The following is a 44,217-nucleotide window of genomic DNA, read 5'->3' on the forward strand; positions in this document are numbered from 1 at the left end:
GTCCAAGTTTCGGGGCGCAGTTCACTGTCCCCTTTGTGGTGGTTTTGGTCGGTTAGTCTTCGAGCTGCGCTACTTTGTAGCGGTAGGCAGCGGCGATAACGTCTTTGCAGCCCTCGCGGCCCAGCTTGGCGCGGTTGACGACGATGTCCTTACCGCTCGTCATCTTCCACTTTCCGGCACTGTAGCGCTTATAGAACGCCTCGCGCGCCTTCTGCTGCTGCTTGACCAGCTTGGCGCCCTTCTTTTTATTAAGGCCACGCTTCTTGCGCACAATCTCGACGCGGTCCTCAAAAGGAGCGGTCACCAACACGGCAATGTGGTTGGGGTTGTTACGCAGCAGGTAATCGGACAGGCGGCCTTCGATAATGCAGCTCTCGGTCTCGCCCAGGTCCAAAATCACCTGGCTCATCTTCTGGAACAACTTGTCCGAGTACGAACGCGCGTCGTAGCGGTCGGGCAGGAACGCCATGTTCTCCACGGCCAGACGCTCGTCGTAGGCGGCCATCTTGTCGAGCGACTCGCCCGCGCGCAGCGACGCACGTACCAGCAGCTCGTTATCGTACAGCGGAATCCCCAACTCGTCGGCAAGCATGCGGCCAATCTCGTGGCCCTCGGCGCCAAAGTCGCGCGCGATGGTAATGACCACAGGATTCTTCTTGTTCTCCAGATCGCTCATCGCGATTCCTTTCTAACAAATGAGAAAAGGCAATTCCTGATTCCCATTTTGTCACTTACGACCGTCCTGGTTTCCCAAGTGCGGCAGATTGCCCCGAAAGAGGAGCGCCGCGTACTAAATGTACGCAAGCGACGATTGAGGGGCAAGGTGCCGTGCTTGGGGAAGCAGGACTATGCGGCCACGATGCGGCGTTGATATGCCCTCACCAGCAGCGAGATACCAAAGTTGAGCACGAAGTACATCGCAAACACCAGGCCGTAGAGCATAAGCACCTGCGACAGGTCGATCGCGTGGGCCATCACGACGTTTGCCGTGTACATGAGCTCGGCCACGTTAATGCCCGAAAGATACGAGCTGTCCTTGATGACGGTCGTGCACTGGCTAAACAGCGCCGGAATGATCGTCTTAAATGTCTGCGGCAGAATGATGTAGCGCATGGTGGCAAAGAAGCCAAAGCCCTGGCTCTGCGCTGCCTCAAACTGGCCGCGCGGAATCGAGTTGAGGCCGCCGCGCACAATCTCGGCCATAACAGCGCTGGTAAACAGCGTAAAGGCGATGGTCGAAATCACAATGTCCAAACCCTGCACCGTAAAGTAGATAAACAGGATCCACAGCAGGTTCGGCGTGCAACGGAACAGCTCGATGTAGGCACTCACCAAAATACGAAACGGGCGGGGCGCATAGCTTTTAACGAGCGCCAGCGCCGTGCCAAAGATGAGCGAGAAAAAAATCGACAGCGCCGAGATCTCGATCGTCTTAACAAAGCCGCCCCAAATGTAGAGCAGGTTGGTCGCGTTGAAGATTTCCATGCGCTAGGCCTCCTCTACGTTGTCGAGCCCCAGCTCGGCGAGGCTCACGCCGCGCGGACGCTCCTTGGAGCGGCGCTCGAGCCACTGCACCAGCATGGCGAGCGGAAAGCAGATGATGAAGTACATAAGGCAGCAGACGATGTATCCCTGCAGGTAACCGTACAGGCTCACAAAGTTGTCTGAACGGTACATAAGGTCGCCGCCGGCCACAAGCGCCAGCACCGACGTGTTCTTGACTAGGTTGAGTGCCTGGTTACACAGCGGCGGCAGAATGATCTTGAATGTCTGGGGCAGCACGATGTACCAGTACGCCTGCGCACGGGTGAAGCCCTGGCTCTGCGCCGCCTCCATCTGACCGCGCGGAACCGCCTCGATACCGGTGCGGATAACCTCCGAGATGTAGGCCGCGTGATACAGGCCCACGCCCAAGAAGCCCAGCACGAACGGCGCGATGCGCACCGGCTGGTCGGCACCGGTTATGGCCTGCAAAAACTGCGGACCAGCCATGTACATAAAGAGCACCTGCACGGGCAACGGGGTGTTCTGGTAAAACTCCACGTACACGCGGCTTATGGCGCGCAGCACGCGCGAACGGGTGGTAGAGAACACACCCAGCAGCGTGCCCAGCACCAGCGACAGCAGCAGACCGGCAACGACCACCTGTAGCGTCACGCCAAAGCCCTCCCAGAAGGGCCCCATGTTTTGAAATGTCGTCGACCAACGGTCGGCGTCAAATAATCCTTCGAGCATTTGATTCCTTCCTTGGACGATGCGCCTATACAAGACCCCAGGTCTTGACCTCTTGGTCGAGCCAGCCGTCGGCCAGACGATCGCAAATCACCTGATCGACCACGGCCGAAAGGTCGCAGCCCTTCTTGGTCGCCACGCCGTAGCCCTGCTCGCCAAACTTGACCTCGGGCTGCAACAGCTCAACGGTCTCGTTCATGTAACCGGCCAGCGTGGAGCGGTCCATGGCAAAGACGTCGATATTGCCGGCGTCGAGCGAACTCTTGATGATGGGATAGCCACTAAAAGCCCTAAACTCGGGCTTACAGCTAAAGCCGTTGTCCTTGATCATCTGCTCGATCAGGCCCTGCGTGGTGGCACCCTGGCTCACGCCGATGACCTTGCCGTCCAGGTCCTCAATCGAGGTAAAGCCCGAACGCTTCTTGACCATGAGTCCCACGTAGTCGGTGCGGTACGGCGTCGAGAAATCCCAGCTCTTCTTGCGCTCGTCGGTGATGGTGTAGGTCGCCGCGACCACGTCGAGTTGGCCGTTATCGATCAGCGGGCCGCGTGTCTTGGGCGTTACGTCGGTAAACTCGACAAGCTCCTGGGCACGGGCTTCCTTGTAGCTCACGCCAAAGACAGCGGCGGCGATCTGGTAGCACAAATCGACTTCCATGCCCTCAAAGCGGCCTTTGGCGGTGTCGTAATAGCCGTAGCCGGGAACATCTTTCTTGACACCGGCATTCAGATGGCCGCGCGACTTGATGGCCGCAAGCTTGGATCCCTTGTCGGAACCCTCGCCGCTGGTGGAGTTGCCGCAACCGGTGAGCGCGGTCCCCGTCAGCGCGAGCATGCCGGCGCCCGCCAGCTGCAAAAAGTGACGGCGCGACACGGCCGCCCTCGTCATATCCGTCATGTCCATCACCGCGCCTAGTGCAGAATCTTGGACAGGAACTCGCGGCAGCGCGGGTTCTCGGGGTTATCGAAGAAGTGCTCGGGCGTGCCCTCCTCCAGGATGCGGCCGTCCTCCATAAAGATGACGCGGTCGGCCACCTGGCGCGCAAAGCCCATCTCATGCGTCACGCAGATCATGGTGATGTCCTCCTGCGCAAGCTCAATCATAACGTCCAGAACCTCCTGGACCATCTCGGGGTCGAGCGCCGAGGTCGGCTCGTCAAACAGGATGATGGGCTGCTTGGTACACAGGGCACGGGCGATGGCGATGCGCTGCTGCTGACCACCCGAGAGATTCTGCGGATACTCGCCGGCCTTATGCGCCATGCCGACGCGCTTGAGTGCGGCGATGGCGATCTCGGTCGCCTCCTCCTTGCTCTTCTTTTGCAGCTTGATGGGCGCGAGCGTCAGATTGCCGAGCACCGTCATGTTGGGATACAGGTTGAACTGCTGAAACACCATGGAGCTGTACTTGCGAGCCATCTCCAGGTGATTCTTTTTGGTGAGCGGCGTACCGTCGATGACGACCTCGCCCGACGTAGGCTCCTCCAGATAATCGACGCAACGGATGAGCGTCGACTTACCCGAACCAGAAGGCCCGATCATTACGAGCTTCTCGCCGCGCTTGACGGTGAGGTTGATATCTTTGAGCACATGCAGGTCGCCAAAGTACTTGTTGAGATGCTTGATCTCGATCATGTCTGCCATGAATGTCCCTTCCCTGCGTTTACACGAGTTGAACTATTGTACGGAAAGAACCACGTTTCCGCAGCCCACGCTACATCCCCGTAAAGAACCCGCAACCTTCCGCCCACTCATTGGGCACAGACTTAAATGAGTACCCCCCGTGGGTACTCATTTAAGTCTGTGCCCAATGAGCACCGAAAATAATACAACCGCCCTTGTTGAGCATAAGTCAGCGAAAACCCGTACACGCGAGCAAGGTGACGTGAAATGAAAGGGCGCAGACCTTATGGTCGCGCCCTTGAAATTGAACGTCAGATTGCTCGCGTGTACGGGTTTGCAGCGTCGAGCCGTTACGCGGTTTGGTAAAACCGCGTAACAAATTACGCGAGTTTGGCTCCAACGATCTTTGCTGCTGCCGGCTTATCAAAGTTGCCGCCAGTGGCCTTACCCAGAGCGCCCATGACCTGGCCCATCTGCTTCTTGGACGTGGCGCCCAGCTCGGCGATGACCTGCTCGATCAGGGCCTCGAGCTCCTCGCCCGAAACCTGCGCGGGCAGAAGGCTCTCCAGAATCTTGACCTGCTCGGTCAGGTTGTCGGTACGCTCTTGGTCGGTGCCGGCCTTGATGGACATCTCCAGCGTCTCGCTCGTCTGCTTAATCAGACGCTTGATCATGCTGTTGACGTCTTCCTCGGTCACATCGCGGCGCTCGTTAACCTCGATATTCTTCACCTCGGCCTTGACCTGGCGAATGATGGACAGGCGAACCTTGTCCTTAGCCTTCATGGCCGCGATCATTTCCTTCTGCAGCTCTTCGTTGGTCATCTGCAAATCCTCTCTAATAGCGTGGGCGGCACTCGCGCGAGCACCGCCCCATGATTACTCAGTCGTCGACGAATCGTCGGTCGAACTCTTGGTAACGCCCTTCAGACTCACGTTATAGGGTACGTCCTTGGGCATGGGGTTGACGGTGATGTCGGCATCCTTCTTGTACTGCTCCAGCCACTCGCTGTACGCAGTGCTGGCCGCTTGCGTCTTCACCACGTTGGAGACGTACTTTTTGATGGCCTTGGGCACCTGGTTGATGTCATCAACCTGATTATCGACATGGAAGTAGTCGGTGCACTTGATGATGTGGTAGCCATAGGTCGACTCGATGACTTCGCTCACGTCGCCCTTGTTGAGCCCCTCGAGCGCCGTCTGGTAGCTGTCGACAAAGGTGGTGAGCTTATCCCAGCCCACATCGCCCTTCTTCTCCTTGGAACCGGTGTCCTCGGAGTACTGCTCAACGGCGTCCTCAAAGCTCAGCTCACCGGAGTTGATCTTGTCCAGGCACTCCTGCGCCTTGGCCTTGGCGGCAGCCTTGTTCTCGTCGGAAGCGTCGGAATCAACCTTGATCAGGATGTTCGACGAGCGGCGGGCGTCGTTGTAGCTGGACAGGTTTTCGTTGATGTAATCGACGATCTCGCTGTCCTTGGGCTTGCTCGTGGGCGCGACGGCATCCTTGAGTTTCTGCTGCGCCAGACTCTCCTTGAGCGAATCCTTGTAGGTATCCTCGGTATAGCCGTAGGTCTTGAGGGTCTTCTTAAAGGCCTTGGCACCGCCCGCGCTCTTGCAGGCGTCCTTCCAGGCCTTCTCGACCTCCTCGTCCGAGACGGTCACGCCGTTTTCCTTCTGCGCTTGCTGAAGCAGAATCTGCTGCGTGTAGGAGTCGATGAGCTGCTTGCGATACTTCTTGGGCGTGAGGTCGTTGTCGACCAGGTACTGCGCCCAGTCTTTGTCCTTGGTGTAGCCGTAGGACGTGCGCATGCTCATGATCTGCTTGGTCACGGTGTCCTCGGTGAGGTTGGTGCCATTGATGGTAGCAGCCACGCCGCCAGTGAGCTTATAGCCCGAGCTGGCGCTTTCGGTCTGCGACATCAGGCCGGAGCACGCCATGGCCGAGACGGAAAGCAGCATCGCTAGTACGCCGATGACCACTAGGATAATCTTGACGGTCTTGGACACATAGGTCTTGCGCTGCTTCTTACGAGAGCTGGAGGCGGCGCGAGCCTGTTGCTCGGGCGTCGGCGCGGCCTCGGGGTTCTTTTTCTTATTTGCCATGTTTGGCCTTTCGCATAACGAATCGAACAAACGCCATTGTGTCACAACGCAGCCCCCGCGGCACGCTTGGTGCATTGGGGACAGGTTAATCTGCACCATTTTGGTGCAAAGGGGACAGCTCTGGCAGCCGGCACCTTAGAAGTGACGGCGGATAGCGTCGACCATGCCCTGCGGCGTGGTCTGGCCGAGCACGTCGGCTGCGGCATCGGCGTCCATAAAGATGTTCATGAGCGCCTGCAGGGCCTCGACCTGGCCGCCCGGCTCGGCGATGCCCAGATTGATGACGATCTGCGCCGGCACCGGAGCGCCCATGCCAGCCATAGCGTTAAATGTCACGGGCGCGGCGGGCTTCACCACCGCGATATAGGGCTTGGCCACAAACCCCGGATCGGTATGCGGAATGGCAATGTTTGCCGCCGGCATGGCAAGACCCGTGGGATAGGCATCCTCGCGCGTGCGAACGGCGTCGAGCCAACCGTCGGCAATGTAGCCGCGCGGAGCAAGCTCACTCTCGAGCTGCGCAAACACCTCACCCGGCGTCGCACACTCCCAATCAAAAAACACCAGCTCAGGCGTAAACAGCGCTTCGTTATCCGCCATGCGCTCACCTCTCTCACCTAGTCACCTGCGACGTTCTTAAACGACTAGTCATTCAAGAACGTCGCGGGTGACCACCCAAAACAAAAGGTGGTCACGCGCGCCTTGGCGCCAATGACCACCCTGACCACTCAACTAAATTGTACTGTGCGCCGCTAGCCGCGGGGCGCATCAATTGCGACCTTGCCGCTCTCCAGCACGTGGACGCGGCCGTCGGCGAGCATCTGCACGACCTCGGGATACAGCACGTGCTCAATCGCGTGGATATGCTCCTCGAGCGTGTCGACGTCCCAGCCTTCCTCGACAGCCAGCGCACGCTGGGCGATGATGGGGCCGTTGTCGTAAATCTCGTTGGCAAAGTGCACGGTCACGCCGGTCACCTTGACGCCACGCGCAAACGCATCGTCAATCGCATGGGCACCGGTAAAGCTCGGCAGCAGCGCCGGATGCAGGTTGACCACGCGATTGGGGAACGCCGCCAGCAGCGGCGTGTGCACCATGCGCATATAGCCGGCCATCACCACGTACTCGCAGCCACGTTCGAGCAGCTCATGCGCGATGATCTCGTCAGCCGCGATGGGGTCGGCGTAGACATCCTTGGACAGTGTGAGCGTCTGGATGCCCGCGCGCTCGGCGCGCTGCAAACCCTTAGCCGAAGGACGGCTCGACACCACAAGCTCAATCGAGGCGTTGAGATTACCAGCGGCGATCAGGTCGATCAGTGCCTGCAGGTTGGTACCCGAACCGCTGATGAGCACGCCGATCTTGAGCGGCTCGGCCGTATCGGTGCCGGTCGGACGGGTGTAGGGCACAAAGTCCAGGCCCTCGGCAGCAGCCGTCTGCTCGTTAGCGCTCATCGGAGTACACGACCTTACCGGAACCCTCGACGCACTCGCCCACGCGGAACGGCTTCTCGCCCAGCGCGACCAGGGCCTCGGTAACCGCAGCCTCGTCCTCGGGGGCGACGATCAGGCACAGGCCAACGCCCATGTTGAAGGTCTTGCATGCCTCGTTGGGCGCGAGCTCGGCCTGGCGCGACACGTAGGTGATGACGGGCGGAACGTCCCAACCCATCTCGGCACCGTTGCGGGTGACCACAGCGTCGACGTCGTCGGCGAGCGCGCGGTTGAGGTTCTCAGTAATACCGCCGCCAGTGATGTGGGCGATAGCGTGCACGTTGGCGCCGCCGCGCAGCAGCTCCAGAATCGGCTTGACGTAGATGCGCGTGGGGGCCAGCAGGGCGTCGGCCAGCGAAGCGCCACCGAGCTCCTCGAGCGGGCGGCTCAGTTCCTCGGCCTTAGCGGCGGCCTCGGGCGTGCCCGGCTTGATGCCGTCGACGCCGATGACCTTGCGCACGAGCGAGTATCCGTTGGAGTGCACACCGGTGGAGGGCAGGCCCAGGATCACATCGCCGGGGCGGACGTTCGCGGGGTCGAGCATCTTGGGACGATCGACAACACCCACGGTAAAGCCGGCGAGGTCGTAATCGGCGGGGGCCATGACGCCCGGGTGCTCGGCCATCTCGCCGCCCACGAGCGCGCAGCCCGCGAGCTTGCAGCCGTCGGCCACGCCCTTGATGATCTTTGCCATATGCTCGGCCTCAATGTGACCGATGGCAACGTAATCCAGGAAGAACAGCGGCTCGGCGCCCGAAGCCAAAATGTCGTTGACGCACATGGCGACCAGGTCCTGGCCCACCGTCTCGTGGCGATCCATGATCTGGGCGAGCACGAGCTTGGTGCCCACGCCGTCGGTACCGCTGATCAGAATCGGGTCTTCCATATCCTTAAGCGCGGCGGCCGAGAATAAGCCACCAAATCCACCGATACCGCCGATGACCTCGGGGCGGTTGGTGTCCTTGACCATCTGCTTAATAGCGTCAACGGCGCGGCCGCCCTCGGCGGTATCGACGCCGGCGTCCTCGTACGTCACATGCTTGCTGTCGCTCATCTGAGCCTTCCTCTCCCATTACCGTGGCGCCGCGCAGGCGCCAAACGGTGCTCATAGTTGCGTTCATTTCGGCGCGCCATAACAGCACGCGCCGTCATATCAACAAAACAGCAGGTAAAACCTACCATAATAAACCTGTCCCTTTTTGGCAGGTTTTAAGCCTCGCCGTGCCTCTCTTCCCAGCTGCGGTCGTCGTATTTCTCGACCACGGCGTCGTCGTCAAAATGCAGCGGTTTATCCAGGTTGCGGGGCTTAAAGCCCTCCATGAACTTGTCGCGGCCAAAGCTCTCGGGAATCGCCACGGGGTAGCGGCCGGTAAAGCACGCATCGCAGTAACCGCCCTTGGGCATGACCTTAAGCAGGCCCTCGACCGAAAGGAAGGCCAGCGAATCGGCGCCGATGTACTCGCAAATCTCGTCGACCGTCTTGTTGGCGCTGATGAGCTGCGACTGCACGTCGGTATCGATGCCGTAGAAGCACGGCCAGATGACCTCGGGCGAGTTGATACGGATGTGAATCTCCTTGGCGCCGGCGTTACGCAGCATCTTGACGAGCTGCACCATGGTGGTGCCGCGGACGATGGAGTCGTCGATGACGACCAGACGCTTGCCCTCGATGTTGTCGCGCAGCGGGTTGAGCTTCATACGCACGCCCATGGCGCGCAACTCCTGCGTAGGCTCGATAAACGTACGGCCCACGTAGCGGTTCTTGATAAGGCCCTCGCCAAAGGGAATACCGCTCTCGTGCGAATACCCCTCCGCAGGCGGCAGGCCGGAGTCGGGCACGCCGATGACCAGGTCGGCCTCGACAGGCTCCTCATGTGCCAGCTGACGACCCATGTCGTAACGGCAGGCATAGACGCTCTTGCCGTTCATGATGGAGTCGGGGCGGGCAAAGTAGACCTGCTCAAAGATGCAGTTGGCGGGCTCTTCGGCTGCAGGCACGCCCTGCTCGGATACCAGGCCCTCGGCGCTGATGCGCAAGATCTCGCCGGGACGGACGTCACGGACGTACTCGGCACCCACGATGTCGAGTGCGCAGGTCTCGGAAGCAACGACCCAGCCGCCGGCGCGCGTGACACGGACGGCGGAGTCGACCGTCGCGGCGCCGTCCTGCGACGGCAGCTGCGAAACGGCTGCGGCATCGGCCTGGTCCAGACCCTCGTCCACCAGCTTGCCCAGCACGAGCGGGCGAATGCCGTGTGGATCGCGGAATGCGTAGAGCGCCTGCTCGTTGATGAGCGTCATGGCGTAGCCGCCGCGCACGAGCTCCATGGTCTTGCGAATACCCTCGCGCAGGTGGCCCGTACGCTGGGTAAAGTAGCCGATAAGCTTGGTCGCGACCTCGGAATCCGAATTGGAGAGGAACGGCACGCCCAGCTCGATCAGCTGACGGCGCAGCTCGTCGGTGTTGACGAGGGTGCCGTTGTGCGCGAGCGCGATAATGACGCTATTGATGGTAGAGAGGTGCGGCTGAGAGGCTTCCCAGCTCTTGGCGCCGGCAGTGCCGTAGCGCACATGACCCACGGCCAGCTGGCCGGAGAGCGTCGACAGGTCGGCGTTGGAGAACACGCGGTCGAGCAGGCCCAGATCTTTGCGGACCATAACCGTGCCGCCGTCACCCACGGCGATTCCAGCCGATTCCTGGCCACGGTGCTGCAGCGCACGCAGGCCAAAGTACGTCAGTCGAGCCACGTCGCGATCGGGCGCCCATACGCCGAAAATGCCACATTCCTCATGCAGCTGGTCGGAGTCCGGATCATACGTCGACATGGTGTTCACCTGTCCCGCGGCACGCTCGGCCGCGCGGATGGTTTCTTGAGACATGGTATCCCCTCAGAGCCTCGTATTTTTGGCGTTACCCGCCTTATTATACGCACGGCGCGACGTGCTCCCCAGCGCATGAGCAGCGCTTTTTAAAAGCCCACCGAGCTAATAATCAGTTTTGTTGCCAAACATTTTATCGGTCTGTCCAGTGTAAGTGCCCGCGCCCCCAGATGGCCGCCGCGTCCGCCGTTGGGGATTACAAAGTTGCAATTGGGACGTTCATCCTGTCTTTTGGCAGGTCGGCGGCGTATCCTTATAACCTACAACAAAGCGAGAAAGGTTCTGTATGGATCGAAACGAACTCGACCCCAGCGTCCCCAGCGCCACAGAGGTCAAGAAGATTCCCCTCATCATTAAGGTGTACGCCGTCCTGTGCATCCTTTCCGGCGTGGGCACGCTCCCGTCAGTCGCTGCCTTTATGTGGCAGGTCATCACGGCACTTGTTAACGGCAACGCCACCGAAAAGCTCGGCGATAACACGCTCGTCGCAGTCGGCCTTATCGTCGCCGGCATCATGCTCTCTGCGGCAAGTGCCGTCATCCTAATCATCTTTGGCCTGGACCTTATCAAAAACCAGCGCCGCAACGCCGCCCGCCTGTCCTACATCCTTATTGCATTCACGGTCGTCGAGCTTTTGGTCGACGTGATGCTCCAGGGCATCGGGCCCTTCCTGCTGCGTCCCGCGATCCAGCTCGGCATCCTTGTTGCACTTTCGGCAACCGTCGACCCCACGCTGCGTCAGGAGCGCGAACTGCAGCGCCGCCTGCAGGAGATGCTCGACCGCGACGCCGCCGCCGAGGGCATGCTCGGCCGCGATGAAACCGGCGAGGGCTACATCAAGCTCAACTACTTCAACCTGTTCTGGGTGTTCTTTGTCTGCTGCATACTCGGCCTGATCGCCGAGGACATCTGGCACATGACGGTCGACGACCCGGGCGTCTATCAGAACCGCGCCGGCATGCTGTTTGGCCCCTTCAGCCCCATCTACGGATTTGGCGCCGTGCTCATGACCATGGTGCTTAACCGCTTCTACAAAAAGAACCCCATCATCATTTTCCTGGTGAGCGCCCTGCTCGGCGCCAGCTTTGAGGTGTTCGTGGGCTGGTTTATGCAGACCGCGTTTGGCGTGGTCTCGTGGAGCTACTCGCACATAACGCTGTTCGGTTTGCCCGATCCGCTCGTGGTCCTCACGGGCGGACGCACCTGCACGGGCTTCGCCTGCCTGTGGGGCCTGGGCGGCCTCATCTGGATCAAGCTGCTGCTGCCGAGGCTGCTTAAGTTTATCAACAAGATCCCCTGGAAGAGCCGCTACTCGGCCACCGTCATCTTTACCGTTATCATGCTGGTCGACGGCGTCATGACGCTGCAGTCGCTCGACTACTGGTACCAGCGCGTTAACGGCACGGAGCCGGACATTCCCGTCGCACAGTTCTACGGAGAGCACTTCGATAACGAGTACATGGAAAACCGCTTCCAGAGCATGACCATGAGCCCCAAGGATGCGACACGCGTATAGCGCTCACCGCGCCCAAAACGCAAAATGCCCGCCGGTATCACACGTACCGGTGGGCATTTTTATAAACGATCCTTCTATCGACGCAATCCTCTATGCCTCGCGCTCGACCTCACTCACGCATTCGTTCTTGATGGTGCCAACGAGCGCCTGCAGTGCATCGACCACGTGTGGGCGAATGTCCCCGCCGATAAGCACGAGCATGATGTCGTCACCTACGGAAAGCTCGCCGCTTGCCAGCCACACGCGCACATAGCCGATACCCGGCATCGCGCGCGTGGCCTCGATGGCGGCCTGTACCTTGCTGGCGTCGTAGCCAAACACCATGCCGCCCACCTTGTGGCCCGGCGCCACGCCATCGGTCTCGACTCCGCGCACCTCGGCCTTGGGCGTCGCACGCACCACACCGTTGTGTGTCAGATACATACCGCACGCAGGTGCCGACGAATCGGCCTTGGCCTCGCGCAGCCAAGCATCAACCGAAGGCATCGTTTTGCCATTCTCGAGCATTATTTCTCCCTTACCGTCGTCGAGTAGCCAATTTGGAACGGGGCTTTTTTAGCTACTCTCGAACAACTTATTCCTCGACCGGCGTGAGCACCATGACAGCACGCGTGTTGCTCAGCGATAACGAACGACAGGTCACAAGCGTTACGACCTTGGTTGCCGAGGCGGCGCGATCGGTGGCATCACTCGCCACGGCAGAGGCACCGTCGAGCATCTCGGACAGGTAGTTCTTGAGCCCGTCGTCGCCCTCAAAATTGGGCGTGCGCGCCTTGGCATACGTGTCCTCGACAACTTTGGTCGCCAGTGGTCGCAGCTTATACGTAGCATCCCGTGTGATGTAATACACGAACTCGATGCTATCGAACGTCGCCTGATCAGTGGTGTCCGAAATCACATTGAACATCGATCCGTCGTTCATATGGTGGCCGTAAATCGTGGTCTGCTGGTCAACCATTCCCGGCGCGGTATCGTCGCTGTCCAAGAAGATCGCACCCGATGCATTGGACGTACCGTCAAACAGCGTGTTGAGGTATTTGGAGTTGTTATTGGTCTGCACCACGGGATAGTTGATGTTGGTTCCCGGCACGTAAATCCAACCCACAATCTCGGGGTTCGTCTGAGCAAGCGCATCAAAGTCGATAATCGGCACGCCGCTGGCGTCCTTATCGCTTACATATTGCTTCTCGATTTTCTGGTACGAATCGCTCGCCTGCTTATAGCCAATCTGGGCATTAATAAAAATAGCGGCGGCGGCGACAATCAGACCGATACCGATGATGATGAGCAGAATGGGAATAATGGAGTGGCGCTTTTTGCGCGGCGGCTCGGTGCGATCCGACGGCGCGGCATGCGATGAAGACCGGGGCGGCTTCTTAGCGGAGCTATAAGACGAAGGACGATATGCGGCCGGCGCGTCCTGTCGACGATGGGACGTCGGCGTTACGGAACGCGGCGCGCGCGGCTGCTGGGGAGAGGATGTCCGACCCTGCTGCGCCGCATGGGCGGCACCCGGCTTCGACGGATCGGGAATCTGAGAAGCCTTGAATCGTTTTCCCTGATAATCGGACATGGCTCTCCTTATACTGCGGCGAAACGGCGGAACGCTTAGGCGTCAGCCATCTCCTGCTTCATCTTCTCGATAACCTTGCGGTACTCGGGGTCGCATGCGCCCAGAATCTGCGTGGCGTAAATGGCAGCGTTCTTGGCGCCGTTGATGGCAACGCAGGCCACGGGCACGCCGGAGGGCATCTGCACCATCGACAGCAAAGAGTCCATACCGCCCAGGTCACTCGTCTTCATAGGCACGCCGATAACCGGCAGCGGCGTAAAGGCAGCCACGACACCACCCAGGTGAGCGGCCTTGCCGGCGGCGGCGATAATCACCTTGATGCCGCGATCGGCGGCAGTCGAAGCCCACTCGTGGACCTTCGCCGGCGTGCGGTGTGCGCTCGCGATCACGAGCTCATAGGGCACACCCAGTGCCTCGAGCTCGGCGGTGCAGCCTTCCATAACGCCCAGATCGGACTTGGAACCCATGATGATCCCGACAACCGGCTTTTGATCTGCCATAAACATAGACCTCCTGTTGAGAGCGGTGACGCAGCGAATCCGCGACCCTTAACTGCAAATAATTCAAGTATAGCCACCGATGCCGATGTGTTCGGTGAGAGACGGAATGCTTTGCGAGATTAAGGCCGAAGGGTCGGAGCTTTCCGCCTACATTCAAAAAGCATGCCCACCGTCCTTGGGTGGGACGGCGGGCACGCTTGCTTAGCTGTTGCTGGGGCTACTTGGCCTTGCTGCGACGATGGAAGAAAGCGCCGATCGCGGCGATGATGGCGCCGAGACCACCGACGGTCACGACGGTCGCCGCCGTCTGGTCGCCGGTATTGGGGATCGCCGAACCGTTCTTCTTGCTGCCCTGGGCCTTGTCGCCTGCGGGCTTGCCCGCCTGGTTGCCGCCGTTCGAGCCATTGCCGGAACTCTGGTTGCCCGAGCCGCCCTGGTTGCCGGAGTCGGCATCCCTGAGGCTCTCAATGGCCAGCTTGAGCTGGTCATAGGCCGCCTGGAGCTGGGTGTCGGAAGCATTCTCATCACCCAAGACGTCCTCGGCGTAGGTAATGGCATCCGTCAGGGCCTTGACAGACTCGTCCGTCTTGCCCCTGGTGTCAGTCTCCTTCGCCTGCTTGACCAGGGCCTTGAGCTGCTTCTTAGTCGGATTCTCGACCGGGACCACCGGGGTCTTCTCGAGCGCGCCGCGGGCGCTCTCGAGCGCCCTGAGCGCCTGGTCGACCTCGTCCTGCGTGGCGTCCTCATCGCTCAAGATGGCGCGGGCGCTCGCCAGGGCGTTCTCGAGCGCCGTCCAGGAGGCCTCGGTGTAGTCACCGGCCTTGAGGTCGCCGGCAGCAACCTCGGCATCAACCTTTTCGATCGCGGTAGCGAGATCATCCTTCGCCACCGGATCGGGGACGGCCGTACCGTAGAACTTGAGCTCCGCCATGCTGCAGTAGGCATCAACGTCGCCACCGCCGGCGTGAATCACCTTGACGGTCACGTAGCGACCGCGCGCGGCGCCAAAGCTCATCTGCTTCCAGTCGCCACGGTCGGTGAGCACGCGGCCGTCGTTGTCGAAGGCGAACGTACCCATCGACGCGGCGGTGCCCATCTCATAACCGTCGGCAGTGTCGGAGACCAGTATCTCGGCCTCGAAGATATCGCCGTTAGTGCCGCCGTCCTGGCGCGGCAGGAATGTAACGTCGGTGAGATCGTAGTCGCGGCCCAGGTCGACACTCAGATACTGGGGCATACCGGTCCCATGGGCCCAGTCGCTGTGCCAAAGCGTCCGCTCGTCGCCGTCGAGAGCGTTGACGGCGTTGCTGCCCTCGTAGTCGGCCTCACTCGAGAAGTCGGCCACCTTGACGTTCTTGCGGTTCTCGGGCGTGTTGATGAGGATCTTCTCATCGACAGGGCGCATCTTGAGGCCGTCGATTGCCTTCTCGATCTTGGCAGTGGCGTCTGCGACATCCTTCTTGCTATAGCTGCCCTGGCCGCTGTCGAGGAGCTTCCGAGCCGCCTCGACCGCAGTGGTGAGAGCTGCATAGGAATCCTTGGTGTAGACGGACTCGCTGTAGCCCGCGGCCTTGGAAAGCGCTGCCACGAGCGCAGAGGTATCGACACCAGCCTTGACCTCGACCTCATAGGATGCGGTCTTGGAGGGGTCGAGTACCGACGCCACCGTGATCTTTGCCTTGCCGGCCTTGTTGGCACGCAGGTAGTAGCTCACGCTATCGCCAGCCTGAACAGCGGAGACGCTTACCACAGAGGGGTCGGAGCTCTCGACCGTCACATAGGGGTAGCCAGCGCTCTCAGGCGTAGCCTTGGCGTCGACGGGCGTAATGTCGCCTTCAAAGAACTCGGTCTGGTTCTTGCCTAGCTCGACACCCTTGATGGCCTCGACACCCTGCGTGTAGTTGAAGTTGACCTCACGCAGTGTGAGCATCTGGTCACCCGATGCCTCAAGCGGCGTGACCTCGACCTTGGTCGCCTTCTTGCCCTTGTTCTCGGCAGAGAGGTCAAAGGCGTAGCGAGCCAGGAAGGAATCGTACTCCCCGCCCGCGAACTCTTGGATCGAGCCATCCTCGAACGTCACGACGGCCTTGATCTTCTGTACGGTTCCGTTGCCGCCGTTGCGGTTAACGACCTCGACGCTATCGAGTTTCGACGGCGTCTTAAATGCGAATGTCATCGTGGTGGGAAGCTTCACGTAACTCGGTAGCTTACCCTCGCTGTCCCAGTTGCCACTCCAGTTCCACAGGAACTCAAAGCCGTTGTCGCCCTCGTTATTATCGAACAGCGCGTTATAGCTCTTCTGCTGGATAAGTTTCTCGACGTTGGTCCCGTCGTCGGTCGTGAGCTCATCGTTGGTCATCGTGATGTTGAAGGCATCCTGGGCGTACTCGGCGACCGTTGGCTGAGGAACGTCCGGCATCGTCACCGTGCCGTCGCTCGCAAACTCAAGTGCGTCGCATGCCGGGCCGATAAGCCAAGATGTCGAGGGCAGTTCGACCTTTCCGGCGGTCTTGGCCTTGAGCTTGAAACTCGCCACCGCGCCAGTACCGTTGTAGAGCTTGCCATCGCCGCGGTTGGCAAAGGCGAGATTGATAGTCTGCGTTCCGTCCACGAACTGGACCTTCTCGCGAGACAGGTTCTCCATGCCGGCAGTCGAGCCGTCCTGCGCGATGCTCTCGGACACAAACTCGAACTGGTCGCTCTTGAAGTTGACGAGGGCGCCCAGGGCGTTGACGTTCTTGGCGTCGGCCGCATAGACATCAACGGTGATCTCATCACCGGCCTCGACCTCGGTCTTGCTCGGAATCACCGCGAGCGAACCTGCGACCTTGCCCTTTTGTTTAGTGCCGCCGTCAAGACCCGCCATGGTGAACGAGTAATCGTAGACGTCGTAAACGCCGTTATCGTTGAGGTCGGCGAAGTGGTCGCGGATCTGCGAACCGAACGTCGGGGTATCGGGCTCGCGATTCTCGAGGCCCAGATAGTTCTTCATGTTGGAGTAGTCTCCGTCGGAGATCGTGGCCTTGTTGAGGTTGGAGCCCACGGCGAAGCCATCCGTGCCGTCGGTCTTGTAGATGGCAATCTCGGACGCGGAGAAGAAATTGCCGACCGAGGCGAGCGGTGTCATGCGCACGTAACGAGCGGCCACGGTGCCGTCAAACGCTACCGTCTTACAATCAGCGGAACGTGCCCAATCGACCTCCTGGCTCGTCCAGTGGACGCCATCGAGACTCGTCTCAACACGCATCTTGGTCACGGTGCCGTTGCCGGCGTCATCGCGCGGATAGTACTCGAGCTTATCGAGCTTGTAAGCGCGTCCATAGTCAACGGTAAGCGCCTTGCCCAGATCGTTGCCACCGGAGTGGAAACCGCCGTCGCCCGACTGGAACTCATGGTCGAAGGCGAGCTCGGCCTTATGGCTGCCGTAAAGTGAGCCCTCCCAGGTGATTTCCTCGGCGTCGGGGACGTTCCGCCACGGATCGAGTGCGGAGTTCGCCTCGAGCACATCGCTCCAGGCGGAGTAACCTTCGGCGTTGCGCGAACGAATCTGGTAGGTGTGCTTGCTATTGTAGGCGAGGTCGGTGTGCGTGAACTCGGCCGCATCACCCACGGCAAACACAGTGCCGTCGACCTTAAGGTCGTAGGAGGTAGCACCATCGACCTTTCCCCAGGTGAGCTTGATGCTCGTTGGGGTCGTGGCGTCCTCGGGGGCAGCAAGGTTCGTGGGTGCGGAGAGGTTCTCGTTGAGGCGATCGGCTGTGAGCGTGGCGTCGGCGTTCACGAAACCGCCCAGCTCAAGCGTCTGCGCCGCTGCAGCAACATCGGTCTTCGCGAACTTGACGTAGACCTTGGGGTTCGTGGTGATCTTGGTGTTGTTAAAGCTCTCGCCCCGCTCGGCCTCGGTGCCGTCCACATCGCTGCCGTAGTGGTTGAGGTTAGGGGTCTCGCTGTAGAAGTAGACCGCCTGGCCGGCCTCGGGGGTCGCGGTGTCAAAGGCCTCCTGCGAGTCGACCTCAACCACGTTGAGCGCGGATCCGCCGTTCTTGGCGACGACGCTCATGGGCTTGGCGGACACGTTGGCCACGAAGGTCGTGGTGCGATTGGAGTCGTAGCCGTTGTAGCCACCCTGCGAGGCTTCGGCGGTAAAGGTCGCGGTGCCGCCTGCGGCCTTGGATCTGTAGACGGTGCTCACATGCTCACCGTAGGAGATATTGTCGATCGTACCGTAGGAATCGTCCTCAGTCGTGTTGTTCTCGATGGAGGAGCCGTCGTCCTCGTACTGCGTAAAGGTGCCGTCGCCCTCGGTGGCGAAGAACTCGACGATACGCTGGCTGCGGTCGGTACCCTTGGTGTTGGTGTCGCTCACGGCCTCGGGGTTGTTGTTCTCGGCGTACATCGGCACGATAGCGTTGGCCTTCACAAACAGCGGCAGCTTCCAAAGCGGAGCCTCGTAGTTGTTGAGAACCTGGCCGCCGCGATACTGCTTACCCGAGAAGTAATCGATCCAGATGGTGGGATTCTCGTCGGTGCCGTAGTTGGGGAGGTAAATCCCATTGCGAATGTCGTTGCCGTTCTCGTCTGCCTGGGTATCCTGATACACCGGTGCCACTAGGAAGTTCTCACCGAACATATACTGGTACTGCGTCGAGGTGCTTGCGGCGTACTCGGAGTTATCGGAAAGCAGCATGGCGCGGATCATGGGCAGGCCGGCATCGCCGTTACCCGTGTCGATGTTGGCCGCCGAGGCCGCGCTCGTGTAGATATAGGGCATGAGCTGCGCCTTGAGCTTGAGGTAGAAGCGCGAGATGCCTGTGTAGGGATCGCCGTGCGTCATGGGCGATTTACGGTAGGTGCCCCAACCGTCCATGTCGAGCATAGAGGGCGTGAACGTCTTCCACTGGTAGTCACGCGCAGAGATGATGGGGTCGCCGCCAAAAATGCCATCCATGTCGGAGCCGATGTTGGGGTTGCCCGAAAGACTCTGACCGATATACGTGGGGATATGGAAGCGAATGTACTCCCAGTTACCGCCATACTGGTCGCCGGTCCAAATGCCACCAAAGCGCTGCGTGCCGGCCCAACCATCGAGCGTGATGATGTTGGGGCGCTTGTTAGCGCCGGTCGTCACCGTGTCATAAGCTGTCTTGATGCCATTAAGACCAAAGGAGTAGCCAGATCCAACCCAGGCAACGTCGGTCTTAAGGGTAGTGATGCCTCCCGTCTTGACCTCGGCGTCGAAGTCGCGAAGCAGATGCCACGGGGTCTCAGGGTTGCTGTCGGGCTCAAGGTTGGACTGGGTCCACAAGCCCGTGCTCACACCCTTTGAGTTGGCATACTCGGTGAACTTCTTAAGGTTGTCGACGTTGGCACGCACAGCGTTAAGACGGTCGGCCGAGCTCGCTCCGTCGGAGTTGACGCCGCCGGTCTTGTAGTAACCGTTCTGGCCATAGCCGGCGCCGTAGCCGTCGTTCGGCAGGAACCAGCCGAGCGGCATGTCGCTGTCCTCGTAGTCATCGATAACCTGCCGAGCAGAGAACTGGCGGTCGAAATCGGTCGCTTTCATGTTCTCGGTATCAACCGTAGGGCCCTCACCGTTGAGCGTCTCGGCCGCAAGTGTGCCGTCGAGCTTGTAGCCCGTCGACATGCCAGACTCGTACTTAACGTCGCCCTTCTCGCTCGAGGACTTGCTGCCCTTGGTCTCCCACTTCTTTTGACCCGAGGTCGTTGACCAGCCATCACGGTTATAGGCATTAAGATGACCAAGGTAGAACCCGTACTCGGGCAGCAGTACCGGGTTACCGGTCACCTTGTAGTAGTCCTGCAGCATCTCAGTTGCCACGTTCGAAGCTCCCTCGTTGGTCGCCACGAAGTAGTAGGCATCAAACTCATTCTCGCTGTGCAAAGTCGTGACCGTCGATGAGTCCGTGGAACCGAAGTCGTAGGAACCCTCTGCAAACGTGTTTCGGAGCACGCCGTAGCCGTCACTCGTCCAATAAAACGGGTTGGGCGAGGCAACGCCGCCATCGGTCCAGTTGTTCGTGTTGGAGATGGCGATGGTCTGGTTGGTGTGCAGGAAGCGTCCGTTCTGGGTGCCGCCGCCAAAGAAGTTCTCGGACTTCTCCTTGGCGAGCGTCTGGACGGTACCCTTCTTATCAAGGTCGAGGGACGCGGACTCGGAAACCACGACACGGTCGCCTGACTTGATACTCATCTTGCCAGTCGCCTTGTCCAGGATCACGGTCGCCTTTCCGCCGGTGATCTCGATAGTGTCGCCCTTGTCGGCAACCGTCGCACTCGGCTTGCTGTAGGTGTCCGAGGTATCGGGCTGAGCCTGGATCTTAGCCGTGTGGGACTTACTGCGCGGCGTGGCGTACTCGGAAAACTCACCCTTGGGGTCGACGTTATAACGGAAAATACCGTCCTCGAGGAACGTAATACGGCCCTTGATGCCGTCAGCGAAATCGATGTCGACGACATTCGAGGCAGACTGGGACACGGTCGCCGAGTCGACGCCCTTGAGTGGCGTGGCAATCGCCTGCTGGGGATTGGCAAACACGAGCGTCGCTGCAGTGGCAACGAGGACCGCGCTTCCCTTCACCCACCGTTTCGTAAAAATGGAATTCCTGCGCACCTGGTCTCCTTTCTTCCGAGATGCTGAGGTGCCGAGGACGCCCCCCCCCGGCAGCATGGGAAAACGTATCAAACGGGGATGTTCGGTACATTCCGCACAATGGGGCCACCCGTTACCAAGGGGCCAACTGGTAGTAACCAGATAGCCACCTACTAGGTCATATCAATATATGGGAGCACTTGCGCAACCAAGTTCGGAAGTCCACCAGCGGCAGTAAAATGAGCGTCAGCGGCAAGGTGGGCTTAATAAGCCATACCAATTGGTTCTTCAGTCAAATACCAATCTAGCAAAAATGTACTGTTTATCTGGTATTACACAGACCATACCTTTCCCTCGGGAACTGGGCTTCGCGAAGTTTCCCGAGAGAAAAGCTCGACCGCCGCCCTGCGACCTACCGAAGATTGCTATGACGTACGTTGGCTGATTTGGTTTGGAATGAGAGGTTGACGGAGGATGGTGGACAGTTAGTTCAGATTTGTATTTTTTGGCCGGGTCCTTACGTGCAAACGTATCGTTTTGAAGCCGTTTTAGACCCAATAACGCCCTTTTCTCATTCCTGACTGCGCATCCTTGTCGCATCAGACCGCCAAGAACGACTCATTTGAGCTCAAATCGGCCTTTTCCACCCTCACAAAAATACAAATCTGAACTAACTGTCCAGCGGCACTCTCAGCCAGCCACAAAAAGGTCCTCCGGTGAATGCAATTCACCGGAGGACCCCATACAAAACGTGGGCTCTGCCCACACTCACTTTTTATTCAGCCCTAGTCATCGCGCAAAGCCCCTTCGGCAGCACACGGTGCAGCCAAGTCACCGCAGGCCGGGGCGGGAGGGGCCGAGTTTCCTCCTGAGCGACTCTGCTTGCAGCCGGAGCGAAGGGGGAAATCTCGGCCCCTCCCGCCCCGGCCGGCCAGCTCAACCTACACCGTGTGCTGCGGCAGATCCTGCAGGGCGATGACGTCCATGCCCATGTCGTTGGCGCTGCCGTGACCCTGCTGGTCCTCACGCACGGCCTCGATGGCGCTCACGTACGTGTTGGCCGCAGACATCGCCGTCACGCAGGTCACGCCGCGGCGCACGGCCTCGGTACGCAGCAGGTAGCCATCGCCACGCGAGCCCGGACCGTACGGCGTGTTGATGATTACCGCAATCTTGCCATCGGCGATAAGGTCGCCGATGTTGGGACGCTCGCCGTCGTGCGGGCCGCTGATCTTCTCCACGACTTCGCACGTCACGTTGCCGCCGCGCAGCACGCGCGCCGTGCCCTCGGTGGAGCAGATATCAAAGCCCAGGTAGCGCAGGATACGCGCGACCGAAAGGATGTGACGCTTGTCGCGGTCGCACACGCTGATGAATACCTTGCCGGCACTGGGGTCGGGCAGCTTGTAGTCGATTGCCAGCTGCGTCTTGGCGTACGCCTCGGGATAGCTCTTGGCGATACCCATGACCTCGCCCGTCGACTTCATCTCGGGCCCCAGGATAACGTCGGCACCGGGGAAACGACCCCAGGGCATAACGGCTTCCTTCATGCAGAACCAATCGAGCTGACGCTCGTCGCTCGGCAGGCCCAGGCTGGCGATGGAATCGCCTGCCATGATACGCGCCGCGCACTTGGCCAGCGGCACGCCGGTGGCCTTGGAGATAAACGGCACGGTGCGGCTGGCACGCGGGTTGGCCTCGATCACGTAAACGGTCTCGCCCTTGATGGCGTACTGCACGTTGACCAGGCCGCGTACGCCCAGCGCCATCGCGATGCGGCGCGTGGTCTCGCGAAGCTTTGCCTGCAGGCTCTCGCTAAAGCTGAACGGCGGGATGCAGGTCGCAGAGTCGCCGGAGTGAATACCGGCCTCCTCGATATGCTCCAGAATGCCGCCGATGTAGACCTCTTCGCCATCGCACAGGGCGTCGACATCGGACTCGATCGCACCCTCCAAGAAGCGATCCAGATACACCGGGTAGTCGGGGCTAATGCGTGCAGCCTCGGCCATGTAATCGCGCAGATGCTCGGCATCGTAGGCGATCATCATGCCGCGGCCGCCCAGCACATAGCTCGGACGTACCAGCAGCGGGTAGCCAATGTGTGCGGCAACGGCCTCGGCCTCCTCAAACGAGGTGGCCTGGCCCGCCGGCGGGTACATGATGCCCAACTTGTCGAGCAGAGCGGCGAAGCGCTCGCGGTCCTCGGCAAAGTCGATGGCATCGGGCTTGGTGCCCATGATGTTCACGCCGCTTTCCTCGAGCATGCGCGCCAGCTTAAGCGGAGTCTGGCCGCCGAGCGTCACCACGACGCCGTCGGGTCGCTCAACATCGATGACATCCATGACGTCCTCGTAGGTGAGCGGCTCAAAGTAAAGGCGGTCGGACGTGTCGTAGTCGGTCGAAACGGTCTCGGGGTTGCAGTTGACCATGATGGTCTCAAAGCCGCGGGCCGCCAGCGCGTAGCTCGCGTGCACGCAACAGTAATCGAACTCGATACCCTGGCCAATGCGGTTGGGGCCGGCGCCCAGGATCATCGCCTTGGGCTTGTCCGCCGGCGTGGTTTCGTCGGGAGCCACGCACTTCTTGGCATCCGGGCTCGTGCGGTAGATGTTCTCGTACGTCTTGTAGTGGTACTCCGTGGCGCTCGAGAACTCCGCAGCGCAGGTATCGACCGTCTTCATGCTGGGGACCACGCCCAGGCCCTTGCGGTAGGCGCGCACAAAGCGCTCGTCCGAGCCGGTCAGCGCGGCAATCTCGGCATCGCTCGTGCCATACTGCTTGAGCAGGCGCATCGCGTCGGCGTCAATATCCTCAACACGCAGGCCGCGGATGCTCTCCTGAACCTGCACCATGTCGTTGATACGGTTGAGGTACCACGGATCGATACCGCAGATGGCATGGATGCGGGCGATGTCCCAGCCACGACGCAGGGCCTCGACCACAAAGAAGATGCGGTGCTCGGTCGGGGTGCCCACGGCCTGGGCGAGCTCGTCGTCGCTCAGCTTGTCGGCACCTTCCTTGCCACCGGCACAAATGCCCTGATGCCCGTCCTCCAGCGAACGCATGGCCTTGCCGAAGGCCTCCTCAAAGGTGCGGCCGATCGCCATAATCTCGCCCACGGCCTTCATGCGCGTGGTGAGCGTGGGGTCGGTACCCTTGAACTTCTCGAAGGCAAAGCGCGGCACCTTGACCACGCAGTAGTCAATCGTGGGCTCAAAGCAGGCAGGCGTTGCCTTGGTGATGTCGTTGACAATCTCGTCGAGCGTATAGCCCACGGCCAGGCGAGCGGCGGCCTTAGCGATGGGGAAACCCGTGGCCTTGGAGGCCAGTGCGGACGAACGGCTCACGCGCGGGTTCATCTCGATGACGATGAGGCGGCCGGTCTGGGGGTTCACGGCAAACTGCACGTTGGATCCGCCGGTCTCGACGCCGATCTTCTCCAGAATGGCGAGCGACGCGACACGCATGCGCTGATACTCAAGGTCGGAGAGGGTCTGCGCCGGCGCCACGGTGATGGAGTCGCCGGTGTGCACGCCCATGGGGTCGAGATTCTCGATGGAGCATACAATGATGCCGTTGCCGGCGTGGTCGCGCATGACCTCCATCTCGTACTCTTTCCAGCCCTCGATGGACTCCTCGACCAGCACCTCGTGGGCAGGCGAAAGCTCAAGACCCTGGCTCACGATAGAGACGAGCTCCTCGTGGGTATGCGCGATGCCGCCGCCGGCACCGCCGAGGGTAAAGCTCGGACGCAGTACGCAGGGATAGCCCACGCGCTCGGCGATGGCCTCGGCGTCGGCGACGCTATAGGCGTAGCCCGAGCGCGCGACCTCCAGGCCGATCTCGGCCATGGCCTCGTTAAAGAGCTTGCGGTCCTCGCCGCGCTCGATGGCGGCCAGGTCGCAACCGATCATCTCGACGCCGTACTTGTCGAGCGTGCCGTCCTTTGCCAGCTCGACGGCGGCGTTCAGACCGGTCTGGCCGCCCAGCGTGGGCAGCAGCGCGTCCGGACGCTCCTTCTTAATCACGCGCTCAATGAACTCGGCGGTGATAGGCTCAACATAGGTGCGGTCGGCAAGACCCGGGTCGGTCATGATGGTCGCCGGGTTGGAGTTGACCAGGATGACCTCAAAGCCATCCTCCTTGAGCACTTTGCAGGCCTGGGCGCCGGAGTAGTCAAACTCACAGGCCTGGCCAATAACGATGGGGCCCGAACCAATGACGAGGATACGCTTGATGTCAGTACGTTTAGGCATGTTAGTTCTCCTCGCTCTTCGTAACCTCAGCAAAATTCCAGCCCTGCAGGCGGTCCTTCGCGGTGTCGATGTCCAGGTAGTTCTCCTCGCCGTCCATGAGTCGCGTAAAGGCGGTAAAGAGATAGTGGGCATCGGTGGGGCCGGGCGAGGCCTCGGGGTGGTACTGCACCGAGAAGCACGGCGCGTCGAGCAGTTGGATACCCTCGGCGGTGCCGTCGTTGAGGTTCACATGCGTCAGGCGAATGCGGCCGAAGCGCTCGTTCATCACGACCGGCGCGATACCGCGGCGCACCCAGACGCGCAGGTCGCCATCGGCCGCGTGCTCGGTCTCGCCACCGGAAAGCTCGGGGACAAGTTTGCCCAAGCTGGGGAACAGCAGGCCAAAGCCATGGTTTTGCGCGGTAATCTCCACGCGGCGGCTCACCAGGTTCATAACCGGCTGGTTACCACCGCGGTGACCGAACTTAAGCTTTTCCATCTGAGCGCCGCAGGCCAGGCTGATCATCTGATGACCCAGGCAAATACCAAAGACCGGCACCTTGCCGATCAGCTGCTGCACCTGCTCGTAGGTCTCCACCACGGCATCGGGGTCGCCGGGGCCGTTGGACAAAAAGACGCCATCGGGATTCATGTCGAGCACCTCACTCGCGGGCGTATCCCACGGCACGACGGTAAGATCGCAGCCGGCGCGGACCAGGCCCTCCAGAATGCCGCGCTTCACGCCGCAGTCGTAGGCAACCACCTTGTGGCGGGCAGGGGCGGCGGCGGTGAGCGCAAAATCATGCGTAGTAGGCAGGTCGCTCGCAGCAAAGGCATGAGGCTCAGGGCAGCTCACGGTCTTGACCAGGTTCTCGCCCACCAACGTGGGGGCTGCGGCCAGACGCTCGGCAAGTTCGTCGACGTCAAAGACCTCGGTCGAGATAATGCCCATCTTGGAGCCGTTGTCGCGCAGGTGGCGCACCAAGGCGCGGGTGTCGACGCCCTCGATAGCGACGATGCCGTGGGCACGCAGGTACTCCGGCACGCTGACGGCCGAGCGCCAGTTGGAAGGCGTGGCACACATGTCGCGGACGATCATGCCGCGCATGGCGGGAGCGCTCACGGGGCGAGCGGTATCGCCGGGGAAGGCCGACTGGACGTCGGTCTCGTCGATGCCATAGTTGCCGATCTGCGGATAGGTCATGGTTACGATTTGGCCGGCATAGCTCGGGTCGGTCATGACCTCAAAGTAGCCCTCAAGCGAGGTGTTGAAGCAGACTTCGCCGGTCGCGGTGCCCTCGGCGCCGCATGAACGTCCATAAAAAATGGTCCCATCCTCAAGGTACAGGATGCAGGGACCGCAGATGCCCTTACTGGTTTTTGCCAGCATACGCTGGCAAAGTTCGCTGGGCGCGATGGTGCGGGCAGCAGTGCCCGCGGTATGGTTGTTCGCCATAATTCTCCTTCCCGGTCTCACGGGACCGGCTTAAAGGTTGGTAGTTAGGCCTCGCGGTATTGTAACCGCAAGTATGCTCCATGGCGTTAATTTCATCGAAATGTTTACGAAATGATAATTATGACTTCCTATGCATAAATGATTTTTCTGGGACGGGGATTTAAAAATCATCCCGCGTGGGCTTGTAACTCACGCGGGATGATGGCGTCTTATTTGTCCCGCTCCAGCAGATCGGACGGTGTGCGATCGGGCTTGCCGCCGCGGAAAATCTCGCGGCCATGCAGACGATGCTCCAGGTCGCGTTCGGCCTTTTCCTCGTCAATCTTGGTCTGGCTCACCGCCGGGTCCTCGATAAGCGACGAAACCGAGTTGACCTGTTTTTGAATGCGTTCGGCAATGGTGTCGTCCATGCTTACGATGCTCATCTTCCAGTCGATATTCGTGGCATTGGACGAGCTCTTGGTCCAGACGAACGTCAGGATGGCGCTCTGGTGCCCCTGAGCAGGAAACATGCCAAAGAAGGAATCGTGCTGAATCCTGCTGTCCTCGTCGATATAGGCGTGAACGTTATACACCACGCGGTCGATCTTGTCGTTGAGCAGGGCATTGGTTGCGAGCGCCGCCGCCTGAATCTGCCCGTTGGACAGCAGCTCGAGTTCATTGGCAGAAGACGTGTCCAGCACCGTCACCTCAACCGTGCCCGTGCGTTCATCGGCCTCGTCGACGGTAAAATCGAGCGGGAACTGCGTAAAGCCATTGCCCCATTCGAGTCCACCCTTGAGCGCGGTCGAGACGGTATCCATCGAAACGCTCTCGGAGAGGTTCGCGGTGTTCAGGCGTCGCATCACACCGTAGCCAATCTGCATGCCAAGAATCAGCACCAAGATGCCGATAACCACGGCCATGGCGGTCTTCGTAATGGTATGGCTCACCTGCGAACCCGAAGGGTCGTCCTCGGACAGCGGGTCGATATGTTTTGCCTGGCTCGCGCGATCCTCGCTGCGCAGCCGCGCCAGCGTCGCCTTGTCACCGCGCTTGACGGCAGCCTCTTTCTCGCGCATGCGCTCGGTACGCTTTTTGGCAAGCGTGGGATCCAAGACGCCGGATGCATCGATTTCGGAGAATAACTCCGTCACTTCTTCCGGAGTCAAAGGGTTCTTGTCAGCCATAAACTTCCTGTCATATCAATCAGTCGAGCTCGTGCGCACGCGCACCTTCGAACTGCATTCGATAGTAACGGGCATAAGTGCCGCCACGGGCGAGAAGCTCCTCGTGCGTGCCACGCTCCACAACGCGACCATGCTCAACGGTCGCAATCTCATCGGCGTGCTTAATGGTCGAAAGACGGTGGGCGATGATGATTGTGGTACGGCCGCGTGCCAGCTCCTCGAGTGACTCCTGCACCGCCTCCTCGCTCTCGTTATCCAAAGCACTCGTCGCCTCGTCCAAAATCAGGATCTTGGGGTTCTTGAGAAACACGCGCGCAATGGCAACGCGTTGCTTCTGTCCGCCCGAAAGACGGCTGCCACGCTCGCCCACGACCGTGTCATAACCCTGTGGAAGCGACTCGATAAAGGCATCGATGTTGGCGCGACGGGCGGCCTCGGCGATCTCTCCTGCCGTAGCGCCCGGCTTGCCGTAGGCGATGTTCTCGCCAATCGTGCCGTCAAACAGATAGACATCCTGCTGCACCAGGCCGATGGCGCGACGCAGGCTCTGCTGCGTCACATCACGCACGTCCTGGCCGTCGATGCTAATGGATCCGGCAGCCACGTCATAAAAGCGCGGCAGCAGCGAACAGGTCGTGGACTTGCCGCCGCCCGAAGGGCCAACCAAAGCGATGGTCTGCCCGGGCTTGATGGACAGATTCATATGGTCGATAACGGGACGCTCTTCGGCATCGCCCTCGCCCAGCTCAACGTCCTCGTAGTTAAAGCACACGTCGTGATACTCCACGGCGCCGGCAGTCACCTGCAGATCCGTAGCGCCCGGCTTGTCCTGGATATCCGGCGCGGTCGAGAGCACCTCGTCCATGCGCTTAAAGCCGGCGATGGCCTTCTGATACGTTTCGGCCGAATTGACGAGTGTCTCGAGCGGCGTGCAGAACAGCGAAATATAGAGTGCAAAGGTCGCCATATCGACCGCCTGCAGCTGTCCCTGGGCGACCAGCCAGCCGCCCAGCAGCACCACGATCACATAGAGCACACCCGAGAGCAGGCCATACGTCGCGGTATAGACGCCCATGGCGTGATACATGTTCTCCTTGGACGAAAGATAGCGATTGTTGGAGGCGCGGAACTTGAAGCGTTCGGTCTCCTCATTGGCAAAACTCTTGACCACGCGCATGCCCGCCAGCGAATCCTGCAGCTGCGCATTGATGCCGCTGATCTTTTTGCGGTTGTCGCTAAAGACCTCGCGCATGCGCATGTTCTGCCAAAACATGATGACCGCAAAAGCCGCCGTCACCACGGCCATGGCAAGAGCCAGCACCGGGGCAATAGCAAAGAGGATCACAAACGAGCCGACGATCTCGATGCCGCAGATGATAATCCACTCGGGCACGTGGTGTGCCGCCTCGCAGATATCGAACAGGTCGTTGACCACGCGGCTCATCATGTCACCCGAGCTGTTGCGATCGAAGTACGCAAAGCTAAAGCGCTCGTACTGATCGAACAGGTCCTCGCGCATCTTGGACTCCATGCGCGCGCCCATCACGTGGCCCCAGTAACTCACAAAGTAGCGACAGGCACAACGGATGGCATACATCAGTACCAGGCCAACCGCGATCATACCGAGCGCCTGCATGATGGCCGCCTGGCCCTGGGTAAACAGCCCACCGGTCAGATTGCGCAGGATAATGGGAAACGCCAGGTCAATGGCGGCAAGCACCAGGGCGCAAACAGTATCGGCAACAAAAAGCCCCATCTGGGGCTTGTAATACGACAAAAAACGCTTCAGCATGTGATCCTCAAAGAAATGTCAGCAACGTAAGGCCCTGGGACAAAACAATCAGTAGTATTTGTCCCAGGGCTATCCCCACTCGTTAAAGCTCGGCCCCACCCAAGCGGTGCGCGATGCTATCGCAGGCAAGCGCGCCTACGACGGTCTTGGCGTCTTCGATCTTGCCGTCGAGCACGGCGTCGATCAGCTCGTGCAGCGGCACCAGGTCCACGTTGACAAACTCGTCATCATCGGGGTTGGGCGCATCAAACTCGAGCTTGGTGGCCAGGTAGATGTGAATAATCTCGTCACAGAAGCCGCAAGTCGTGACGATCGACGTCAAAAAGCGAATGCGGCCGGCCCTAAAGCCCGTCTCCTCATGCAGCTCGCGCTTGGCGCAATCGAGCGGGTCCTCGCCTGGATCGAGCTTGCCGGCGGGAATCTCGACCGTCACGCGGTCGATGGCGGTGCGGTACTGACGCACCAGCACGATCTTGCCACTCTCGGTAAGCGCCACAACGGCCGCCGCACCCGGATGGCGAACGATATCGCGGGCGCTGCGGTGACCGTTGGGCAGCTCAACCTCAAGACGGTGGACGTCGAGGATCTTGCCCTTCCAGGCGCACTCCTCCGAAAGAATCTTCTCGTGCAGCTCGGCATCGTGCGGGTCGTCGTCGCCCAGCACCAGCGCCGGCTCGTCGGCGACCTCGCCACCAGGCTCGCCCTCGGCGTGCCCATACATGCGGCTGTCCTCTTCGACGATCTGCGCGTCCACGAGCTCTTCGTTCTTCTCGTCCATCCGTCTCATCCCTCTCGGACTTTAGGCATCCCAGGCGTCGCGGCCACGCAGCGCGCGCAGGCCGATGTCATGACGCAGAGTCTTGCCCTCAAAATCAATCTTCTCGCAGGCCTCATAGGCAAGGTTGCGAGCGTTCTCGAACGTGTCGCCCAGTGCGGTCACGGCAAGCACACGGCCGCCGTTGGTCACGAGCTGACCGTCCGCCACAGCGGTGCCGGCATGGTACACGGTCACGTTCTCCATGGCCTCGGCGTCGGCGATGCCGGTGATGACTTTGCCCTTCTCGTAGCTGCCGGGATAGCCCGCACTCGTCAGGACAACGGCCACGGCCCACTCGTCGCGCCAGTCGAGCTCAATCTGATCAAGCTCGCAGTTGGCGCAGGCGAGCATAACCTCGACCAGGTCGTTCTTGAGGCGCGGCAGCACGACCTGCGTCTCGGGATCGCCAAAGCGGGCATTAAACTCCAGCACCTTGGGGCCGGCGGGCGTGAGCATAAAGCCGCCGTACAGGCAACCGCGGTAGTCGATGCCCTCGGCAGCAAGCTCGGCCACGGTCTGCTCCATGACGTTCACCATGGTGGCGTGCTCCTCGTCGGTCACGATGGGCACCGGGCTGTAGACGCCCATACCGCCGGTGTTGGGGCCAAGGTCTCCCTCGAGCGCACGCTTGTGGTCCTGCGAAGTGGCCATGGGGCGCACGGTCTTGCCGTCGGTAAAGGCCAGCAGCGAGCACTCGGGGCCGGTCAGCATCTCCTCGATAACCACCGTGTTGCCGGCATCGCCAAAGGTGCCGCCAAAGCACTCGCGCACGGCCTCTTCGGCCTGCTCGAGCTCAGTCGCCACGATAACGCCCTTGCCTGCGGCCAGGCCGTCGGCCTTCACGACCAGCGGGGCACCCTGCTCGCGCACATAGGCGAGAGCCGAAGCCTCGTCGGTAAACGAACCATAGGCTGCCGTCGGAATGCCCGCACGCTCCATGAGCTGCTTGGAGAACAGCTTGGAGCCCTCCATCTGGGCGCCCTCGGCACCCGGGCCAAAGCAGGGAATACCCGCCGCACGCACGGCATCGGCCACGCCCGCCACGAGCGGAGCCTCGGGGCCAATTACCACGAGTCCGCATCCGTGGCTCTGGGCAAACGCCGCCACGGCCGCAGGATCGCAATCGTCGAGAACAGCGTTCTCGCCGCAGCTCGCGGTGCCGCCGTTACCCGGCGCAATGTAGAGCTTGCCGGCGCGCGGTGATGCTGCGAGCTTAGCTGCCAGAGCATGCTCGCGGCCGCCGCTGCCCAACAACAGGATGTCGATGGTTTGAGTGTCCGCCTTCAAGGGTGCCTCCTCTATGGATGAACGGCCCGCTCCGCGCGAGCCCTTTGCAAGCAAATATACCCCTCGGCCGCCCGTCCGGGCTGCAAAGGGGTATATCGCAATAACCGTATAAACCGATTACTTCCAGAATCGGTTGATGATCTGCTCGCGACCGGCGCCGACGCCAATGAACGTCACGCGGGTGTGTGCCAGATCCTCGATAAACGCCACGTAGTCCTGAGCCTCTTGCGGCAGCTCGTCAAAGCTGCGGCAACCGGTAATGTCGCACTTCCAGCCGGGGAGCTCCTCGTAGATGGGCTTGGCATGCTCAAAGCGCACCTGATGCTCGGGCACGCTCGTGTAGCGCTCGCCATCGACGTCGTAGGCCACGCACACCTTGATGGTGTCGAAGGCCGAAAGCACGTCGAGCTTGGTCACGGCGATGTCGGTGAGGCCGTTGACGCGCGAGGCATAGTTGGCGATAGGGCCGTCAAACCAGCCGCAACGACGACGGCGACCGGTGGTCACGCCGTACTCATAGCCCTCTTCGGTCAGCGTGTGGCCGGCCTCGGACTCATAGGAAAGCTCGGTGGGCATGGGGCCCGAACCGACGCGGGTGATATAGGCCTTCATGACGCCCAGCACGCGGTCGACGTTCTTCATGCCCACGCCGGAGCCGGTGATGGCGCCGCCGGCGGTGCAGTTGGAAGACGTCACGTACGGATAGGTGCCGTGGTCGATGTCGAGCAGCGTTGCCTGGGCGCCCTCAAATAGCAGGTTCTTGCCCTCATCGATCATGTTGTTGAGCAGCAGGCTCGTCTCGGTGATGTAGGGGCGCAGGCGCTCGGCCATGGGCAGGTACTCGTCGCAGATCTGGTCCACGGTGTAGGTGGGCAGGTGGTAGATGAGCTCGAGCTCGGGGTTCACGCGGGCGAGAGCGGTCTCCAGCTTGTCGCGGAACAGCGTCTCGTCCAGCATGTCCTGCATGCGCAGACCAATGCGGGCCATCTTGTCCTGATAGCACGGACCGATACCGCGCTTGGTGGTACCGATGTTCTTCTTGCCGAGCTTCTGCTCAAAGGCGCCATCCAGATCGATGTGGTACGGCATGATGACGTGCGCGTTGCCACTGATCTTGAGGTTCTTGGTGGTGATACCGTCGGCCTCGAACATGTCGATCTCCTCAAGGACAACCTTGGGGTTGACGACGCAGCCGTTACCGATCACCGACACGTGGTCGGAATACATGATGCCGGAGGGCACCTGGTGCAGGCCGTACTTCTTGCCGTTGACGACGATGGTGTGACCGGCGTTGTTGCCGCCCGAGTAGCGCACGACGGCATCGAAGTCGCCGGCGACCAGGTCGCAGATCTTACCCTTGCCCTCATCGCCCCACTGGGCACCGACCAAAACGGTTGACGGCATGTTTACTCCTTACATTCATGGACTGTCTACGTGCCACGCCGGCACGCAGAAGCACAAAACATTCCCAGTATACCCGTGCAACGGGCGCCTGTCCTACTCCTCGGTATGCGCCCCATCAAGCTCATAGAACTTGGTGGATGCCGGCAGGAACATCAGGTCGACGTCACCGATCGGGCCCGAACGGTTCTTGGCCACGACGATACGCGTAACGCCCTCGTCGGGTCGATCGTCGCGCGAGGCTTCGGCCTCGTCGGCGGAGCGGTCCAAGAACATAACGATGTCGGCGTCTTGCTCGATGGAGCCCGATTCACGAAGGTCGGAAAGCTGCGGACGCTTGCCGGTACGGGATTCGACCTGACGCGAGAGCTGCGACAGCGCGATGAGCGGGATCTTGAGCTCCTTGGCCATGATCTTCAGACCACGCGACATCTCGGAGACCTCGACGGTACGGCTCTCGGAGCGACGTCCCGGCGGAGGACTCACCAGCTGTAGGTAGTCCAGGATGATGATGGCCTTCTCCTTGTTGTGGAGCATGCGGCGGCTCTTGGCGCGAATCTCGGTCACTGTGGTGCCGGGCGTATCGTCAATCAGAATGTCGAGCTTAGACAAGGTCTGCGTGGCCTCGTTGATATTGGCCCACTGCTCGGGGCTAATGCGGCCCATGCGAAAGTCGCTGATCGAGATCATCGCATAGGCGCAAATCAGACGCTGGGCAATTTCCTTACCCGACATCTCCAGCGAGAAGAAGCCGACGGTATAACCGGCCGCGGCAGCGTTGAGCGCCAGATTCAGGGCGAACGACGTCTTACCCACAGCAGGGCGAGCGCCGATAATGATGAGCTGACCCTCGCGGAAACCCATGAGCATGCGGTCGAGCGACGGGAAGCCCGTGGGCACGCCCGCAGCCTGGCCACCGGCCTGGCACACTTCCTCAGCCTCGTTATAGGCCTCGACCATAAACTCGGTCAGTGTCTTATAGCTCGACTTAACCTCGCGCGCCGTGACCTTGAGCAGCTTGCTCTCGGCCAGCTCCACGACCTCTTTGGTGTCGGTAGGGGCGTTATAGGCCAGCGCGTTGATCTCGTTGGTGGCACCGATCAGCTCGCGCAGCATCGAGTCGCGACGGACGATGGCGGCATGGTGCTGCCAGTTCACGAGCGACAGGGTCTGACCCATCAGCTCCAAAATGTAGGCCTCGCCGCCCACGGCATCAAGCTTGTTGATGCTGCGCAGGTAATCGATCAGCGAGATGGAGTCGATGGGAATGCGGCTGTTGTACATATCGACCATCGCGGTGTAGATGGTCTTATGAATGGGCCGGTAGAAGTCATCGGGCTGCAGCTCGACCTGGGCCTCCTCGACCACCTCGGGCGATAGCAGCATAGCAGCCAGTACGTTGGCCTCTGCATCTTGGTTTTGAGGGAGACCCAACTTGGAGCCGCGGTCCTCAACCGTCAGCCCCGTCTCCCTATCGTCGTATGCCATGAGCATCCTCATTCATATCGCTTGCGGGCATCCATAGTATCAGCCACGGTCCCAAAACGGGCCGCGCGGCGCCAATCATCACCGAACCAAACGGACGAACGGTCCCGCATTTGGGACTTCACCACAACGCCTGCCATGGCGCTCGCCAAGCGTAGAAAACAAAAGGGCACCCTGGTTTCCCAGAGCGCCCTTCTTAGAACAAGATTGTTGCGTTGCAGCAAATGCTACTCGGCAGCAGCCTCAGTCTCGACCTCGGCGGTCTCGGCCTCGGCGACCTCAGCGGCCTCCTCGACCTCAGCCTCGGCAGCGAGCTCCTCGGCGGTAACGCCGACGAGAACGACAACCTCGGCCTTGATCTCGCGGTACAGCGAGATGGCAACGGTGTGGGCGCCGGCAACCTTGATGGGCTTACCGAGCTCGACGCGCTTGCGGTCGATGTCCATACCGAGCTGAGCCTTGATGGCGTCAGCGATCATAGCGGCGGTAACGGAGCCAAAGAGGATGCCCTCGTCGCCGACCTTGACGTCAACGGTGACCGTCTTGCCCTCGAAGGCAGCCTTGGTCTCGTTGGCGGTAGCCAGACGGACGGCCTCGCGCTTGGCGATGTTGTTGCGACGCTCGTCAAGCTGCTTGAGGTTGCCCTTGGTGGCGGCAACAGCGAGCTTCTTGGGGAACAGGAAGTTCTCAGCGTAACCCTGAGCGACCTCTACGACGTCACCCTCGCCGCCCTTGCCCTTGATCTCATCGAGAAGAATAACCTTCATGATGCGTCTCCCTTCTTAGCCGCGGTCGCGGTTGCCACGAGAGGAAACCACGGGGACGGTGTACGGCAGGAGAGCCATCTCGCGGGCGCGCTTGATGGCGTTGGCGATGTCATGCTGATGCTGCGTGCAAGCGCCAGTGACGCGACGGGGCTTGATCTTGCCACGGTCGGTCATGTACTTACGGAGAAGCTGAGTGTCCTTATAGTCGATGAACTCAGTGTTCTCCTTGCAGAACTGGCAGTACTTACGACGCGGCTGACGTGCAGAAAAATCATTAGCCATGTCAAAATACCTTTCGTTTGGCAACTTCGGCGAACCGAAGCCGCCTCTCACTCAAAAATAGGTGAACAACCCTTAGAACGGGATGTCCTCATCGTAGACGTCGACCGCGGGCGGCGTAGCCACCGGTGCGGCAGGACGTGCTGCGGGCGCGGGAGCTGCGGGGGCGTAACCGCCCTGATCGTAGCCACCCTGGCCACCACGGGAGCTCATAAACTCGATCTCATCGACGATGACCTCAAGCTTGCTCCGGCGCTGACCATCGCGCTCCCAAGAGCTGTAGCGCAGCTTGCCCTCGATCGCGACCTTGTTTCCCTTTGCCAGGAAACGGCTCACGGCCTCGGCGCGCGTGCCGAACATAGTGCAGTCGACAAAGTTGGGATAGTCCTCCCACTCGCCAGTCTGCGGGTTGCGGCGACGATCGTTCACGGCGACGCCAAAGGACAGAACCTGGGTTCCGCCGGCGGTGGCGCGCAGCTCGGGATCACGCGTGAGGTTACCGGTGATGTTCACTCGATTGATGCTCATAACTCACTACTTCCTCTTGGGGCACAAGCCCAGTCCAAAACGACAGTCTTACTCCTGGTCGTCGCGACGGACGATCATGTGGCGGACCACAGCGTCGGTGATGCGCAGGACGCGATCAAGCTCGGCGATCTGGGTAGGATCTGCGTGGAAGTTGATGAGGGTGTAGTCACCATCGGTGAGGTCGTTGATCTCGTAGGCGAGCTTGCGCTTGCCCCACTCGTCAACGGAGTCGACCTTGCCAGCGCCCTCAGCGATCGTGGTATCGATACGCTTCATAACAGCGAGACGAGTCTCGGGGTCGAGCGACGGGTCAACAAAGAACAGCAGTTCATAAGCCTTCATATTGTCACCTCCTCTGGGCAAATGTGGCTTCAGGTCGTGAAGGTGCGCCTGAAGCAGGAAAAGACTTGGTAATAATATCTTTCAACCTCCCAGGCTGCAAGAATATGCAGCTACAACCTCATGACCTCCACATATGCCCATACTCACACGGCACTTCATGCGTCTTCCAACCAAATGCTGACCAAATGCTTGACGGATCTGTGGACAAGATACGGCGCTGCGGGGACAAACCAAATCAAACCGCAGGTCAGCAATTGCAAGGCTGTGGTCGCGAAATGCATACCAGTGGTTCATAACACCGTTCAAAGTTTTTTAAATTGCTGCCACATCGTCTATAAATACCTATTTTGAACAATTTGCTGCATGCTGCCATGCTGGTCAGAGCCCGTTTTTAGCCTCCGAGATCCCGTCACGAAGCCAAGCGTTTCAAAAAATGCCAACTTTTCTGTTTGCACTTTACGATTCCTCGTGTATACTGACTTTCGCATTTAACGGAGAGTTGTCCGAGTGGCCGAAGGAGCACGATTGGAAATCGTGTAGGCGTCAAAAGCGTCTCCAGGGTTCAAATCCCTGACTCTCCGCCAGTTAATTCCAAAGCAGGCCTTCGAGCCTGCTTTGTTTTTACCCCACGCGGAGGGGTGGCAGAGTGGTTGAATGCGGCGGTCTCGAAAACCGTTTGGCCTGTATAAGGTCACGAGGGTTCGAATCCCTCCTCCTCCGCCATTTTGGTTGAGAAAGCTCCCAAGAATGGGAGCTTTTTTGTTATCGAAATACGTCTCGATCCCACGCTTCCCCAAACATGTACGTCACCCTCCAAAACCGACATTTTTCGGCATCTTTGAAGGCTGACGTACACGTTTGGATTGAGCTCACGGGAGTGGCACTATTCGGAAGGCGCCTCTTCGTCTCGCATGCCTTTCCAGTTGCGGATTAGCGCCTTGCGTAGTTCGTTTTGCTCTCGCTGGTAACCGGTGTCGGTACAGCGAGGCATGCCGAGCGCTTCGCGAATGTTGTTCATGGCGCGGTGAAAGGCGAGCTGGCTGCCGAACTGAGCCGAAGTGAGCGTAACGATTCGATATCCCATTTGGGAGAGAACGGCCTCTCGCTCCGCATCTGCTCCCTTGCGCTCGAGCTCATCGTGAAAACCGCCCTTATATTCGATACCGAGCTCCCTGCGCTTATAGGTCACGAGCGCATCGATTTTGAGTGTTCGAGCTTTGGCGCAATGCCTGAGACGTTGAGGGATCTCGAGCGGTTTGTTGAGTTCGATACCTCTAATGCCAACGCCGCCTTCGCTTGTTGGGAGCGAGAGGGCAATTGCCGAAGCGGTCTCCATAGGCGAGGCCGAGTGATCGTAGATGTGCCTGAGCGCGAGCCGTGCACGTGTGGCACCGGGTTTGCCGGGGTGCCGATCGAGCAGTTCGGTTATTTCATCCTTGGAGGTGGTGGCTGGTTGCTCGGTATAAGGGTCGGCGGGATTGAGCCTCATGCGATAATCGCCGCAAACTTCATAGCCATATTCGAGATATTCGATTCTATCCATCCACTCGGCAGCGAGCACGAAGGCGAAGGCTTCGTCGGTGATGAAGATTCCGGGCGTCAACTCGTTAATATGCGCGTAGGGAAGATTTTGTCCAAGAATGTGGCAAACGACGCCTTTGGTACGAATTCGCTCAAATTCGAATACAACCGCGATATCGATAGTCTTAAGCATATCGGACGGAATGCCGCAGTCGGTAAGGGCCTGTCGTATGCGCGCAACACGTTGCTGGGTGGAGATGCCTTGTGCGCCTATCTGGTAGTCGTGCCGCGCAAGAGACTGAACCAAATTCTGGGGTGCATGATGGACAAGCCATGCGGTTTTATGCGAAATGAGAACAGGGGTATCCATTGAGGGCCTCTCGCTCTGAGCCGGTATCCAACTCTTATGTCCGTTGAAGTGGGGAAATATACCGGATGTGAGTAAATCAACTCACTCATGCTGTGAGCTCAATCCAAACATGTACGTCAGCCTCCAAAGATGTCGAAAAATGTCGTTTTTGGAGGCTGACGTACATGTTTTGGACCCTTGGCATTCCAGCAACGCCACGCCCCCACCCAGTCCCAACCGTTTGCCGAGCAATAGGGTCTCAATCGCCTCCAACCATGTACTATGTACGGGCATTGTTCAAACCCGAGAATCAAAGGACCTCATCTTGCCCGTCGTCGCCGCTATGACTGTTACTTCACACGCCTCGGATGCCATGGTCGCTATCCCATTTTGGCTCGAGATGTTCGCCGTTGTCGCGGCATCGATCTCGGGCGTGCTGGTCGCTCGCGAGCACAAGCTCGACCTGGTGGGCGCGGTCGCACTCGCCGTGGTCTGTGGCCTGGGCGGCGGTCTATTACGCGACATGACACTGCAAGTGGGCAACGTCTACATCCTCAACCAGCCGATGGCACTACCACTTTCCATTGCCACGGCGGCCATTATCTACATCTTCCCGGCAATCGTCGATAAACCCGAGAAACTCATTCCCCTGCTCGACATCATCTCGGTCGGCATCTATGCGGCAACCGGCGCGGACAAGGCGTTGGTCTACGGCTTTGCGCCGGCCGTATGCATCATGATGGGCTTTTTCACCGCGGTGGGCGGCGGCATGTTGCGCGACGGCTTTATGGGCGTGGTTCCGGGCATTTTCCAACGCACTAACTTTTATGCCATCGCGGCCATCGCCGGATCGGCAAGCTATGTAAGCCTCGTCATGAGTGGCTTGGTCAGCAATGTCGCCGCGCTCGTCGTATGCGTTGTCGTGACCATGGGTCTGCGCTGGCTCTCGCTGCGCTTTGACATCAAAAGCCCCACCGAGGAAGACATCGCGCGCTTCTTGCATCGCAAAAAGTAGACAGCACGGCACGACCCTTCGAAATGCAACCGAGAGGTTCTTTTAGAGCGCCCGCGCGTTGGGTACCCTGTTAGATACATGTCGAGTATCTAGCGAAGGATTCACTATGCCTTACAACCTAGCACCGTCGTCCCGGCACCGTAAAGTGCAGGCGCGCATCGCCCTCCTATTCGCACTGATTGCACTTGCGCTAATCGTACTTCCCACGACTTCATTCGCCGGCACAGATACCGCCGGAAACGTGCTCGCGACCGAAGCTGACTCCACCCCGTCCGGGGTCGAAGGCGACCTGTACTGGGCCGGCCAAAGCCTCAACTTAGACGATGCCTCCATCGGCCGCGATATTATCGCGGCGGGCGAGAGCCTGTCGATTCGCGATTGCACCGTAGGCGGCGCCGTTCGCCTGGCGGCGCGTACCATCGATATCGCCAAAACCGCAATCGATGGCAGCGTGACGGTAGCCGGCCAGCACGTCGTCCTTAACACCGGTAGCACCGCCAACTGTTTTTACGCGGCAGGCGAGACGGTCGCCCTGCGCGGCTCCGCTAAATCGGCGGCGCTCGCCGGCGACACCGTTACCATCGATGGCACCGTCGATGGCGATGTTGAGGTCTGGGCCGACAAGCTCATCCTGGGCAAAAACGCCCGCATCACCGGCACGGTGAGCGCCCACGTCTCACAGGATCCCGAGCGGGCAGAGGGTGCCCAGGTCGGAGCCCTCAAGATCGACCGAACCGAAAACGAGGACACCTCTACGGTCAACGACATTATCGGCGGCATCGTTGCCGCAGCGCTTTCCACCGGCTTTGTCGCCATCCTGCTTGAGCTTGTCTTTCCGCGCGCAACCGCCAGTGCCGCCGGAATGCTCCACCAGCACCCCACGCCACTGTGGGTGAGCGGTCTTCTGGGTACGATTGCTGTCGTCCCCGCCGTCCTGCTGCTGATTATCTCTATCGCTGGTCTGTCGCTTGCCGGAACTCTCTTGTGCGGTGTTATCGGCATCGCGTTGGTATCGAGCGCCTTTGCGGGGTGCGCGATCGCACGCATGGTCGGACACAATCAGAACCGCTACACCATGGCCGCCGTGGGCGGTATCGTCGCGGGCGCACTCACGGCACTTCCTCTTATGGGCAACTTTGTCAGCGGTGTAGCCTTCGTCTTCACGCTCGGCTACGTCATCCAGATCATCTGGCGCAACGCCCACCTCAAGCCGCAGCAGCCGGCTAACACGCCAGGACTCCCCACCGCCTAACCACCAATCACCGCAAAGGGGACAGGCACCTTTGTGGTGGTGAAGGCCTTCTCAATCCCCGTGCACCAAAAAGGGCGCCGACCATTGCGGTCGACGCCCTTTCTTATTGGCGGTTATAAGCCCCAGCGCTTATTTGTTGACCTGGCCAGCGCGGACGGCTGCCTTCTTACGGTCGGTGGCGTTGAGCAAACGCTTGCGCAGGCGGATGTTCTTGGGAGTAATCTCCACCAGCTCGTCGTCGGCGATGTACTCCAGCGCCTCCTCCAGAGAGAAGGTGCGAGGCGGCACCAGCTGCACGGAGATGTCGGAGGTCGAGGAACGCTGGTTACCCAGGTTCTTGGTGCGGGCGATGTTGACGACCATGTCGCCGGCCTTGCTGCGCTCGCCCACGATCATGCCCTCGTAGCACTCGGTGCCCGGCTCAACGAACAGCTGGCCGCGCTCCTGCAGCGTACCCAGAGCGTAGGCAACGGCCTTCTCGGTGGTCATGGAGATCATGGCGCCGTTCTGGCGGTTGCCGATCTCGCCGGCGTAGGGGCCATACTCCAGGAAGGTGTGGTAGAACACGCCCTCGCCGTGGGTGACGTTCATGATGCGGTTCTTAAGACCCATGATGCCGCGCGTCGGGATCTTGAACTCAAGATGGGTCACGATGCCCGAGGTGTCCATGCTCGTCATGATGCCACCGGAGGTACCGAAGACCTCGACGACCTTGCCCGAGTACTCGTCCGGGCACTCGACAACAGCCTGCTCGACGGGCTCCAGCTTGTTGCCGTTCTCGTCCTTCTTAAACAGAACGCGGGGACGGCCGACCTGGAACTCAAAGCCCTCGCGGCGCATGGACTCCATCAGGACGGACAGGTGCAGAATGCCGCGGCCAGAGACCTCGACGCCGCTCTTGTCCTCGAGCTCCTCGATCTTCATGGTCACGTTGTTCTCGGCCTCGTTGAACAGGCGCTCCTTGAGCTGACGGGCGCCCACAATGTCGCCATCACGGCCGACGAGCGGAGAGGTCGAAGCCTCAAAGACGATGGACAGGGTCGGCGGGTCGATCTCGATGGGCTCGAGCTCGACGGGGTTCTCGGGGTCGGTGTAGACATCGCCGATATCGGTGCGGTCAATGCCCACGACGGCGGCGATGTCGCCAGCGCCGACTTCCTGGCACTCGGTACGGCCCAGGTAGTCGAAGGTAAAGAGCTGCTTGACGGTAGCGGTAGCACTGGAGCCGTCGTTCTTGACGACCAGAATCTGGTCGCCCTGGTGAATGGTACCGGAGTACACGCGACCGATACCGATGCGGCCAACGAAGTTGGAGTGGTCGATGGTCACACACTGCATGGCCAGGGGCGCGGTCTCGTCAACCTCGGGCGCGGGCATGTCGTCGATGATCATATCGAGCAGCGGGTACATGTCCATGTTGCCGTCCTCGGGATCATGACGGGCAAAGCCGTTGACGCCGCTGGCGTAGATGACGTGCTCCATGGCAAACTCGAGCTGATCGTCGGTAGCGCCCAGGTCGGCCATAAGGTCGAGGCAGTCGTTGTAGGCCTTCTCGGGGTTAGCACCCCGACGGTCGATCTTGTTGATGACGATCATGATCTTGAGGCCGGTGTCGATAGCGTGACGCAGCACGAAGCGGGTCTGGGGCATGGGGCCCTCAAAGGCGTCGACCAGCAGCAGGGCGCCGTCGGCCATACGCAGCACGCGCTCGACCTCGCCGCCAAAGTCGGCGTGGCCCGGGGTGTCGATGACGTTGATCTTGACGTCCTTGTACTCGATAGAGATGTTCTTAGCGAGAATCGTGATGCCGCGCTCGCGCTCCTGGTCGTTAGAGTCCAGGACGCGGTCCTCGACCTGCTGGTTGGCACGGAAGGCATCCGTGGCACGCAGGAGCTTGTCGACCATCGTCGTCTTGCCGTGGTCGACGTGGGCGATGATGGCGATGTTCCTCAGATTGTCTACGCGCATGTAGTTCCCCTATCTTCTATCCATATACAAACGGCACGCGTATGCGACCCACCCAGCAATGCAACGCTCGGCGGGAATATTGAGCCTTTTACCGAAAACTCGTTTATTTTAGCGATTTTAGATGAGAGGGGTTTCCTCACCTGCAGGTTCAGGGTCGCTCCACATAAAACCATCGCCGGCACCCATGCCCTCATACAGCACATATGCCGAAAAACCGCTCTCGAGCGTCGTCTCAAAGAAACTCACGAGCAGAGCGTCGTGGTAGCCGCCGTCAATCTCGACACAGCCGGTATAGCCGATGGCATAGCGGGCGATACGGCCCAGGCCCTCGTCCTTAAGACCCATCTTGTGCTCGGAGATAAAGTTGGTGGCGGCCTCCAGGCATGCCTCCTCGCCATCCTCGTCGAGCGCGGCCAGATAGCGGTTGGAAGCAGCGTCCTCGATCGCCACAACTACGCCCGGATTCTCACCGGCGGCAAGGTCGTCCAAGAACGCACCAATCAGGTCACACACCATGGCGTCGAGCTCGGCGGAGACGTTACCGGCGTCCTGCATATCCTGTGCCATCTCTAGACCTTCCCATCGAATCCGGCGTCGTTACAGTTCTTGTGCCTCGGCAGCGATCTTGGCGGCAGCGTCGCGGGCGCGCACCATATCCATCGCGCGCTTGTCGAGTACCTTGATCTGGTTGGTCAGCATTACCGCATCGACCACACCCCAGATTACCAAGCCTGTTGAAATCGAAAACCCAAGCGCACCAACTGTACCACGAAGACGAGAACAGATTACCGCGACAAGGGCGGAGATGATAACCATCTTGATATAGGAGCCGCGGCGCTCGCGAAGTGTGCGGGCCTGCGTCACATAGGCAATGCGAGCCGCCTCGGATGCCTCCGAGCGCATCTGAGCTTCACACGCGATGGCGGCCGCTTCAGCCGATACGCGGGTACCCATCAGCGACCTCTCCGCTCGCGTGCCAGACATTTAGAAATCATCCGGGGAGAGCGTATGGACGAACTCGTCGAACTTCTCGAACTCCTGCTCGTCGTCAACTTCCTCGGCATGGGCAGAAACGGTACCCAGGCGATTCATGATGTCGTCCTCCACAAACATGGGGGCATTACTGCGCACGGCAAGGGCGATGGCGTCGCTGGGGCGGGCGTCAATCTTGCGCTCGTCACCATCGACCAGCACAACAATCGTCGCATAGAACACCGGCGGCTCGGCACGAACGATCTCGATGCGCTCGAGCTTGGCTCCCAGGGCATCGACGGTGTCAAGCAGCAGGTCATGCGTTATCGGGCGCTCGGCGCGACCGCTATCGATGCCACGGCTGATTGCCGCAGCCTCAAACGAACCAGTCTGAATGGAAAGGGAACGCAGCGGCGCGGGCGAGTCCGATTTGCTGCTGCGCTCACGAAGCACGATAAGCGATGGCACGGGACCGGCGGCCATGACGATGGTCTCTATGTCGACACGAACCATGGAACACCTCCGGTACGTAGCGGTTAACACACGGCAGGGTCGCCGCATTGAATAGCTATACTACCCAATCTTTCGCACAGCACACAAAACCAAAATGAGATTTATCGCAGACAAGAAAAAAGCCCCGAGGCACGCCCCAGGGCTCTTCACAGTTTTGATGGTGGACCTGACAAGATTCGAACTTGTGACCTCCCGGTTATCAGCCGGACGCTCTAACCAACTGAGCTACAGGTCCATCATGGTGGAGGTTAGGGGGATCGAACCCCTGACCTCAGGCTTGCAAAGCCCGCGCTCTCCCAGCTGAGCTAAACCCCCACGGAGACAGTAATAAACACCCCAGCGGCGACTCGGCTCTCGCTGGGGTGTTTATTGCGAAAGAAAGTGGTGGACCTGACAAGATTCGAACTTGTGACCTCCCGGTTATCAGCCGGACGCTCTAACCAACTGAGCTACAGGTCCATCGCGCAAGGGATATATTAGACGAGTCGTTACGCGCGCGTCAACAACTTTTTTGAAAATCTTTGGAGGGGTTCGCCCCGG

The 44,217-nt window shown here is 60.1% G+C and carries 35 protein-coding genes and 5 tRNA genes; 5 read left to right on the forward strand and 35 right to left on the reverse strand.

Annotated elements, in window-relative coordinates:
- Positions 1–52: 52 nt before the first annotated feature.
- The 11 genes from DW913_RS07240 to purF all read right to left on the reverse strand — a co-directional run bounded on the left by DW913_RS07240 (position 53) and on the right by purF (position 10,330).
- A complete protein-coding gene (locus tag DW913_RS07240) occupies positions 53–676 on the reverse strand; it encodes an AAA family ATPase (protein ID WP_055285378.1) in 624 nt (207 codons plus the stop codon).
- 170 nt (positions 677–846) lie between these two features.
- On the reverse strand, positions 847–1,485 hold the full coding sequence (locus tag DW913_RS07245) for an amino acid ABC transporter permease (protein WP_117798085.1): 639 nt from the start codon (positions 1,483–1,485) through the stop codon (positions 847–849).
- 3 nt (positions 1,486–1,488) lie between these two features.
- Positions 1,489–2,235: an amino acid ABC transporter permease gene (locus tag DW913_RS07250; RefSeq protein ID WP_035136546.1), complete on the reverse strand. Its 747-nt coding sequence runs from the start codon at positions 2,233–2,235 to the stop codon at positions 1,489–1,491.
- A 25-nt stretch (positions 2,236–2,260) separates the two neighbouring features.
- A complete protein-coding gene (locus DW913_RS07255; protein ID WP_082435536.1) occupies positions 2,261–3,136 on the reverse strand; it encodes a transporter substrate-binding domain-containing protein in 876 nt (291 codons plus the stop codon).
- 8 nt (positions 3,137–3,144) lie between these two features.
- Positions 3,145–3,876 (reverse strand): amino acid ABC transporter ATP-binding protein, encoded by a 732-nt coding sequence (locus tag DW913_RS07260; protein WP_022094215.1) that lies wholly within the window; start codon positions 3,874–3,876, stop codon positions 3,145–3,147.
- Positions 3,877–4,235: 359 nt separating this feature from the next.
- Entirely contained in the window at positions 4,236–4,679 is a 444-nt protein-coding gene (locus tag DW913_RS07265) for a GatB/YqeY domain-containing protein (protein WP_006235801.1), read from the reverse strand.
- 54 nt (positions 4,680–4,733) lie between these two features.
- The gene (locus DW913_RS07270; protein WP_117798086.1) at positions 4,734–5,957 is read right to left on the reverse strand and encodes a peptidylprolyl isomerase; all 1,224 of its coding nucleotides are present in this window, start codon (positions 5,955–5,957) and stop codon (positions 4,734–4,736) included.
- A gap of 135 nt (positions 5,958–6,092) precedes the next feature.
- Positions 6,093–6,557 (reverse strand): PTS sugar transporter subunit IIA, encoded by a 465-nt coding sequence (locus DW913_RS07275; protein ID WP_117778667.1) that lies wholly within the window; start codon positions 6,555–6,557, stop codon positions 6,093–6,095.
- A gap of 152 nt (positions 6,558–6,709) precedes the next feature.
- Positions 6,710–7,411 (reverse strand): phosphoribosylglycinamide formyltransferase, encoded by a 702-nt coding sequence (gene purN / locus DW913_RS07280; RefSeq protein ID WP_117798087.1) that lies wholly within the window; start codon positions 7,409–7,411, stop codon positions 6,710–6,712.
- Positions 7,401–8,504, reverse strand: a complete 1,104-nt coding sequence (gene purM, locus DW913_RS07285) for a phosphoribosylformylglycinamidine cyclo-ligase (RefSeq protein WP_055251557.1) — start codon at positions 8,502–8,504, stop codon at positions 7,401–7,403. The genes purN and purM overlap by 11 nt, the downstream gene beginning before the upstream one ends.
- 155 nt (positions 8,505–8,659) lie before the next feature.
- A complete protein-coding gene (purF, locus tag DW913_RS07290) occupies positions 8,660–10,330 on the reverse strand; it encodes an amidophosphoribosyltransferase (RefSeq protein WP_117798088.1) in 1,671 nt (556 codons plus the stop codon).
- A gap of 286 nt (positions 10,331–10,616) precedes the next feature.
- Here purF and DW913_RS07295 point away from each other — a divergent pair, with 286 nt between their 5' ends.
- Positions 10,617–11,846 carry a putative ABC transporter permease gene (locus DW913_RS07295; RefSeq protein WP_117798089.1) on the forward strand — a complete coding sequence of 410 codons (1,230 nt, stop codon included), beginning with the start codon at positions 10,617–10,619 and terminating at the stop codon, positions 11,844–11,846.
- A 90-nt stretch (positions 11,847–11,936) separates the two neighbouring features.
- Here the strand turns inward: DW913_RS07295 and DW913_RS07300 are convergent, their stop codons facing one another.
- The 16 genes from DW913_RS07300 to rpsF form a co-directional block, all read right to left on the reverse strand.
- Positions 11,937–12,353 carry a molybdenum cofactor biosynthesis protein MoaE gene (locus DW913_RS07300; protein WP_117798090.1) on the reverse strand — a complete coding sequence of 139 codons (417 nt, stop codon included), beginning with the start codon at positions 12,351–12,353 and terminating at the stop codon, positions 11,937–11,939.
- A gap of 67 nt (positions 12,354–12,420) precedes the next feature.
- Positions 12,421–13,419 (reverse strand): class B sortase, encoded by a 999-nt coding sequence (locus DW913_RS07305; RefSeq protein WP_117798091.1) that lies wholly within the window; start codon positions 13,417–13,419, stop codon positions 12,421–12,423.
- Between the two features lie 35 nt (positions 13,420–13,454).
- On the reverse strand, positions 13,455–13,919 hold the full coding sequence (gene purE, locus DW913_RS07310) for a 5-(carboxyamino)imidazole ribonucleotide mutase (RefSeq protein ID WP_006235810.1): 465 nt from the start codon (positions 13,917–13,919) through the stop codon (positions 13,455–13,457).
- A 217-nt stretch (positions 13,920–14,136) separates the two neighbouring features.
- Positions 14,137–20,550, reverse strand: coding sequence for a discoidin domain-containing protein (locus tag DW913_RS07315; protein ID WP_158566216.1), 6,414 nt, complete (start codon positions 20,548–20,550; stop codon positions 14,137–14,139).
- Between the two features lie 920 nt (positions 20,551–21,470).
- On the reverse strand, positions 21,471–24,785 hold the full coding sequence (carB, locus tag DW913_RS07320) for a carbamoyl-phosphate synthase large subunit (RefSeq protein WP_117798093.1): 3,315 nt from the start codon (positions 24,783–24,785) through the stop codon (positions 21,471–21,473).
- Position 24,786: 1 nt separating this feature from the next.
- Positions 24,787–26,220 (reverse strand): glutamine-hydrolyzing carbamoyl-phosphate synthase small subunit, encoded by a 1,434-nt coding sequence (gene carA, locus DW913_RS07325; RefSeq protein ID WP_117798094.1) that lies wholly within the window; start codon positions 26,218–26,220, stop codon positions 24,787–24,789.
- Positions 26,221–26,429: 209 nt separating this feature from the next.
- Positions 26,430–27,389 (reverse strand): hypothetical protein, encoded by a 960-nt coding sequence (locus tag DW913_RS07330; RefSeq protein ID WP_117798095.1) that lies wholly within the window; start codon positions 27,387–27,389, stop codon positions 26,430–26,432.
- A gap of 19 nt (positions 27,390–27,408) precedes the next feature.
- The gene (locus DW913_RS07335) at positions 27,409–29,181 is read right to left on the reverse strand and encodes an ABC transporter ATP-binding protein (RefSeq protein ID WP_117798096.1); all 1,773 of its coding nucleotides are present in this window, start codon (positions 29,179–29,181) and stop codon (positions 27,409–27,411) included.
- An 82-nt stretch (positions 29,182–29,263) separates the two neighbouring features.
- Positions 29,264–29,959 (reverse strand): NUDIX domain-containing protein, encoded by a 696-nt coding sequence (locus DW913_RS07340; RefSeq protein WP_199580801.1) that lies wholly within the window; start codon positions 29,957–29,959, stop codon positions 29,264–29,266.
- 21 nt (positions 29,960–29,980) lie between these two features.
- Entirely contained in the window at positions 29,981–31,285 is a 1,305-nt protein-coding gene (gene purD, locus DW913_RS07345) for a phosphoribosylamine--glycine ligase (protein WP_117798097.1), read from the reverse strand.
- A 117-nt stretch (positions 31,286–31,402) separates the two neighbouring features.
- Positions 31,403–32,689 (reverse strand): adenylosuccinate synthase, encoded by a 1,287-nt coding sequence (locus DW913_RS07350; RefSeq protein ID WP_117798098.1) that lies wholly within the window; start codon positions 32,687–32,689, stop codon positions 31,403–31,405.
- 93 nt (positions 32,690–32,782) lie between these two features.
- On the reverse strand, positions 32,783–34,180 hold the full coding sequence (gene dnaB, locus DW913_RS07355) for a replicative DNA helicase (protein ID WP_117634693.1): 1,398 nt from the start codon (positions 34,178–34,180) through the stop codon (positions 32,783–32,785).
- A gap of 218 nt (positions 34,181–34,398) precedes the next feature.
- Positions 34,399–34,938: a 50S ribosomal protein L9 gene (gene rplI, locus DW913_RS07360; protein WP_022094073.1), complete on the reverse strand. Its 540-nt coding sequence runs from the start codon at positions 34,936–34,938 to the stop codon at positions 34,399–34,401.
- Between the two features lie 15 nt (positions 34,939–34,953).
- Positions 34,954–35,220: a 30S ribosomal protein S18 gene (gene rpsR / locus DW913_RS07365; protein WP_006235829.1), complete on the reverse strand. Its 267-nt coding sequence runs from the start codon at positions 35,218–35,220 to the stop codon at positions 34,954–34,956.
- Positions 35,221–35,292: 72 nt separating this feature from the next.
- The gene (locus tag DW913_RS07370) at positions 35,293–35,745 is read right to left on the reverse strand and encodes a single-stranded DNA-binding protein (RefSeq protein ID WP_055310294.1); all 453 of its coding nucleotides are present in this window, start codon (positions 35,743–35,745) and stop codon (positions 35,293–35,295) included.
- A 48-nt stretch (positions 35,746–35,793) separates the two neighbouring features.
- On the reverse strand, positions 35,794–36,087 hold the full coding sequence (gene rpsF, locus DW913_RS07375) for a 30S ribosomal protein S6 (RefSeq protein WP_006235831.1): 294 nt from the start codon (positions 36,085–36,087) through the stop codon (positions 35,794–35,796).
- Between the two features lie 493 nt (positions 36,088–36,580).
- Here rpsF and DW913_RS07380 point away from each other — a divergent pair.
- Positions 36,581–36,671: transfer RNA gene (locus DW913_RS07380), tRNA-Ser, on the forward strand.
- A gap of 48 nt (positions 36,672–36,719) precedes the next feature.
- Positions 36,720–36,810, forward strand: a tRNA-Ser gene (locus tag DW913_RS07385).
- A 160-nt stretch (positions 36,811–36,970) separates the two neighbouring features.
- Here DW913_RS07385 and DW913_RS07390 read toward each other — a convergent pair.
- Complete coding sequence (locus DW913_RS07390) at positions 36,971–37,978, reverse strand: hypothetical protein (RefSeq protein WP_117798099.1); 1,008 nt, start codon at positions 37,976–37,978, stop codon at positions 36,971–36,973.
- Positions 37,979–38,282: 304 nt separating this feature from the next.
- On the opposite strand from DW913_RS07390, the gene DW913_RS07395 reads away from it, so the two are divergent.
- Positions 38,283–38,972 carry a trimeric intracellular cation channel family protein gene (locus DW913_RS07395; protein WP_233506807.1) on the forward strand — a complete coding sequence of 230 codons (690 nt, stop codon included), beginning with the start codon at positions 38,283–38,285 and terminating at the stop codon, positions 38,970–38,972.
- Positions 38,973–39,078: 106 nt separating this feature from the next.
- Positions 39,079–40,224, forward strand: a complete 1,146-nt coding sequence (locus DW913_RS07400) for a polymer-forming cytoskeletal protein (protein ID WP_117798101.1) — start codon at positions 39,079–39,081, stop codon at positions 40,222–40,224.
- 129 nt (positions 40,225–40,353) lie between these two features.
- Here DW913_RS07400 and typA read toward each other — a convergent pair whose 3' ends face one another.
- From typA to DW913_RS07435, 7 genes are all read right to left on the reverse strand, one after another.
- Positions 40,354–42,192 (reverse strand): translational GTPase TypA, encoded by a 1,839-nt coding sequence (gene typA, locus DW913_RS07405; protein ID WP_117798102.1) that lies wholly within the window; start codon positions 42,190–42,192, stop codon positions 40,354–40,356.
- A gap of 117 nt (positions 42,193–42,309) precedes the next feature.
- A complete protein-coding gene (locus DW913_RS07410) occupies positions 42,310–42,759 on the reverse strand; it encodes a hypothetical protein (protein ID WP_089572580.1) in 450 nt (149 codons plus the stop codon).
- A gap of 30 nt (positions 42,760–42,789) precedes the next feature.
- On the reverse strand, positions 42,790–43,146 hold the full coding sequence (locus tag DW913_RS07415; RefSeq protein WP_117798103.1) for a hypothetical protein: 357 nt from the start codon (positions 43,144–43,146) through the stop codon (positions 42,790–42,792).
- A 30-nt stretch (positions 43,147–43,176) separates the two neighbouring features.
- Complete coding sequence (locus DW913_RS07420; protein ID WP_117798104.1) at positions 43,177–43,677, reverse strand: bifunctional nuclease family protein; 501 nt, start codon at positions 43,675–43,677, stop codon at positions 43,177–43,179.
- A 158-nt stretch (positions 43,678–43,835) separates the two neighbouring features.
- Positions 43,836–43,912, reverse strand: a tRNA-Ile gene (locus tag DW913_RS07425).
- A 4-nt stretch (positions 43,913–43,916) separates the two neighbouring features.
- Positions 43,917–43,992 (reverse strand) — tRNA-Ala (locus DW913_RS07430).
- Between the two features lie 67 nt (positions 43,993–44,059).
- Positions 44,060–44,136: transfer RNA gene (locus DW913_RS07435), tRNA-Ile, on the reverse strand.
- Between the last annotated feature and the right edge of the window lie 81 nt (positions 44,137–44,217).

The sequence above is a fragment of the Collinsella sp. AM42-18AC genome, from assembly GCF_003467965.1.
GTDB lineage: Bacteria > Actinomycetota > Coriobacteriia > Coriobacteriales > Coriobacteriaceae > Collinsella.

Coding starts and splice junctions, on each gene's coding strand:
- DW913_RS07240 (WP_055285378.1), bottom strand. CDS start 676: ATGAGCGATCTGGAGAACAAGAAGAATCCTGTGGTCATTACCATCGCG.
- DW913_RS07245 (WP_117798085.1), bottom strand. CDS start 1,485: ATGGAAATCTTCAACGCGACCAACCTGCTCTACATTTGGGGCGGCTTT.
- DW913_RS07250 (WP_035136546.1), bottom strand. CDS start 2,235: ATGCTCGAAGGATTATTTGACGCCGACCGTTGGTCGACGACATTTCAA.
- DW913_RS07255 (WP_082435536.1), bottom strand. CDS start 3,136: ATGGACATGACGGATATGACGAGGGCGGCCGTGTCGCGCCGTCACTTT.
- DW913_RS07260 (WP_022094215.1), bottom strand. CDS start 3,876: ATGGCAGACATGATCGAGATCAAGCATCTCAACAAGTACTTTGGCGAC.
- DW913_RS07265 (WP_006235801.1), bottom strand. CDS start 4,679: ATGACCAACGAAGAGCTGCAGAAGGAAATGATCGCGGCCATGAAGGCT.
- DW913_RS07270 (WP_117798086.1), bottom strand. CDS start 5,957: ATGGCAAATAAGAAAAAGAACCCCGAGGCCGCGCCGACGCCCGAGCAA.
- DW913_RS07275 (WP_117778667.1), bottom strand. CDS start 6,557: ATGGCGGATAACGAAGCGCTGTTTACGCCTGAGCTGGTGTTTTTTGAT.
- purN (WP_117798087.1), bottom strand. CDS start 7,411: ATGAGCGCTAACGAGCAGACGGCTGCTGCCGAGGGCCTGGACTTTGTG.
- purM (WP_055251557.1), bottom strand. CDS start 8,504: ATGAGCGACAGCAAGCATGTGACGTACGAGGACGCCGGCGTCGATACC.
- purF (WP_117798088.1), bottom strand. CDS start 10,330: ATGTCTCAAGAAACCATCCGCGCGGCCGAGCGTGCCGCGGGACAGGTG.
- DW913_RS07295 (WP_117798089.1), top strand. CDS start 10,617: ATGGATCGAAACGAACTCGACCCCAGCGTCCCCAGCGCCACAGAGGTC.
- DW913_RS07300 (WP_117798090.1), bottom strand. CDS start 12,353: ATGCTCGAGAATGGCAAAACGATGCCTTCGGTTGATGCTTGGCTGCGC.
- DW913_RS07305 (WP_117798091.1), bottom strand. CDS start 13,419: ATGTCCGATTATCAGGGAAAACGATTCAAGGCTTCTCAGATTCCCGAT.
- purE (WP_006235810.1), bottom strand. CDS start 13,919: ATGGCAGATCAAAAGCCGGTTGTCGGGATCATCATGGGTTCCAAGTCC.
- carB (WP_117798093.1), bottom strand. CDS start 24,785: ATGCCTAAACGTACTGACATCAAGCGTATCCTCGTCATTGGTTCGGGC.
- carA (WP_117798094.1), bottom strand. CDS start 26,220: ATGGCGAACAACCATACCGCGGGCACTGCTGCCCGCACCATCGCGCCC.
- DW913_RS07330 (WP_117798095.1), bottom strand. CDS start 27,389: ATGGCTGACAAGAACCCTTTGACTCCGGAAGAAGTGACGGAGTTATTC.
- DW913_RS07335 (WP_117798096.1), bottom strand. CDS start 29,181: ATGCTGAAGCGTTTTTTGTCGTATTACAAGCCCCAGATGGGGCTTTTT.
- DW913_RS07340 (WP_199580801.1), bottom strand. CDS start 29,959: ATGGACGAGAAGAACGAAGAGCTCGTGGACGCGCAGATCGTCGAAGAG.
- DW913_RS07350 (WP_117798098.1), bottom strand. CDS start 32,689: ATGCCGTCAACCGTTTTGGTCGGTGCCCAGTGGGGCGATGAGGGCAAG.
- dnaB (WP_117634693.1), bottom strand. CDS start 34,180: ATGCTCATGGCATACGACGATAGGGAGACGGGGCTGACGGTTGAGGAC.
- rplI (WP_022094073.1), bottom strand. CDS start 34,938: ATGAAGGTTATTCTTCTCGATGAGATCAAGGGCAAGGGCGGCGAGGGT.
- rpsR (WP_006235829.1), bottom strand. CDS start 35,220: ATGGCTAATGATTTTTCTGCACGTCAGCCGCGTCGTAAGTACTGCCAG.
- DW913_RS07370 (WP_055310294.1), bottom strand. CDS start 35,745: ATGAGCATCAATCGAGTGAACATCACCGGTAACCTCACGCGTGATCCC.
- rpsF (WP_006235831.1), bottom strand. CDS start 36,087: ATGAAGGCTTATGAACTGCTGTTCTTTGTTGACCCGTCGCTCGACCCC.
- DW913_RS07390 (WP_117798099.1), bottom strand. CDS start 37,978: ATGGATACCCCTGTTCTCATTTCGCATAAAACCGCATGGCTTGTCCAT.
- DW913_RS07400 (WP_117798101.1), top strand. CDS start 39,079: ATGCCTTACAACCTAGCACCGTCGTCCCGGCACCGTAAAGTGCAGGCG.
- typA (WP_117798102.1), bottom strand. CDS start 42,192: ATGCGCGTAGACAATCTGAGGAACATCGCCATCATCGCCCACGTCGAC.
- DW913_RS07410 (WP_089572580.1), bottom strand. CDS start 42,759: ATGGCACAGGATATGCAGGACGCCGGTAACGTCTCCGCCGAGCTCGAC.
- DW913_RS07415 (WP_117798103.1), bottom strand. CDS start 43,146: ATGGGTACCCGCGTATCGGCTGAAGCGGCCGCCATCGCGTGTGAAGCT.
- DW913_RS07420 (WP_117798104.1), bottom strand. CDS start 43,677: ATGGTTCGTGTCGACATAGAGACCATCGTCATGGCCGCCGGTCCCGTG.